The sequence below is a fragment of the Alloacidobacterium dinghuense genome (assembly GCF_014274465.1).
GTDB lineage: Bacteria > Acidobacteriota > Terriglobia > Terriglobales > Acidobacteriaceae > Alloacidobacterium > Alloacidobacterium dinghuense.
The window spans coordinates 922,742-980,412 of record NZ_CP060394.1 but is presented as its reverse complement, the minus strand read 5'-3'; the positions used below and the strand labels follow the sequence as shown (position 1 = coordinate 980,412).

43 protein-coding genes (2 of these 43 running past the window's edge) are annotated in these 57,671 nt (G+C 55.1%); 20 read left to right on the top strand and 23 right to left on the bottom strand.

What is annotated here, in order from left to right:
- Together H7849_RS03995 and H7849_RS03990 are read right to left on the bottom strand one after the other, a co-directional pair.
- Positions 1–1,251: the 5' portion of an MMPL family transporter gene (locus tag H7849_RS03995; RefSeq protein WP_186744327.1), read on the bottom strand. Its footprint begins 1,020 nt before the window's first position; 1,251 of the gene's 2,271 nt are visible here — the first part of the coding sequence; its start codon is at positions 1,249–1,251; its stop codon lies beyond the left edge, outside the window.
- A 319-nt stretch (positions 1,252–1,570) separates the two neighbouring features.
- Positions 1,571–4,867, bottom strand: a complete 3,297-nt coding sequence (locus tag H7849_RS03990) for a fatty acyl-AMP ligase (protein WP_186744325.1) — start codon at positions 4,865–4,867, stop codon at positions 1,571–1,573.
- Positions 4,868–5,416: 549 nt separating this feature from the next.
- Here H7849_RS03990 and H7849_RS03985 point away from each other — a divergent pair.
- Both H7849_RS03985 and H7849_RS03980 read left to right on the top strand, forming a co-directional pair.
- Entirely contained in the window at positions 5,417–6,553 is a 1,137-nt protein-coding gene (locus tag H7849_RS03985) for a fatty acid desaturase family protein (protein WP_186744323.1), read from the top strand.
- A 113-nt stretch (positions 6,554–6,666) separates the two neighbouring features.
- Positions 6,667–8,043: a cytochrome P450 gene (locus H7849_RS03980; protein ID WP_186744321.1), complete on the top strand. Its 1,377-nt coding sequence runs from the start codon at positions 6,667–6,669 to the stop codon at positions 8,041–8,043.
- Between the two features lie 240 nt (positions 8,044–8,283).
- Here H7849_RS03980 and H7849_RS03975 read toward each other — a convergent pair whose 3' ends face one another.
- From H7849_RS03975 to chrA, 3 genes are all read right to left on the bottom strand, one after another.
- A complete protein-coding gene (locus H7849_RS03975) occupies positions 8,284–9,600 on the bottom strand; it encodes a lactonase family protein (RefSeq protein WP_222439761.1) in 1,317 nt (438 codons plus the stop codon).
- Positions 9,601–9,647: 47 nt separating this feature from the next.
- Entirely contained in the window at positions 9,648–10,718 is a 1,071-nt protein-coding gene (locus H7849_RS03970) for an oxidoreductase (protein WP_186744320.1), read from the bottom strand.
- Positions 10,719–10,793: 75 nt separating this feature from the next.
- Positions 10,794–12,110, bottom strand: a complete 1,317-nt coding sequence (gene chrA, locus H7849_RS03965) for a chromate efflux transporter (RefSeq protein WP_251106594.1) — start codon at positions 12,108–12,110, stop codon at positions 10,794–10,796.
- Positions 12,111–12,301: 191 nt separating this feature from the next.
- On the opposite strand from chrA, the gene H7849_RS03960 reads away from it, so the two are divergent.
- The 4 genes from H7849_RS03960 (at position 12,302) to H7849_RS03945 (ending at position 22,381) form a co-directional block, all read left to right on the top strand.
- Positions 12,302–13,948 carry an alpha-L-fucosidase gene (locus H7849_RS03960; protein WP_186744318.1) on the top strand — a complete coding sequence of 549 codons (1,647 nt, stop codon included), beginning with the start codon at positions 12,302–12,304 and terminating at the stop codon, positions 13,946–13,948.
- A gap of 598 nt (positions 13,949–14,546) precedes the next feature.
- Positions 14,547–17,834, top strand: coding sequence for a TonB-dependent receptor (locus H7849_RS03955; RefSeq protein ID WP_186744316.1), 3,288 nt, complete (start codon positions 14,547–14,549; stop codon positions 17,832–17,834).
- 346 nt (positions 17,835–18,180) lie between these two features.
- Positions 18,181–19,257, top strand: a complete 1,077-nt coding sequence (locus H7849_RS03950) for a LamG domain-containing protein (protein ID WP_251106593.1) — start codon at positions 18,181–18,183, stop codon at positions 19,255–19,257.
- Complete coding sequence (locus H7849_RS03945; protein WP_186744314.1) at positions 19,232–22,381, top strand: sensor histidine kinase; 3,150 nt, start codon at positions 19,232–19,234, stop codon at positions 22,379–22,381. Before H7849_RS03950 ends, H7849_RS03945 begins: the two co-directional genes overlap by 26 nt.
- A 66-nt stretch (positions 22,382–22,447) precedes the next feature.
- On the opposite strand, the gene H7849_RS27300 is transcribed toward H7849_RS03945, so the two are convergent.
- From H7849_RS27300 to H7849_RS03920, 5 genes are all read right to left on the bottom strand, one after another.
- Positions 22,448–22,984, bottom strand: coding sequence for a sensor histidine kinase (locus tag H7849_RS27300; RefSeq protein ID WP_186744312.1), 537 nt, complete (start codon positions 22,982–22,984; stop codon positions 22,448–22,450).
- A gap of 11 nt (positions 22,985–22,995) precedes the next feature.
- Positions 22,996–23,268 carry a hypothetical protein gene (locus H7849_RS03935; protein WP_186744310.1) on the bottom strand — a complete coding sequence of 91 codons (273 nt, stop codon included), beginning with the start codon at positions 23,266–23,268 and terminating at the stop codon, positions 22,996–22,998.
- A 146-nt stretch (positions 23,269–23,414) separates the two neighbouring features.
- A complete protein-coding gene (locus tag H7849_RS03930; RefSeq protein ID WP_186744308.1) occupies positions 23,415–25,253 on the bottom strand; it encodes a sigma 54-interacting transcriptional regulator in 1,839 nt (612 codons plus the stop codon).
- 73 nt (positions 25,254–25,326) lie between these two features.
- The gene (locus H7849_RS03925) at positions 25,327–25,779 is read right to left on the bottom strand and encodes a response regulator (protein WP_186744306.1); all 453 of its coding nucleotides are present in this window, start codon (positions 25,777–25,779) and stop codon (positions 25,327–25,329) included.
- A gap of 12 nt (positions 25,780–25,791) precedes the next feature.
- Positions 25,792–27,282, bottom strand: coding sequence for an ATP-binding protein (locus tag H7849_RS03920; RefSeq protein ID WP_186744305.1), 1,491 nt, complete (start codon positions 27,280–27,282; stop codon positions 25,792–25,794).
- A gap of 483 nt (positions 27,283–27,765) precedes the next feature.
- Here H7849_RS03920 and H7849_RS27050 point away from each other — a divergent pair, with 483 nt between their 5' ends.
- Both H7849_RS27050 and H7849_RS03910 read left to right on the top strand, forming a co-directional pair.
- Positions 27,766–29,847 carry a sigma-54-dependent Fis family transcriptional regulator gene (locus H7849_RS27050; RefSeq protein WP_186744303.1) on the top strand — a complete coding sequence of 694 codons (2,082 nt, stop codon included), beginning with the start codon at positions 27,766–27,768 and terminating at the stop codon, positions 29,845–29,847.
- 280 nt (positions 29,848–30,127) lie between these two features.
- On the top strand, positions 30,128–31,306 hold the full coding sequence (locus H7849_RS03910; protein WP_186744301.1) for an acyl-CoA dehydrogenase family protein: 1,179 nt from the start codon (positions 30,128–30,130) through the stop codon (positions 31,304–31,306).
- Here the strand turns inward: H7849_RS03910 and H7849_RS03905 are convergent.
- From H7849_RS03905 to H7849_RS03895, 3 genes are all read right to left on the bottom strand, one after another.
- Positions 31,276–32,196 (bottom strand): class I SAM-dependent methyltransferase, encoded by a 921-nt coding sequence (locus H7849_RS03905; protein WP_186744299.1) that lies wholly within the window; start codon positions 32,194–32,196, stop codon positions 31,276–31,278. The genes H7849_RS03910 and H7849_RS03905 overlap by 31 nt on opposite strands.
- Before the next feature lie 182 nt (positions 32,197–32,378).
- A complete protein-coding gene (locus H7849_RS03900; RefSeq protein ID WP_186744297.1) occupies positions 32,379–33,251 on the bottom strand; it encodes a pirin family protein in 873 nt (290 codons plus the stop codon).
- Complete coding sequence (locus tag H7849_RS03895; protein ID WP_186744295.1) at positions 33,244–33,765, bottom strand: MarR family winged helix-turn-helix transcriptional regulator; 522 nt, start codon at positions 33,763–33,765, stop codon at positions 33,244–33,246. Before H7849_RS03895 ends, H7849_RS03900 begins: the two co-directional genes overlap by 8 nt.
- Positions 33,766–33,924: 159 nt before the next feature.
- Between H7849_RS03895 and opgC the strand changes: the two genes are divergently transcribed.
- Positions 33,925–35,163, top strand: coding sequence for an OpgC domain-containing protein (opgC, locus tag H7849_RS03890; RefSeq protein ID WP_186744294.1), 1,239 nt, complete (start codon positions 33,925–33,927; stop codon positions 35,161–35,163).
- Between the two features lie 4 nt (positions 35,164–35,167).
- On the opposite strand, the gene mqnE is transcribed toward opgC, so the two are convergent.
- Positions 35,168–36,319, bottom strand: a complete 1,152-nt coding sequence (gene mqnE, locus H7849_RS03885) for an aminofutalosine synthase MqnE (RefSeq protein ID WP_186744292.1) — start codon at positions 36,317–36,319, stop codon at positions 35,168–35,170.
- Between the two features lie 143 nt (positions 36,320–36,462).
- On the opposite strand from mqnE, the gene H7849_RS03880 reads away from it, so the two are divergent.
- Together H7849_RS03880 and H7849_RS03875 are read left to right on the top strand one after the other, a co-directional pair.
- Positions 36,463–36,894 carry a VOC family protein gene (locus H7849_RS03880; protein ID WP_186744291.1) on the top strand — a complete coding sequence of 144 codons (432 nt, stop codon included), beginning with the start codon at positions 36,463–36,465 and terminating at the stop codon, positions 36,892–36,894.
- A gap of 264 nt (positions 36,895–37,158) precedes the next feature.
- Positions 37,159–37,620: a hypothetical protein gene (locus tag H7849_RS03875; protein WP_186744290.1), complete on the top strand. Its 462-nt coding sequence runs from the start codon at positions 37,159–37,161 to the stop codon at positions 37,618–37,620.
- On the opposite strand, the gene H7849_RS03870 is transcribed toward H7849_RS03875, so the two are convergent.
- The 4 genes from H7849_RS03870 to H7849_RS03855 all read right to left on the bottom strand — a co-directional run bounded on the left by H7849_RS03870 (position 37,583) and on the right by H7849_RS03855 (position 42,821).
- The gene (locus H7849_RS03870; RefSeq protein ID WP_186744289.1) at positions 37,583–38,071 is read right to left on the bottom strand and encodes a GNAT family N-acetyltransferase; all 489 of its coding nucleotides are present in this window, start codon (positions 38,069–38,071) and stop codon (positions 37,583–37,585) included. The genes H7849_RS03875 and H7849_RS03870 overlap by 38 nt on opposite strands.
- A 12-nt stretch (positions 38,072–38,083) precedes the next feature.
- Complete coding sequence (locus H7849_RS03865; RefSeq protein WP_186744288.1) at positions 38,084–40,081, bottom strand: VPS10 domain-containing protein; 1,998 nt, start codon at positions 40,079–40,081, stop codon at positions 38,084–38,086.
- A 135-nt stretch (positions 40,082–40,216) separates the two neighbouring features.
- Entirely contained in the window at positions 40,217–41,914 is a 1,698-nt protein-coding gene (locus tag H7849_RS03860) for an OmpA family protein (protein ID WP_186744287.1), read from the bottom strand.
- Positions 41,915–42,248: 334 nt separating this feature from the next.
- Positions 42,249–42,821, bottom strand: a complete 573-nt coding sequence (locus H7849_RS03855) for an NADH-quinone oxidoreductase subunit B (protein WP_186744286.1) — start codon at positions 42,819–42,821, stop codon at positions 42,249–42,251.
- A gap of 287 nt (positions 42,822–43,108) precedes the next feature.
- On the opposite strand from H7849_RS03855, the gene H7849_RS03850 reads away from it, so the two are divergent.
- From H7849_RS03850 to H7849_RS03840, 3 genes are all read left to right on the top strand, one after another.
- On the top strand, positions 43,109–44,506 hold the full coding sequence (locus H7849_RS03850) for an ammonium transporter (protein WP_186744285.1): 1,398 nt from the start codon (positions 43,109–43,111) through the stop codon (positions 44,504–44,506).
- A gap of 41 nt (positions 44,507–44,547) precedes the next feature.
- Positions 44,548–44,886 (top strand): P-II family nitrogen regulator, encoded by a 339-nt coding sequence (locus tag H7849_RS03845; protein WP_186744283.1) that lies wholly within the window; start codon positions 44,548–44,550, stop codon positions 44,884–44,886.
- Between the two features lie 164 nt (positions 44,887–45,050).
- The gene (locus H7849_RS03840; RefSeq protein ID WP_186744282.1) at positions 45,051–47,651 is read left to right on the top strand and encodes a bifunctional uridylyltransferase/uridylyl-removing protein GlnD; all 2,601 of its coding nucleotides are present in this window, start codon (positions 45,051–45,053) and stop codon (positions 47,649–47,651) included.
- A 260-nt stretch (positions 47,652–47,911) separates the two neighbouring features.
- Here H7849_RS03840 and H7849_RS03835 read toward each other — a convergent pair whose 3' ends face one another.
- Positions 47,912–48,184 carry a metal/formaldehyde-sensitive transcriptional repressor gene (locus tag H7849_RS03835; RefSeq protein WP_186744280.1) on the bottom strand — a complete coding sequence of 91 codons (273 nt, stop codon included), beginning with the start codon at positions 48,182–48,184 and terminating at the stop codon, positions 47,912–47,914.
- A gap of 135 nt (positions 48,185–48,319) precedes the next feature.
- On the opposite strand from H7849_RS03835, the gene H7849_RS03830 reads away from it, so the two are divergent.
- Positions 48,320–49,801 carry a carbohydrate porin gene (locus H7849_RS03830; protein WP_186744278.1) on the top strand — a complete coding sequence of 494 codons (1,482 nt, stop codon included), beginning with the start codon at positions 48,320–48,322 and terminating at the stop codon, positions 49,799–49,801.
- A 174-nt stretch (positions 49,802–49,975) separates the two neighbouring features.
- Here H7849_RS03830 and H7849_RS03825 read toward each other — a convergent pair whose 3' ends face one another.
- Both H7849_RS03825 and H7849_RS03820 read right to left on the bottom strand, forming a co-directional pair.
- A complete protein-coding gene (locus H7849_RS03825) occupies positions 49,976–50,497 on the bottom strand; it encodes a TlpA family protein disulfide reductase (RefSeq protein ID WP_186744276.1) in 522 nt (173 codons plus the stop codon).
- A gap of 107 nt (positions 50,498–50,604) precedes the next feature.
- Complete coding sequence (locus H7849_RS03820) at positions 50,605–50,820, bottom strand: hypothetical protein (RefSeq protein ID WP_186744274.1); 216 nt, start codon at positions 50,818–50,820, stop codon at positions 50,605–50,607.
- Positions 50,821–51,133: 313 nt separating this feature from the next.
- Between H7849_RS03820 and H7849_RS03815 the strand changes: the two genes are divergently transcribed.
- From H7849_RS03815 to H7849_RS03795, 5 genes are all read left to right on the top strand, one after another.
- Positions 51,134–52,120: a GGDEF domain-containing response regulator gene (locus H7849_RS03815; RefSeq protein WP_186744272.1), complete on the top strand. Its 987-nt coding sequence runs from the start codon at positions 51,134–51,136 to the stop codon at positions 52,118–52,120.
- A gap of 196 nt (positions 52,121–52,316) precedes the next feature.
- Positions 52,317–52,655: a PadR family transcriptional regulator gene (locus H7849_RS03810; protein WP_186744270.1), complete on the top strand. Its 339-nt coding sequence runs from the start codon at positions 52,317–52,319 to the stop codon at positions 52,653–52,655.
- A complete protein-coding gene (locus H7849_RS26680; protein WP_251106592.1) occupies positions 52,652–53,134 on the top strand; it encodes a hypothetical protein in 483 nt (160 codons plus the stop codon). Before H7849_RS03810 ends, H7849_RS26680 begins: the two co-directional genes overlap by 4 nt.
- A 231-nt stretch (positions 53,135–53,365) precedes the next feature.
- A complete protein-coding gene (locus tag H7849_RS03800; protein ID WP_186744268.1) occupies positions 53,366–55,147 on the top strand; it encodes a PQQ-dependent sugar dehydrogenase in 1,782 nt (593 codons plus the stop codon).
- Positions 55,148–55,335: 188 nt separating this feature from the next.
- A complete protein-coding gene (locus H7849_RS03795) occupies positions 55,336–56,343 on the top strand; it encodes an alpha/beta hydrolase (RefSeq protein ID WP_186744266.1) in 1,008 nt (335 codons plus the stop codon).
- Between the two features lie 739 nt (positions 56,344–57,082).
- On the opposite strand, the gene H7849_RS03790 is transcribed toward H7849_RS03795, so the two are convergent.
- Positions 57,083–57,439: a hypothetical protein gene (locus tag H7849_RS03790; protein WP_222439760.1), complete on the bottom strand. Its 357-nt coding sequence runs from the start codon at positions 57,437–57,439 to the stop codon at positions 57,083–57,085.
- Between the two features lie 170 nt (positions 57,440–57,609).
- A protein-coding gene (locus H7849_RS03785) for a LemA family protein (protein WP_186744264.1) crosses the window boundary here: on the bottom strand, positions 57,610–57,671 show its 3' portion. The gene runs 517 nt beyond the window's last position; the window shows 62 of its 579 coding nt (coding positions 518–579); its start codon lies off the right edge, out of view; its stop codon occupies positions 57,610–57,612.

Sequence of the window (57,671 nt, the reverse complement as noted above, 5' to 3'; positions counted from 1 at the left end):
TGATTCCGCCGACTCCGGAAGCCAATCTCCTTTAGGAACACTTGTATTCAGCCGCGTGGCTTGCCAGGCGAGCAAAAGCAAGGGAACGCCTGCCAGAAACAGGGCAAGCCAGGGATGGGCGACAATCGCCTTTCCCCATTGTCTCCAGCGGTTTCCCGTCCGTTCTGCCCGATGCCCATCCAGCCGCGGAGTAAACGGCATCCGGCCAGCATCAATTCGCCGGCCGAGCAACGCCAACGCCGCCGGAACGAGGGTATTTGTAAGCAACACACTGATTGCCGCCACCAGGAATCCCGCGACCCCAATGGAACGGATTTCGCTGATGGGAACCGTCAGGAGCGCCAGAAATCCGATGGCTACCGTCGAAGATGAAATCAGGAGCGTATGACCGGCCTGACGTGCTGCCGTAACCGAGGCTGCCGGTCCGTCGAGCCCGGCAGAGATAGTTTCTCGGAAGCGGCTGACCATCAGGAGCGCATAGTCGATGCCCAGACCTAATCCAAGCATGGTGGCTAGATTCTGAATCAGAACGGATAAGTGCCAGCGCCTGGCCAGGAAGCCGGCAATCGCCAGAGTGGTCGCGATGGCAAGCTGACCAATGGCCAGGGGAATTATGGCGGCGACTAAACTTCCGAAAGCCAACAGCAAAAGTGCAAGGGTCGCCGGGATCGCCAGAGTTTCGGCGCGTCGCACATCATTGGCGCTGGCTTTCCGAATGTCGAAATTCAATGGAATCTCGCCCGTCAGTTCGAGTTTCACGGACGGATACCGGCCGCGTAGTTGATTTTCTAGAGCGTGTGCCAGCTCGTGAAGCCTGGGAACGAGCGACTCCACTGGACCCTGGGTCGACGACAGGCCTACCAGGATATACGTTCCACCGCCCTTGCCCAGGAAGATCGGATCGTGCAACTCGAGATAAGAAACAACGCCGGACACGCCGGGTTCCTCTCTCAGCTGGGTAACGATGGTTTCTAACGGTTCCTCGCCCTCCGGCGAATCCGCGGCGGGGAGCCCCTGAATCACCAGAACCACGCGATCCACGAATGGCGAGCGAAAGCGAGTAGACAACTCCTGCGCAACTGTTTCGGCTTGGCTACCTTCAACACGAGTTGCCGTCTCCAGATGGCTTTCGGAGTGAAAGGAGAATGGAAGAAGCGCAACGACGGCAGCAAGGACTACTCCGGCAACCCAGAAACGGCGCACGTTCACGAGACTCATGATGTCATACAAAAGGACAACCTTATTCTCCACCGGTACCGACGGGCTTCAGACACAAAATAGGTGCCCGGTGGGTAATCGGTTTGTATGGTGAAATGGATGTACTTTCGCAGCGCGCACCTACCAGGCCTGTCTGAGTCTGCCCAATTTTTCCCCTTCAAGGATTTGAGAGGACCAATTCGCAATTTCGCGTTGCTCGGACTGGTTGCCGCAATTCAAATTGGAGGATCAAGTGGCCCAAAAGGACAGGTGGGGTCTGCTGATGGGCGGCAGATGACGCTGACCACCTCAGGCACGTTGGAAACCGGCCCACATCTGACCGCGATGCTGGTATTTCAAGAGCGGTAGCGGGTCACGCATCTGTGCAGGCCATACGCGTGTCGAGTGGTAACACGGCGTTGGGCTCACGAGCCGCAACCGAAATGATTCCCTTGCGATGCATGAATTTCAAAATGCCATTGACCGTATCTTCAAGAGACGGATCCGCTTTGCCCCACGCAGAGGCATCGCGAGCCGCCTGATAAGAAGAACTGTCATAGCGTTTGAACTCCATCGCGGTGATGTTGTCCACGGAGCCGACCAGAAAATCCAGCAGCGGAAAGAGAAGGTCTTCCTTCCGGCATCTCCGGATCAACTCGGGAACGAAATCGGAAACGCTGAATATTTCGAATTGCCGTCCGGTCGACTTGGTAATGAGCCCGGTAATATCCATCATGTTCGCATAATCGTCTCGCACCACATGGTAAGTCTTATTCTCTGTGCCCGGGGTGGTTGAAATCGCAACGATATTGTTCGCCACAATATCCGCGGGAACGAAGCTAACCTGGTTCAGAGCATCGACTCCGATGCCGTGATTCACCATAAACGCTACTAAGCGAACGGCGATATCGAAGTTGTTGCCTCCGCCCGTAATGGAAGGACTAACGAGAGCGGGCCGGAAAATGCGCGTTGAAAGCCCCCGGCTGCGCGCGTCTGCAACCACTTGTTCTGCGACCCATTTGGACTGGCTGTATCCGAAATCAAGAAGCTCCATATCCTTGTTGAAGTCGGTCTCATACAGGACTGATTTGACAGCCCAGCCAAAGACGAAGGTAGTCGAGACGTAATTGAATTCCTTGGACTTTCCTTCAAATGCAAGTCGCAAGACCTCATTCGTCCCCAGCACGTTCGCGTCACGCATGCGGTCGTAGTTGAACAGGTAGTTCACGGTCGCGCCGTTGTGGAACACCGTGTCGATTTCATTGGCCAGGAAATCCCAGACGTCCGGCGACAGGCCCAGATTTGGCTGCCCGAGATCGCCGCAAAGGGGAATCACGCGAGCCTCAAACATCTGCATCAGCCGGGCCGGGCAAGGCCCCATCGATTCCATCGCCGCCCGCAGTCGTTGGCTGCCCTTGACTTCGTCGGAGGACCTAACGAGAACATAGATCTTCGCCTGCGTCTGTTCCAGCAGGCTCTTCATGAGGAACGGTCCGATGAAGCCGGTGCCACCCGTCAGCAGGACGTGATTCATCACCGGTATCTCCGGCAAAGACGCGGGTATCGAAGGTGCGAAGATGAGCTTGCTATCGTCGCTCATCATCTGCTTTTCCGCTTCGCGCTGCTCTTTACGGAACGCGGCCAAGGAATGACGCAGCAAAACCAGGGCTTCTTCGGGAGCGCGCTCCAACTGTTCGGCGAGTTGAAACAGCTCGGCTACGCTCACCCGCTGAATGACGCCGATATCAACCTGCCTCGCCAGCATCTCGGCGCCTTTATCCTTTAAAAGCTCCTTGAGCTCATGCATAAAGACGACAAGATCTAGGGAATCCAGCCCGGCTTCGACGAGGTTGTAGGATTCCATGCCTGTCAGGTTGTATCTGGCTTTCAATTCATCGAAGGACGACTGGATGTCAGAACCGGACGGGAAGGCGCCCGCGTCCTTCTCCCGCGAAAACTCGGAAAGAACCGTAAACTGACCTTCCAGCCACATGTGCTTGGTCTTATGGCGCATGATCTTGCCGGAACTCGTCCTCGGTATCGCACGAGGTGCGATGAAGGAAATCAACGCCACTTCCACGTTAAGAAAATTCCGGACCGCGGCGGCAATCTTTCGCGCGTCTGGAAGCGCATTAGGATTTTTCACTTCGGCAACGATCGCCAGCGCGGGCTCGCTGTCTTCGTGAATCTGGAACGCGGCGACGCAATTGGCCCGGATCAGACCGGACGCTCTCTCCACAACGTTCTCGATATCCTGCGGGTAATAGTTTTGCCCCCGGAGGATAATCATGTCCTTGATGCGGCCGCAAACGAAGAGTTCGCCGTCGTGGAAGAATCCCATGTCGCCGGTCCGAAGGTAGCCGTCGTCATAGGGGCTGTCGTCCACTATCCGCGCACGAAACTGCTTCAGCGTCAATTCCGGATTCCTCCAGTAACCCAGGCACTTACCGTTCCCGGCGACCCAAATTTCGCCAATAAGGCCTGGCTCGAGAGCGACGTGTAGTTCAGGATCCACGATCTTAACGTCGATCCCGGGGAGTGGAGTCCCACAACTGACAATCTGCGTGGCGTTGTCGATTTCGGAGACCTCGGTGGTCATGCGAGCCTTCCCCAGCGCAAGGGCGCGCTTATTGACCGAAACAATATTTCGGCCACCCAGCGAAACCGCTAGAGTATTCTCCGCCAGCCCGTAGGCGGCATAAAAGCTCTCCGACTCGAGTCCGTAAGGCTGAAATGCCTCAAGAAACCGTGTGTAAGTATCTGGCTTTACAGGTTCCGCCGCGCACATCAGCACTCGTAACGAGCTGAGATCGCAGTCGTCCAGACTTTCCTTGGAAAGCCTTCCGGCGCGCAGGCAATAGTCATAAGCGAAGTTGGGAGCCGCCGTGGCGGTGGCCCGATAGGTTGTTATCGCGTCGAACCACAAGATAGGCCGCTGTATGAAGTCCATGGAAGCGAAGCCGTGCATCGTGCCACCTTTAAGCGCGGGATACAGGTAGCACCCGATCAGTCCCATGTCGTGATACTGCGGAAGCCAGGATACGACTACCGGGTCGGGATGATCGATCACGAGCGGATAGGTATGCAGGATGTTTTCGTGCGTCACCATCACGCCCTTGGGCTCCATCGTCGACCCCGACGTGTACTGAAGAAACAGAATCTTCGAAGTGTCGCTAAAGAGTTCGTCCGAAATCATATCCACGAAGTCTTCCGTGACAATCCACGGAAGACCGGAAATGTAGTCCACGTCGACGCCGGACTTCGAGACTCCCCTTCTGGCGAGATTCGTCTTCAGAGATGCGTGGTAGTCTTTGCTCGTTAAAATCCCGGCCGCCTGGCAATCCTTGGCGATGTGGACCATTTTGTATAAGGCGCTCTGGAAGCCGCGAGAACCGGGGGGATAGACAGGCACGGGGATCAATCCGGCGCGCACGCACCCAAAGAACGCGCAGATCATTTCGAGCCCCGGCGGGTAGGCAAGCAGAAGCCGGTCCTCCGCCGCGAAACGGCCCTCCTTCCGCAAGTGACCGGCGATCGCCTTCGTCCGGTGTAGAAACGACGCATAGGAGTAGCATTCGATTGGATTGCCGTTCAGGTCAATGTACGAATAAAGGAGTTTGTGCGGGTGCTCATCCCCCAGCTTATCCAGTTGGTCTAAGATCGACGCCATAATAGATCAGCAATACCCCCGAGGTTGAATAGGAAAACTCAGTGCGTAAGAAACACGAAACGTCTTGCTGTGCGCATGCCATGGTAGGGTGAGGCGAAATACGACTGAGTCTCGGAGTGCGGAACCATGGTGTTGGCCGACTTTGAGAGTGTAGGCCCACTTTGAGAACAAAGGCCCAACGCCTCCGCGCCTGTCCGTAGCTCGGACGGGTCGAGGAGAAGTCCCCCTGACTGCAGAGCGCACGAGGCGAGGAAATCCTGCAGGGGCCCGCCGCGCATCTACCGCCCCATTCAAAGCGCCTTCGTTGTACGTGATCAATAGTTTATGTTAGCAGAGCCAGAAGCTGTGCAACGCATTCTCGCTTCCAAAAACGATGCGCCCATCCCGGATCCGTCTGACTAGAGGGAACCGAATTCCTTGATTCTCAATAAATTTTGGAAATAGCATCAGCTTTCGGCGGCGTCGGGGCAACAGATTGGGTGCCACCCTGGGAGACCGGGGCTACAGGACGGGATGCGCCGGACCGGCTAGAATGATTTTGGAGGCGCTGTGACGTCCGAGGCCCAAGCCATGATCGCTCTAGATCAAGAGATGGATGATCTTGTACCATCCGAAGCCTCGCCACAGCGGCCCGTGGGCGAATCGGCAGGCGCGTCTTCCTTCCCGAAAGTCTTACGCAGCCGCCTCGATAGGTTCTTTGTCGATCAGAACATTTCCCCCAAAGCCAACCAAACAATGTGGGTCAAGATTGCCACAGGGCTGGTAGTGCTGGTGGGCAGTTGGATTGCCATCTACGCGTTCAAGCCAGATTCATGGAGATTTATCGTCCTCTACGTTTTGGGAGGCCTCGCCCAGACTTTCCTCTTACTGAACATCGCGCATGACAGCAACCACAACGCCATCTCGTCTGTGCCGTCCGTAAACAAGACTCTGAACTATGTGTTCGATCTTTGCGGGATCAGCTCGTACATGTGGCGTATCCTCCACCATCGAGGCCACCATTCCTGCATTAATGTCCACCCTGAGGACGACGCGCTGACGGGACGCGGCCTCCTTCGATTTACCCCCCACGAACCGCGCACGTGGGTACAGCGATTCCAACACATCTATGCGTTTTTCTTGTACGCCCTGTTCTCGCTCGACTACGTTTTCGTTAGGGACTTTGAGTGCTTTTTCTTCCCGTCTCATGACTATCTGAAACGTAAGCATCCAGCGCGAGAATACGCCATCCTATTTACGGGGAAGGGATTCTATCTAACCTACATGTTCATTTTGCCGGTGGTGGTACTGGGGAAATCGCTGCTGCTGGTTGCTGCGGCGTTCTTGCTGGTCCATTTGATCATCGGTTTGACCGTAGTGCTGGTATTCCAAACGACACACACTGTCGACAGCACGTACTTTCCCTCAGACCGCAGCGAGTTTGACAACGGCGTGTATCACATCTTTGCAACCACAGCCGACTATGCGACGGCGAATCCGATCGTGGGCTGGCTTGCGGGCGGCCTCAATCATCACGTCGTGCATCATCTGTGCCCGTTCGTGTGTCACACCCACTACGGCCATCTGACCCGGATTGTGAAGGAGACCGCTGAAGAGTTTGGCGTTCCCTATCGTCAATACCCCACCATGACGCGCGCAATCTGGCATCATCTGATACTTTTGAGGAAACTGGGCAACGAAAACTGATTCGAGCTTCGGTCCTTTCCTATGGCTACCTTACCGCCTCAGACAAACCACATGAAACTCCGGGCATTTCTATACGAAAACCTGGGCGGCGAGGTGTGACGTTGGCCTCCGCTATGCCCGTTGTTTCCCGATTTCGCTCCTTTGCGGATTCGCGCGCGCTGGCCCGCAATCCCGTGCGGGTTTTGTCGAAATACACCGCAGGCCTCGGCGACACATTCCGGTTCTATATCGGCGGTCTTAAAGAGGCCATCGTTACTACCGATCCTTCGGTCATTCAGCATGTGCTGAAGACCAATGCGGAAAATTATCAGAAATCCGAAATTCAGGTAAAACGGATGGGTCACTTCCTGGGTAAAGGTCTGCTCACTACCCACGGGGAGGCCTGGCGAACACAGCGGCGTCTTATCCAGAAGGGTTTCGACCGCAAGCAACTCGATGCTCTGTCCTCGATCATGCAGGACTCCCTCGCCGATTCGCTGCGGGATTTCGAGAGGCAAATCGGTGGCGGCCCCGTAGATATCTATACCCATCTAATGAAAATGACCTTCGCGATGGTCGCCCGATCCCTGTTTGGCGCTCGCCTGAAGGACGAAGACATCGACCTCGTCAGCCATACCATCTGCACCGTCCAGGAATTTATCGTTCGGCAAACACTTCAGCCCTACCTGAATCCCTACTTTGCAGTTTCGGGCGAATTGCGCAAACACGAAGACATGCGAGTCCGCGCCGACAGCATTCTGATGGCTTACATCAAACAACGCCGCAACCAGGAGCGTGGCCAGGACCTGCTACAGACTTTGATGGATGCCCGTTATAGCGATGGCGAAGGCATGAGCGATGAACTGGTATTGAGCGAAAGCATGCAACTTCTGGTTGCCGGTCATGAAACGTCGTCGAATGGTCTATCGTGGCTTCTCTATCTCTTGAGCTCGCGTCCGGATTGTCTCGAAAGGGTCCGGCAGGAGTTCGATTCCGTGCTTGGCGAAGCGCCTCTGAGTCACGCGGATGTTCCCAAGTTCGAATTCACAACTCAGGTCATTCAGGAGGGACTTCGCCTCTACCCGCCGTTTTGGATGATCGACCGCATGGCCATCGCGGACGACCGTGTTGGGGAGGTCGACATACCTCGGGGATCGACGGTCATTGTCTATGTGTATGGGGCGCACCATGCGCCGCGCTACTGGGAAAGTCCAGAAAGCTTCGAGCCAGAACGTTTCACTAAAGCGAACGAGAAGTTGCGCAGACCCTTCACTTATCTCCCTTTCGGAGGCGGACCTCGAGGCTGTATCGGTGGTAACTATGCGATGCTGCAGATGCTCATGATTTTGAGCGATCTGCTCCGAAGATACGACTTTCAGCTGGCTCCGGGGCAGACGATCGAAGCACGCCCGATGGTCATCCTGCGACCAAAGCACGGAATCCGCATGACCTTCACCAAGGCGATTGCACACGACCAGCGGTTCGCTGCAACGCCGTCCGGGCGCGGATAAGGGTAAATCGGGCAAACATGCCTGCGCAAAATCCTGGTGCATGGTGCCTGAACCGCAGTACTGCGAATCGAGAGAGATCAAGCACCGATCGGAGCATCGAACCAGCCCTACTTTCCTCCCTCGCAGGCGAACAATGGCACGGGCTCCTTCACCTTGCCGTTCGATCTCCCGTATGAACTCGACTTGTGGGGCAGGGTCCGCCGCACGGTGAGCGCATCGCGCGAGGAAGCCCAGCACCATTCACGAGAGAAAAGCCACGATCGACGGACTTCCAACGGCTGTATATAGACCCGTGAACGAAAGTGATCCCGTCTGACGCTGAACCTGAAAACAGGTGATGCTATCGCTGCGCTGATTACACACATAGAAAAAGTCGCCGCGCGGATCAAAGGTGCAGTGCCGAGGATAGTCTCCCATCGTCGAGACTTCACCAATGAGCGTGAGCCTGCCGCTGCTATCGATGGCACAAATCGCGATCGTGTCATGCAGTCGATTGGCAGCATAGAGGAACCGGCCATCCGGCGAGATGACCACTTCAGAGGTGAAGTTCGTCCCTGCAAACCGCTCCGGCAACGACGAAATGGTTTGTTGTAGAGTCAGCGTCCCGCGCGCAGAGTCGTAATGGAAGAACGCAATCGTGGACGACTCTTCGCCGAGCACATATATCCAGCGGCCATTCGGATGGAAGACAAAATGACGCGGCCCATTTCCCGATGGAAAGGAAACAAAAGGCTCGGCCTCCGATGGACTCAGTTTTCCGCTGTTGCTATCGAAGCGATACACATAGATCCTGTCCTGTCCCAGATCGACAGAAAGAACAAACCGATTGCCGGGATCAGGCGCGATCATGTGCGCGTGAGGAGCATCATGGCCGCTGATCGCAAAGCTTCCCGGAGGTGCATTGGTTGCGGACTTCGCGCCCACCGACCCGAGATCGCGGTGAACATCAATGGCTGCTCCCAATCTCCCTCCCTCCACAATCGGAAGCACCGCAATCGTGCCGCCCGCGTAATTTGCTACAAAAGCGTACTTGCCCGAAGCATCCAGGCTCATGTGCGCCGGTCCGCTGCCCTCGGAACTGACCACGTTCAAAGGTGTCAAATCGCCGGTTGTTGGTTCAATCTCAAATGCGCTCACCGAGCCGCTTTCCTGATGGACGATTTCATTAACTGTGTAGAGATATTTCTTTGAAGGATGAATCACGATCCATGAAGGATTAGGCACTTTGGCGACCAGTTTCCGCTGGGTAAATGCACCCGTGTGGGCGTCCATGTCGAAACGATAGATTCCCTCGCCATTGGCTCCGCCATCGACCGCACTCGTGTAGGAACCCACGTAGGCGATCACTCTGCTATTCTCCGCGACCGCCGCCAATCCTCGTTTTGAACTAACATGCCCGAGTACAACAGGAGCTGCCGCCTTGATGAAGTTCCGGCGTGACCAGATCCCGCTACGATTTGCATTTCCCATAAGATCAATCGGCTCCGAGGTCGTTGTAATAATCCAGTGTTCCAGCGATCGACTGTGGCATCCAGCCGTAGCCAGGAAATCAGGCATGAAATCTCAATGCGTGCAGGCGATCAAACTGGTAACAGCAGATTAGGCTATTTCCATTCCGAGCGTTCGTCTGAAGTCAGCGGAACGGGCAGCACTTGACCGCGGGCTCCCGACTCAAAGGACGTCTCCAGAATGGCCATGCCAGCGACAGCATCCTTTACAGGAACGGGAACCGGGCATTTGCCAAGAATGGAGTCTCTGATGCCGGAGTAGTATCCTCGCTGGTTGCCCGTTGGCGACGGTACTTTCGTTTGCGTGCCAGTTGCACTGTCGTACACGATGCTGGGACTGGGGTCATGACCGAATGCCGGATCGTCAGGGAGCATGCCGTTCATCAACTGCCGCTCCTGCACATCAGCGCCGAACTTAGCCCAACTCCCCCGGGTGCCGTGAAGCACAGAGCGCGGAACGCCGCCCGACGCCAGCAACGAGGCATGCAGGACGACCCGCATGTGATCGTAGATAAGCTGTACGTGGGCCCAGTCATCCGTCCTTCCTCCCTTGCGTAGGATTCCAAAGCTGGCATTCACTGCATGCGGAAGCCCAAAGAGAAGCAGTGCCTGATCGACGAGGTGAGGTCCAAGATCGAACCACAACCCTGCGCCTGGACCGGGATCCTCCCGCCAGCGTTGACGCACGAGCGGGCGAAAACGATCGATGTGTGACTCATAGTGAGATATTTCGCCGAGCACACCTGTTTCTAAAATTGCCTTTGTCGCAAGAATCTCGCTGTCCCATCTCCGATTATGAAAGACAGACAGAATTCTGTTGTGTTTCTCTGAAATTTCTGCGAGTGAACGAGCTTCTGCAAGGGTCACGGTAAAGGGTTTATCGACGACGACATCCTTTCCTGCGCGTAGAGCGGCGGCCGCGAGAGGAAAATGGCTTTCATTGGGGCTGGCAATCACGACCAGATCGACATTCGGATGGGTAGGCACTTCGTCGGCGGAACAAACGAGGACATCAGGATACTCTGCCTTCAGGATCTCTCGTTTACTCGACCCGATTACGGTCAGCGCCAGCCCGGGCACTGACTGGATCAGTGGAGCATGGAAAGTCTTCCCGGCAAAACCGTAGCCAATTAACCCAACGCGAATCGTCTTCTCATTTTCGGTCATACATTCAGAGTAAGCTGTCCGCCTCGCTCTGTAGTACATCAGACGCTCCAGAAATGCCGATAACCCATCGAAGAACTATAGGCGAATCAGCCAGCGTGCGATTCCGAATGCCAGGCTTAATACGATCACAGCACCGACCTTTGTCTTGAGCATTCCAAGGAGAAAGAGCGACAGTCCAACTGCCGCGACCGCGATCCAATCGACTTTTGCGAAGCTGCATGTCCCGGCGGGAAAAAGAACGCCACGAGCAAGAAACAAGGCGAGATCAACCATGGCGGCAAACACGACCGCGATAACAAGACTCAGCACAGCTTTCATACTCCGGTTGTTTTGCGTCCAGTCGATAAAAGGGACACCGGCGAATACGAAGAGAAAACATGGCAGAAAGGTGTAGAGAGTCGTCAGGAGAAGGGCCACGATACCCATGATGATCGAACCATGGAAGTGGCGAAAGCCAGCCATGAATCCGACGAAGGCCACGACAATAATGAGCGGACCCGGCGTAGTCTCCGCAAGAGCAAAACCATCGAGCATCTGAGATTCACTCAGCCAGTGATACTTGGATACCGCCGCGTGAGCTACGTAGGGGATGACCGTGTACGAACCTCCAACTGTAACGAAAGCGCTGCGCGTAAAGAACAGACCGAGTTGGTCCCAAAAGGGAAAGTCTCGCGCGAACAACGAGAGTGCAAGGAATGGTGCGAGCCATATTCCCAGTCCAGCTGCGGTGATCTTTGCAAACGATACGAGATGCTGCTTTCGCACAGCTGGGTTCACGTTCGACGCTTCGCGGCCCGGCAACGAGGGTGGCCCAGAATCGCGACGGTACCTCGATAGAATGAATCCCAGGGCAATGGCTGCGGCCATCACGAAGGGGATCGAAATATGCAGCCAGCACATTGCTATGAAGGCCCCACCTGCAACGGCCCACTGCAACGGCTCAATCAGGGAACCCCTCGCGAGCCGAATCAAGGCGAGCAGGACAAGAGCCAGTACCGCAGGCCTCAGGCCGCTGAACATGGCAGCGATCCAGGGCAGACTGCCAAACCGGGCATACACGATGCTCAGAGCCAGCAGCACAAACATGGATGGAAGAACAAATAATGCGCCCGCGACTATGCCCCCTTTTATTCCGTTCAGTCTCCAGCCGAGATAGATGGCAAGTTGCTGTGCTTCCGGGCCTGGAAGAATCATGCAATGTCCCAGCGCATGAAAGAAATCCTCGTTGTCGATCCACCTTCTACGTTCCACGAGATCGTCGTGCATGATGGCGATGTGTGCTGCCGTCCCGCCGAAACTGATCAGGCCCAGCCGAAACCAAAACCGCGCCGCTTCTGAGAAGCGTGGCGCGGTGGATAATTTTTCATGGGTGGCGATTTGTTCTATATTCACTATGACATTATAACGTCATATTGTCGTGCGAACTTTTCAAGGATTAACGGAGCGCCGCCATGGTGAGAACAATGGGTCGGTCTGACGTCACGGAGTTGAACACCCATTTCATTCATGAAGTAACGATTTCATTTATGGTTATCAGTGGAAAAACTGCTTGGAAGGAACCCTAGTGCAGGAGCGTGATATCAATGCCAAGAATCCGTTCTCTCTTCTATCCGTTTTGCTTATGTCTCATGTTTTTGATCACCAATCTGTCGGTTTCAGCAGGCGCAGATGATCCGGAACAAGGTTCATTGAACAAACAGGAGAGGCTGGAATGGTTTCGGGACCAGGGTTTCGGACTGTTTATTCATTGGAGCGTTGACAGTCAGCTTGGTGTCGTCATCAGTCACTCGCTCGTAGGCGCATCGCCGGAATACACGAATCGCTTCTTTAACGACTTGCCAAAATCCTTCGATCCCGATCGGTTTAATCCAGTGGATTGGGCGCGTCTCGCACATCTGGCCGGGGTGCGGTATGTGATGTTCACCACGAAACATCATTCGGGTTTTGCCATGTTCGATACAAGAACGACACCATTCGGCATTATGAATACGCCCTTCCATCGCGATATAGCGAAGGAAATCTTTGACGCCTTTCGTGCGCAGGGGATAGCTGCAGGCGTCTATTATTCACCGGATGACTTCTGGTGGCTGCATCAGAACGGTAAGACAATCGAGCGCTCCGTCCCGGATGTTCAGCCGCGCAACAATCCCGGGCTTATGCAATATGACCAAGCCCAACTCCAGGAGTTGCTGACGCACTATGGCAAGATCGACGCGCTTTTTCTTGACGGCGAGGCTGTTGGTCTCCGCGACCTGGCATGGAAGCTGGATCCTGACATTGTCGTGACGCGGGGAGCTATCAAGACGCCCGAACTTACCGTCCCGGGCATGCCGCTGCCGGGAGCATGGGAAACATGCATGACCATGGGTACAGCATGGCAGTATCAGCCTCAAAATGAACATTACAAATCAGGAGGTGAATTAATCCGGCTGTTAATACAGACGCGCGCGAAGGGCGGGAACTTTCTGCTGAACGTGGGACCCAAGCCGAATGGTGAACTTCCCATCGAGGAGGAAGAACGTTTGCGTGAAATCGCGCTCTGGATGTTCGTCAATTCGGATGCGATTTATGCAGTGCGTCCCTGGGTCATCACGAACGAAGGCGATATCTGGTTTACCAAAAAGAAAGACAACAGCGCACTCTACGCTATCGTCGAATCCGACACTCCATGGCCTCGCGCGACATGGAGAGAGTTCACACTTCACTCGGTTCGTGCGACCGATAAAACAGAGGTAAGCGTCTTGGGCCAGAACGATGAGGTCGTGGAATACCACCCCGAGATAACGCCCAAGTCGAATTGGCATCAGGAGAACGATGGCCTTCACGTACGGGTAATGCAGGCACAGCGTCTGCAAGACAATTTCCGCTGGCCCAATCCGGCTGTTCTCAAAATCACGAATATTCAGCCGGCTCTTACACCGCCGCGTGTGCAGACCAACGCATCGACTCCGGAGCTGTCTGGTCAGCAGGAAATACTTGAAGGCGAGGTGCTCGACATGGGCGACAGATCTTCGCTGGAAGTTGGTTTCGAATACCGGCCGATCCTGGGTGAAGATGTCAATTCTCGTTCATCCGCATGGATTGCGACGCCTGCACAGACCATCTCGAAACCCGGTCCATTTAAGGCGCAAGTGGAAGGGCTGGATCCAAAAGGCGCTTACGAGTTTCGGGCAGTCGTTCGTCATCCGCTTCTGCCACTTTACGGTTCGGAGATCACGATGAAGCGCTGACTTTCATCGGCCTTGTGCTGAAAGTATCGTCAGCAATTTCAGGATAGATTTCAGATGAGATACAACCTCGCAATGTTCCTGGTCGTATGCGCCATCGCAGCAATGACTAATCCCTCCTGTGCTCAATCTCAAGACGATCTTTAACACCTGCCTCCAGAATCGCAACGCAGGGGCATCGGCGTGAGTATGGCACGATTGGATCGACTTTTTATTGCGTAAACGAGCGGACTACGATACTGTAAGGGGCAATATTTCATTTTTGTAAATGAAATCTGGAAACTCCGCTGTCCTAAATCGTGGCAACGCGTACCTTTGTTGCTGATCGCACCGTTTGTTCTTGACTCTTTCATAAGGTATTGGAACAAGATGCCCGATTTCTCGTACATCGAAGTCTCAGTAATTCCCTATCTTCGTTCTGCCCAGAACGAGACACATCACGCTGGGAAGCGCCTTCATCGTTTCCGAATCACAGCTTCTTGTATGTTCTAGTTTCTTCCGAGGAATTCCCTGAACCAGATCATCTAGAGCGAGCCTATATCGCTCAGGATGGACGAGTGAATCTTTATTTTTACTTAGAACGATCTTTACTGGAGGTCAAATGCTAATCCGAATGACGCGATGGCTGCAGTGCCTTGCCATCATTATGGCCGCATGGGCGCTGTGGATACTACCGGGCAACGCTCAAACATTTCGTGGTGGAATCAATGGCATCGTGACGGACAGTTCTGGGGCAGCGGTTTCCGGCGCCAATGTACAGGCCGTCAATAATGACACTAGACAGCTGCATCAAACCGTATCTTCCAGCGCAGGTGAATTTACTTTTGAGGACATACCGCTTGGCAGCTACACCATTACTGTCTCCGCAGTAGGTTTTCAAACTGTCAAGACAACCAACGTTCCCGTATCGGCAGGAGCTGTTTATAACCTTCCGGTAAAAGTTTCGCCCGCATCAGCCAACACAACAGTGGAGGTAATGGCTTCTGCGCTGGCGCTGGAAACGACCTCACCCACGCAGACCAGCACCATCGCAGCAAGATCGATGCAGGATGTTCCGCTGAACGCCAGAGACTTCACCCAACTCATCGCCCTCACGCCTGGATTTGCCGGCTATTCAGCAAACGGCACGGACGGATCGCTGAACGGCACGCGCGCCAATCAGATCAACTGGCAGATTGATGGCGTAGATAACAACGACGCCTGGCACAACATTCCTGCCGTAAACCAGAGCGGTGTGTCGGGTATTGCCGGCGTCATCCTGCCGATCGACGCGATCGAGTCCTTTTCTGTCCAGACGCAATCCGCTCCTGAAGCGGGACGCAACCCAGGTGGCACTGTCAATCTGGGCCTTAAATCTGGCACCAACCTGTTTCACGGTACGGCCTACTACTTCAATAGAAATGAATTTTTTGGAGCGGGCTCTCCGTTTCAAGACACTAAGCAAAAGGTCCGTAACTACAATGTCGGCGGCTCCGTTGGCGGGCCCATTCTTCGCGACAAGCTATTTTTCTTTGGCGCCTTTGAGAAGCAGGATTTTGTAATCGGACTCTCAGGCCGGTCCACCCAGCCATCCACCGCTTATCAGGCACTGGCTGAAGCTCTGCTCACCGAACACAATGTACCCATCAATAGCGCAACGCAAAACTTGCTGAACACCATGTGGCCGGCAAGTGCGCTGACTGGCCCGGCAGCTCCCAACAACTATGCCAGCTCTGACCCTGAAAATGGCTACAGCTACAACGGCCTGTTCAAGCTCGACTACAATATCAACGATCACAACAGCCTTTCATTCCACTGGTTTTCGGGCGAAGGAAACTCTGCAGCTCCAGCTGGCTCGGACCTGCTCTGGTATTACCAGACTGCGCCCACACACATTCAGAACTACGCGATCGTTGTGAACTCTCAATTGTCGCCTTCGATCACCAACCAGGTCCTGGTCGGCGTAAATTATTTCAACCAGGTCTTCCTCGATCTCAATACTGACTTCGACCCGATCTCACTCGGCTTCAATACTGGCGCGCCTATCTTTGGTGCTCCGAATATCAGACTCGGCGCGTCCTCGACGCCCTCGTCTCAGCTGGGAGAAATCGGTGTCACTCCTCCGCTCGGCCGCAACGATATCACAGGACATCTAACGGACGCACTTTCGTGGACAGTCGGAGCACATCAGTTCCGCTTTGGTGGAGAATTCCGCCAGGTACAGCTCGATGAGTTCTATCACACAGATGAGCGTGGCTCGTTTACCTTTTCCGGAACGCAGGGACCGTGGGCTACCAATCCCACCCCAAGCGACCTGAACGCAGATCCCAATACACTCATCCTTGCCGATTTTCTCGGCGGCTATTTGTATAAAGGCACCATCGCTCGTGGAGATCCAGAGCGGCAGGTATTTGTTAACACCTTCTCCCTCTTCGGTCAGGACGCTTGGCAGCTTTCGCACAGGCTAAACCTGAACTACGGCATCCGCTACGATTACGAAGGTCCTTTGCATAATGGCAATAAGGATCTATCGGTATTCGTTCCCAGCAAGGGCGGCATCGTCTTTCAGGGAGCGGGGATCGGCTCGGTCTACCCGGCGATTTATACCAGTGTCAGCCCGCGCGTTGGGTTCGCATGGCAGCCGACAGAACCCAGCAATATCGTGATTCGCGGTGGCGTCGGGCTCTTCTTCGATACGCCAAACCTGAACATCTTCCTATCGCAAAACCCCGGCAATGGCGGTGCCGTTGGCCTTCAGGGAAATCCAGCCGGACCGAGCCCCGTCCTGACGCTTTCGAGTCCATTCGCACAAACACAAATACCATACGTGCCCGGTCAATTGCTGGCGCCGATCGCAGCAGATCCCGCGACTGGGTGCGTGGTTACGCCAAGCAACGTCAGCCCTTGCGGGCTTTTTTCCGTCAACCAGAATCTTCGCAACCCGCACGACGTGAACTACAGCCTGAACATCCAGAAAGGCTTTGGTTCGAAGGTGGTTGCACAACTCGGCTATGTCGGTGCCACCGGCAGAAAGCTGATCCTGCTGCGCGACATCAATCAACCGGCTCTCAACGCTGCGGGATCGAACGTAGACCCTTACACACAACAAATCAGCCGTCCCTATGCTGCTGCGTTCCCGGTTTATGGAGCCATCAACGAAGCAGCCAGCGTTGGCGACTCAAATTACAACTCACTGCAGGCGGTATTGCGCATCCAGAGCTGGCATGGACTCAGCACCCAGGCATCCTACACGTGGAGCCACAGCCTGGATGAAGGGACGCAATGGCGCAACGTCCTTCCGCAAGACAGCACGAACATTAGGGGTGATTACGGCAACAGCGACTATGACGTCAGAAATACGTTCAGTACATATGTGACCTATGAGGTACCGGGTTCATCCACCGGGCCGCATTGGTTGACGCATGGATGGCAGCTGAATAGCCTTATCTCACTTCACGGTGGGACACCATTCACCGTGTACAGTTCTAGTGACAACTCGGGAACAGGCGAAGGATTCCAGCGTGCCACACAGGTCATCTCCGATCCGTACGCAGGTGTGAGTCATTCGTTCGCCAACAAGCAGGTCACCTGGATCAACCCGAACGCATTCACAGACGGGCCTTCAGGAACATTTGTCGGCACGTCCAGGCGGAACCAGCTCTTTGGTCCCGGATTCGAGGATGTTGACTTCTCCGTATTCAAGACGGGGAGCATCGGCGAACGGGTCAAGGTGCAGATTCGTGTCGAGACCTTCAATCTCTTCAACCGAAAGAACTTTGCTCCGCCTTCCAATACCGTTGGTTCGGGCCTCGGCATAGTCTCTGACACAATTGGTGACTACAACGGGGCTCCAGGAATCGGCCCCGGTGAACCATTCAACACGCAGCTTGGAGCAAAGATCATCTTTTGAGATGAAACCGGCCTGCTCATTCCAGGGCAGGCCGGAAACTCCTCGTTACCGGTTGATTCTGCCGCCCTCCCTCATGACCGAGACCGAGTAGAGTCAACCTTCTACGGCTTGCCTCCAAGACTTCACTTACTCCAATCTACCTGCAGGTCTATGTTTCCTCTCACACTGGTGTAGAACTGTGCCAAGGACTGGCTACGAGAGAAAAATATCAACCACACAGCGTGTATCAGGATCTTTAATGAATTGAACGTCTTTGCGCGAAAGTTGGATCTCGTCTAAGCGCGGCCTTGCTGTTGGAGAAGATTGGCTTGATCGTGGTTCGAGAACTTGGCTGTGGGAGGGCAGTATGAATCAAAGACGTTGGGTGGTGTCGACCGAGGCACTCCTTGCGATCTGCATTGTGCTGACTGGTTGCCCATCGCGCCAAGTTGAGACTGGGCCTGCGATTGAGTTCTCCAAGATTCCGCCTGCGGCTCAAGGTGGCCGTGAAAGAGTCGATACCATTGCGGGCCGCGTCAGTGGCGCGCGTCCGGGACAGCAGATCGTCATCTATGCACACAGCGGACCGTGGTGGGTTCAACCGTGGCCTGACCATCCCTTTATCCCAATTCAATCGGACTCAACTTGGAGCACCGAAACTCATCTCGGATTTGAGTATGCCGCGCTGTTGGTGGATCCCGGCTATCATCCATCGCCAACTCTGGACCTGCAGCCCATCCAAGGTGGTTCTGTGGCCCTGGTAAAGATCGTCAAGGGCATCGGCTCCCTGGCACTATTGCCGACCGTGCCGCTCCACTTCAGCGGATACGACTGGAACATTCAAACGTCTCAGGCGGTCAGAGGCGGCCTGAACAATCTGTATGACGCCGATAACGTTTGGTCTGATGCACAAGGGGCCCTGCATCTGCGGATTATGAAGAAATCCGGCAAATGGACCTGCGCACACCTTATTCTGACGCGCAGTCTGGGCTATGGAACGTACCGCTTCGTAGTACGCGATACGTCCCACTTGGAAACCGCCGCCGTCATGAGTATGCACACTTTCGATCCCTCAGGAGGAGACCAGCATTACCGCGAAATGGATATTGAACTCGGTCGTTGGGGTGATGCAACGAGCAAGTACAACGCCCAGTATGGCATCCAGCCTTTTTATGTGCCTGGAAATGTAGCGCAATTTACCGCCCCTTCGGGAACATTGACTCATACGCTGCTGTGGGAACCTGGGCGGGCGAGCTTCAAGACGGTTCGCGGTTCTTCCACGCAAGCATCGGCGCCTGTTGTATACGAGCATGTCTTTACATCCGGAGTTCCTTCTCCCGGCCAGGAGTTGCTTGAGTTTATGCTGTATGTGGTTGCAAGCGATAAGTATCCGGCCGAAAAAGGCAGTGAGCTCGTCATTGAAAAGTTCGAGTACCTACCGTGATGTTCGCCTTGGCAAGCATAGGCTCTTTGGGTGGGCCATCGCCACACTCCTCGTGTTGTGTGCTGGTACGCCGGCACACGCACTGGATCCGCACCGGACGATCTCGCAGTACTCTCACGACGAGTGGGGGGAAAAGAGAGACTTCCCCGGCGGGAAGATATCTGCGATTGCGCAAACTCGTGATGGTTATCTTTGGATCGGCACAGATAAGGGCCTGATTCGCTTCGATGGCCTTAACTTTCGCGTATTCCAGCAAGCGACACCAGAGTCGTTTCCTATTGGCTCGGTTCAGGGACTCGTAACGGACGCTGCGGGAGATCTGTGGGTCTTGCTGCAAAGCACCAGAGTGTTGCGGCTCCATGACGGAAAGTTTGAGTTGGGCCGGGACCAGGCCGAATATGGAATCACCGCTATCGGCAAGAAGCAGAATGGCTCAGTTTTACTCTCGTCGCTAACCTACGGCCCGCTCTCATACGACGGAAGATTCGAGATCGTTCGGTCACCAACCCCAAAGCAGGCGCCTTTAGCGACCAACACTATCCCTCCGGGGGACGAACTTTCCAGCCGTTTCAGTTGGGCTACCAGTCTCGCTACTCATCATGTGACACAACCTAACTCCGCGGTCATATCTATCGCTGAAAATGCAGATGGGCAGATCTGGCTGGGGACGCAGGATAAGGGACTGTTCACTATGCGCGGCGGCCAGGTTTCGGCCGTAGGGAGTGAACGGCTCAGCCCCAAGATTACCTGCTTGTTGCCTTTGGAGAATGGGGAGTTGTGGATCGGAACCGAGAAAGGTGTTTTCCAGTCGAATGGGGCGAACCTCACGCAGACCGGAGTTCCCTCCTCAATCCGTCACTCCACGGTATTCGCCATGATCCGCGATCGTGACGCAAACATCTGGCTGGGGACCTCGGAAGGACTATTCCGAGTCAACGGAGATGAAGTTTCGCGGTACAAAGATGGCCGCGGGATCGACGCGCCAGTTACCGCCTTGTTTGAAGATAGAGAGGGGAACCTCTGGGTAGGAAGATCAGGCGACATTGAGCGTCTGCGCGACAGCGCATTCGTTAGTTATTCGGTAGGGGAAAAACAGTCAGCGGGTGCTGGCCCCATCTACGTCGACCAAGAAGGACGGACATGGTTTGCCCCCTTCGAAGGCGGACTGCACTGGCTGAAGGATGGAAAGACCGAAAGTGTGTCCAACGAGGGCTTGAGTAAGGATGTAGTCTATTCCCTCGCAGGCCGGAAGGGCGACTTGTGGATTGGTCGACAGCGAGGCGGACTAACGCATCTTCTCTATAACCATGGTTCGTTATCTACGAAAACCTATACGAAGGCGGATGGCCTTGCTCAAGACAGCGTCTATGCCGTGCATGAGAATCAGGACGGCACAATATGGTCAGGAACGCTAAGTGGCGGCGTTAGCGAATTACGGGACGGACATTTCACGACCTATACAGTTGCGAACGGTTTGGCATCCGACACGGTGTCCTCGATTGAAGAGGGCGGCGAAGGAACAATGTGGTTTGGCACGCCGAAGGGACTCAGTGCTAAGACAGCCGCAGGCTGGAAGACCTACACGGATCACGACGGTTTGCCTTCTTCAGATGTGAACTGTCTCCTACGTGATTCGAATGACGTCTTGTGGATCGGAACCGCCGCCGGCCTCGCCTTCCTTGCTGGCGATCAAATCAAGGTGCCTCGAGGCGTTCCAGAATCTCTGCAAGAGCCCGTATTCGGAATGGCAGAAGATAGAAACGGATGGCTTTGGATAACAACTGCCAGTCACGTGTTGCGAGTCAAACGCAGCAGTCTGATACAAGCTACTCTGAACAAAACAGACGTCCGGGGATATGGACTAGAAGATGGATTGTTGGGCACGGAAGGCGTAAAGCGAAGCAGGTCGATTGCCACAGATCCGCAAGGAAATATTTGGCTGTCTACAAACCGCGGTATTTCTGTGGCGAACCCTGCACGCGCGAGTGTCGATTCCGCTCCGGCTCTCGTCCATATCGAGGCAATTTTTGCGGATGGCAATCCGATCGACACCGGAGGAAACATACGCTTTCCGCCTAACACGCAGAGAGCGACATTTCGATATGTAGGACTGAGTTTGGCCAATTCTGAACGAGTCCGGTATCGCTACTGGCTCGAAGGTTTCGATCACGGATGGAGTGAACCAACCACGAATCGGGAAGCAACGTACGGCAATCTCGGCGCACATCCATACCGATTTCACGTGATGGCTTCCAACAGCGACGGCCTCTGGAATGGCTCGGATATGACGGTCGGTTTCGAAATTGAGCCGACCATTTGGGAAAGATGGTGGTTTCGATTGTCCTGTGTACTCTGCTCAGGGCTGGCAGCGTTACTGGTGTACTCGCTGCGGATGCGCCAGTTAGCGCGGCTGTTCAATGTGCGCTATGAAGAGCGACTAGCTGAACGAACACGCATCGCTCAGGATTTACATGACACCCTTCTGCAAGGCCTGCTCAGTGTCTCGATGCAACTTCATGTGGCAATGGATCAATTGCCGCAGGAGTCACCTGCACGGACGACAATGAGCCGGATTATGCAATTGATGGGACCTCTCATCGAAGAAGGCCGCGGCGCGGTTCGCGGACTGCGATCGTCCATCGACAACCCGCGTGATCTCAGCACTTCCCTTTCACTCATTCCGCAGCAGCTGGGTATACAAGATGGGGTTGATTTTCATGTGGCCGTAGATGGACGATCGATCCCGTTGCGGTCCGTCATCCGTGACGACGTTTACAGCATTGGCCGGGAGGCCTTAGTAAACGCCTTCCGGCATGCTCAGGCCAGGAAAATTGAGGTACTGCTCGATTACTCCGCGGATCACTTGCGAATGGTAATCCGTGATGATGGCCGTGGAATCGACCCTAAAGTTGTCGGCGCAGGGCGCGACGGGCACTGGGGCCTGGTAGGCATGCGGGAACGAGCAGGGAGGATTGGCGCGAAATTCAAGGTCATGAGCCGCCATGACGCTGGAACGGAGGTAGAACTCAACATTCCTGGCAACATTGCCTTTGAAGAAAATCCACGCGCCCCGCGCAAATGGCTCAACGGCGTCAGCCGTTTCCTCCGGAATCGCGAATCATAAAGCACTCTCGAAGCCGTGCCTCAAGAGTTGCGACTTCTTTAGGCAGCGAAAGGGTTTAAGTTCTCCTCAGGCAGCCGCCAATTTCCGACGAACCGTTATCTCTGCGGCAAAGGCTAAGTGACCGGGTATTGATAATAGGACTTCAGTTCCAGCCTTAGCGCGGCTGAGCAACTTGAGTCTTCCACCCATTCGTTCCGCGAGATTTTTTATCCAGGAAAGACCATTGCAACCCGTGCACAGCTGGTCACCCGATATGCCCCTCCCATTGTCCCGAATGGTCATGCATAGCCTGGCCGGCGTGTGCTCAAGGTGAAGGTCAACACGTGTCGCCTCAGAGTGACGGAATGCATTGAGCAGAGCCTCGCGTCCGATCGTGTAGGCGTGATCATAGACCACTGGATGCAGGGGGCGTGTCCGCCCTTCCAATACGATCCGAAACCGAACCTGAGATCCCACTTGTATCTCTTGCCCGATGCGTGAGAATGCTGTTCCCAAATCGTCGGTAGTGCGAATCTGGTTCGAGGTTCCCTTGGCCTGACTGAAATCTTCCTGAAAACCAGAAGCCGACTCTGTATCAACTTGGCATGCGTCTTCGAAATGCATGATATTGCTCCTCACTCTTGGGTACTTTTTTTCTTCTCTTGGTCAATCCACTCACGTATGTACGGTGGGCAACTCTTAAGCGTTATGCTGTCTGCTTCACACTCTGATAGAAACTTCACCGCGCTGCGATCAACCAGGGTCACGTCTTTCAGGTCTAGAGCAATGCGATCTTTAGCGTCTTCAAGACTGAAGAGTCGCTGTAACTCAGCCACGTGCTCGATCTCGACCTGACCAATTAGTGCGAACACAACGCCACCGTTCGATGACCGCTGAATTTTCAGCATGACTCTCCAAAACTCGACTTAATTCAAGCAATCTTGATGCCAGATCTAATTATTTGAAAATAGGTATGTTGCACGTAACGACACGGTCACGAAGTTCGCGAATTCGCGAAGTTTGTGAATTTGCGACCAGTGTTAGACGGGGGCGTTCAGGCAGTTTTGAACTGATGTTTGTTGATTTTCAGAGCTCGGATTTTCGATTCCAGGGTGGAAGCAGGCATTCCAAGCTGAGCCGCAGCCCCATCAGGACCGGAGATTCGGCCTCGGGTCTGGGCTAAGGCCGCTTCGATTATTTTCCGCTCCTCCTCCGCTGAATGTCTCGTAAGGGAGTAGTTCGGCAGGTCCCGATCCAGTTGGGATGATGATGTCGGGCAAAGCCAGCCTTGCTCCATGGAAAAGGTATCAGTCTCGCAGAGGACAATCGACCGCTCGATAACGTTCTGCAGTTCACGGATATTACCCGGCCAGGAATAGGATTGCAGAAGGTCCAGCGTCCTTTTCTCGATCGTCCGTATCTTCTTATTTGCCTTTCTCGCATATCGATCGATGAAATATTCAACTAGTAAAGGGATATCCTCTTCCCTTTCACGAAGCGGAGGAATCTGCAAAGGAAATACGTTTAGGCGATAGAACAGGTCACTCCTGAAAGCGCCGGAAGCGATAGCCGACTGTAAATTGCGATTGGTTGCCGCGATCACCCGCACGTCTGCACGAACTGTCTGCGTCCCTCCGACTCGCTCAAACTCCCGCTCTTGCAAAACCCGAAGGAGAGTAATCTGGGTTTCCAGTGGGAGTTCGCCAACTTCATCGAGAAAGATTGTGCCACCTTCAGCGAGTTCAAACCGTCCGAGACGTCGTTGCAGAGCCCCGGTAAACGCCCCCTTCTCGTGGCCGAACAACTCAGAAGCAATCAAAGATGTAGGGATCGCCGCACAGTTCACATTCACAAAAGCTCTCGAGGAGCGCTTGGATCGTTTGTGGATAGCACGAGCGAAAAGCTCCTTCCCTGTGCCGGTTTCACCAGTGATCAGGACGGTGGCATCCGTGGGGGCAACTTTGGAGACCTGGGCAAGGGCAGTGCGCAACGCTGGCGACTCACCCACGATCTCCTCAAACATGAAAGTCTTATCGATTTCTTCTCGCAGCGCGATGTTTTCTTTGTAGAGCCGCTCCTGCAATTTCCCAATTTCATCAAGAGCATTCCGAAGCTCTGCCTCCGTTCGTTTGCGCTCTGTAATGTCCGTCACCGCCCCGACGAATTCCAGCTCACCCGATACGGTTTGCTTGGACCTATGCCCTACCACGTGGATGTGCTTCACAGAAGCATCAGCCATCAGCAGGCGATGTTCAAAATCGAAATCCTTCTTTTCCTTGGCCGCAGATTCAAGAACCAGGCGGTGGTGTTCCCTGTCTGCAGGATGAGTTTGCTGCAGTATTCGTTCAAGCGAAGGTCGAACATCTTGCTCAAATCCGAAGATCCGAAATGTCTCCTCGGACCAATAAATCTCGCCGCTCAACACCTTCCAGCTAAAGCTACCTGTATGACTGAGTCTCTGGGCTTCCGCTAAATAGGCCTCGCTTCGTTGTAGCGCTTCCTCAGCCACCTTGCGCTGGGATCGCTCATCTGCTTCACGCAGTGCCCGACGCACCGAGGGCGCAATCCTCGACAGGCGTGTCTTAGAAACATAATCTGTTGCACCCTGCTTAAGGGCCTCGATTCCAACTTCTTCGACCAGGGTCCCAGAGACAAAGATGAATGGAACGTCCGGACAAATATCCTGCGCAATTTTTAGAGCAGAAATGCCATCGAACGATGGGAGTGTGTAGTCCGCCAGAATAAGATCAAATCCACCCCCCTGTTTAAGAGATCGCAAGAAATCGGCTTCAGTGTCTACCAGCGTCAAGTCGCAGACAATATCTTCGACTTCCATGCTTGCCTGAACAAGCTCAGCGTCCTTCGGTTCGTCTTCAAGATAGAGAATTCGCAATCGTATGGTCTCTAGCTGATTCCAATCACTTCAAGGCTGTAAGCAAACGTGATCGATTTCAACACTGGATGTCTTATTTCTTTCTAACGCTTCCGGGCGGTGGCTCGTTGATGACCGCCCAAAACACGCCAAGTTCCTTGATGGCATTCACAAACTCATGGAAATCTACCGGCTTTACAACATAAGCGTTCACGCCGAGTTTGTAGCTGGCCACCATATCGCGTTCCTCCCGCGAAGAAGTAAGCACAACTACAGGAATCATTCTTAACTTCTCATCCGATTTGATCTTCTCGAGCACTTCCAGGCCATCAACCTTTGGCAATTTCAAATCGAGTAGCAGAACCGCGGGATTGTCACCGCTACGCCGTTGGAATTTTCCCCGGTAGTAGAGGTAATCCAAAGCTTCCTCGCCGTCGTTTGCAACCACTACTTCATTGCTGAGGTTATATTCCTCCAGCGCAGTCATGGTGAGTTCCACGTCTTTCGGATCGTCCTCCACCAGCAAAATACGGCCTATGTCAGTCATGATTTCCTGCTCCTACGGCTTTGGTAATGAAAGATAAAAACTTGCACCGGCTCCAACCTGTCCTTCTGCCCAGACCTGGCCGCCGTGACGATGAATAATACGCTGAACTGTCGCCAATCCGATCCCGGTCCCTTCAAATTCATCCGTCCGATGAAGACGTTGAAACACTCCGAACAATTTGTCAACGTACTTCATGTCAAAGCCGACTCCATTGTCTTTGACAAACACGATTACCCTGCCCGCCTGCTTGTTGGTATATCCAACTTCAATTTCGGGCTGCGAGCATTTACGGGTGAACTTGATGGCATTGGAGATGAGATTAACAAAAACGAGTTTCAACATCGACCTGTCCCCATACAGTTCCGGCAGCGGCCCAACCTTCCACGTCACGTTCCGTCCTTCCATTTCCTGCCATACTTCGGCCTGAACTTCTTTTATGAGCTGTTCCAGGCTCACCATTGTCTCGCGCGTCTCGACCCGTCCGATGCGCGAGTAGGACAACAGATCATCAATCAGCACGCCCATTCGCTTCGCCGCTTCAAGGATCATCGTCATATACCGGCGGCCCTTGTCATCCATGGCTGTGAACGCATTCTTTTGTAGCAACTCTGTATAGCCGACCATGTGGCGAAGGGGGGCACGTAAGTCATGGGATACCGAATATGCGAAGGCCTCCAGCTCCTTGTTGATAGACGTAAGTTCCGTGGAGCGCCGCGCCAGTTCCGAGTTCAGACTGCGGATTTCGTCCTCGCGCCGCCTGCGTTCGGTAATGTCATTTTCACTTTGCAGAATCGCTATAGGGCTCTCGTGCTCCCCTCGCTGCAACGACCATCGGCTCGCCACCAAGACTGCGGTTCCATCGGCTTTCTTCTTCTCAAGCTCGCCCTCCCAACGCCCTGTTCCTAACAACTCAGCTTGAACCTCTTCGAGCGGTCCTGGAAAGACAGTTCGCAAGAGGTCGTCCGTACGTCGTCCGATTGCCTGTTCGGCCTCCCATCCGTACAACTCTGCGGCGCCGCGGTTCCAATAAGTAATCACACCGTTCATATCGCGGACAAAGATGGGATCATGGGCGAGATTGAGCAGGTTAGCCTGTTGGGTGCGAATTGCCACTTCCCTTTGAAGTTCGTCGCGAGACCGTAAAAGATTGACCTCAACACGCCGGCGGATAGCACTAAACCAGGCGATCAATGAGGCAAAGATGACGAACATGACATAGTACGGAATGTCAGTAACCGAAACATAGAAGCTGTAAAGAGGCGGCGTGAAGTAATAGTTGAAGGCTAAACTTGCCAGCACCAGCGAAAGAACGGAAGGCCCTGTACCTGCATACCAGGTGGTTGCAGCGACCGCAAGCAGGAAGAGAGGGAACTCTATTCCCTCGAAATGACGGTAGTACAAAAAATTGGATAGGCCCAGTGCAATGCAGACTGACAAAATCGCAAGACCGTAGCGTTGCACCACAGTTGGGATGCGCGACAAGAAGGTCTTTTCTTGCGTCATGGTTGACTCACTGAGCGCTGCTCTCGTATCCCCGCAGTCAGCCAACCATCATAACGCACTCGGCAATCCTCGAAAGTGGTATCGCCGTATCACCCATGCGATCAACCAACATCTCAGAGCGTCTCCTTGGTGCGTGACCGACTACCATGAATCAACAGGATTGCTTCTGCGTTGCTGACTTAATGTACAGACCACGACATGTACAGGCCACGACGTAAATCGCACATGATTCGAATCTGCGCATTGTGTAACGTCTAATACTCAGGTTGACACGTTACGCAGTCCCCAATGTAACCTTACATATGCGCATTCCGCACTGTCACGGCCGGTGCCACTGAGTAGTTCTCCGAACCATCTAAGGCAAAACCTATCGCTACGTTTGTTCGGCCTATAGGGCCAGGTTCCATCGCAGTGCGAACTATGACCGCCTATTATGAAAGCTGCCGGAACTTCGAGCCAACCCCGCCCAGAAGAAGGCACACCATGGAAAACGAAACAGTACTTAACATTCTCAAATTGATTCTTGCTGGATCTCCCCTGTCAGAAGTGCTGACAATCATCGCCCGAGTAGTCGAATCTCGAGGTGCCGGCACGTTGTGCACCATCTGGCTTCCTGATGATGACGGAAAGCAACTCCACTGCGCGGCAGCTCCCAGCCTCGTTGGATTCAGCGATCACGTGGGGTCAATGCTTATTGGTCCAAAAGGTGGATCCTGCGGCACAGCCGTTTATCGAAAGAAGCCAGTCTATGTAACCGATATCCTCAATGACCCCATCTGGGATCATTATCGTCATCTGCTCTTGCCGTATGGAATTCGTGCAGTGTGGTCGCAGCCCTTGTTTACCAGCGATGGTAAAGTTCTCGGGACCTTTGCCATTCATTATCGTGAAGCGCGTAGCCCTGACGCTACCGATCTGCAGTTGATCGAGAATGCCGGCCACATTGCAGGAATCGCGATTGAACGCCATCTGAATGAAGAAAAGTTGCGGTATGAACGTGATCGCCTGCGATTGCTTCTGGAAATCACAAGCAGCGTGACATCCAGGTTGGACCTCCGGCAAGTGGTTGAGGTGCTTTCGACAAATCTATTCAGGATAATGCAGTGTGACGTGTCCGCCTTGTTGCTACCCGACTCCGAGAGCGGCGAGTTACGCGTCACTAACTTGCACAATCCAGACGCGAGAGGACCCATCTGCGAGGGATCGTTGGTGCCGATGAATAGTTCGATCTCGGGTCAGGTATTGCGAAAGGGCAAGAGCATTCGGATCGATAGCTTCGAACAGGTCCGTGAGGATCCTGAAATTTATGGGAATCCTGACGGCCAGCTTCTTTATAAGCGCGTGATTGAGGAAGGCCTCAGCGTGGGGTGCTATCTTCCGCTCCTGGGCCGTGATCGCGTGGTTGGCGTTCTGATGCTCTGTAGGCGTTCGGACAATGCTTTTGAGAAAGACGACGTCATCATGCTTGAGCAAGTGGCCCGTCAGATAGCGATTGCAGTTGAGAACACGTTGGAGTACGAAAAGGCGACAAAGGACCGAGACAAAGAGACGAAACAAAGACGTTATCTGGAAGAAGAAATCCGCGCAGAGTTTGGCGCAATCGTGGGTGACAGTCCGGCTCTGAAGACTGCGTTGAACCTGGTCTCCGTGGTCGCCCCCACGGGCTCGAGCGTGCTGATCATGGGCGAGACTGGAACCGGTAAAGAGCTTATTGCGCGTGCTATTCACAATCTGAGCGGTCGCCGGGAACGAGCCTTTGTCAAATTGAATTGCGCCGCGATCCCTCTAGGGCTCCTCGAAAGTGAATTATTTGGACACGAAAAAGGGGCATTCACGGGAGCAATTGCGCAAAAGACGGGACGCTTTGAACTCGCGAACAAAGGGACCCTCTTTCTTGATGAAGTTGGCGACATTCCTCTGGAGCTTCAAGCGAAATTGCTGCGAGTCCTGCAGGAACAGGAATTCGAAAGACTAGGGAGCAACTACACGCATAAGGTTGACGTTCGCGTGATCGCAGCCACGCATCGCGATTTGGCTGCTATGGTCGCGCAAGGGACATTTCGGGAGGACCTCTATTATCGACTGAAGGTATTTCCGATCCACGTTCCGGCATTACGGCAGCGCACTGAAGACGTTCCGGAGCTGGTTCGGCATTTCGTACAACTGTATGCGCGACGAATGAATAAAGGGATCGACGAAATCCCTTCAGCGACGATGGACGCTCTCGTCCGGTACCGTTGGCCTGGAAACGTTCGCGAGTTGCAGAATTTTATCGAACGGGCTGTGATTCTTTCTCCTCACACGGTGTTGCGCGCTCCAATTTCAGAATTGGAACCGTTCAGCGCCCGCAGGGTATCCAATGCGCCAATAACGGGCCTCGAAGAATTAGAACGAGATCATATCCTCCGTGCGCTCGAAGCAAGCAATTGGGTGGTGGGTGGCCGCAATGGCGCGGCAGAACGACTGGGAATGAAGAGGACATCGTTTGTATACAAGATGCAGAAGTTTCGAATAAACCGTCCTGCCTCCTTGCCACAGAAAAGTGCCGAGAGACAGCTACTCTAGGACCCTTCTCTTTTCCTGCACCTCGCGCGTGTGGCAACTGTCGCTACGAGAACCTGTTGTGCGTGCTACCTACCGCAATTTCTTCCAACCAGCGACGCGTTGGCAGTTCAATGGAATTCGTTTGGCAATCTAAAGTTCGTCGTCCGCGCGCCTACTATTCCGCTGCGTTCAGCGACCGAAGCCATCTAGAATCAACAAAGCGGGAAGGGCTTTTTGCTCACCGTCTTCCCGCTCTGCTAGTCTGAATAGTTTCAGCCTTAGAACGGAGCAATCTCTCACAATGGCCTTTAAGTTCAAGGGAGTCGACTTCATCGGCTTCGACGCCCTCCTCAACGAAGACGAGCGCCTCTCGCGCGACACCGCGCGCCAGTTCATCGAAGACAACCTCATCCCCATCATCGAAGAATGCAACCGAGAAGGCCGCTTCCCGCGCGAACTCGTGCCTCAGATGGGAGAGCTAGGCTTCTTCGGCGCGAACCTGCACGGCTACGGCTGTGCCGGCATGTCGAATGTCGAATACGGCCTCGTCATGCAGGAGTTCGAGCGCGGCGACTCCGGCGTGCGCAGTTTCGTCAGCGTGCAGTCAGCGCTCGTCATGTATCCCATCTATACCTTCGGCTCCGACGAACAGAAAGACTACTGGCTGCCGCTGATGGCAAAAGGCGAAAAGCTCGGGTGCTTCGGCCTCACCGAGCCCGATTTCGGATCGAACCCCGGCGGCATGCGCACCCGCGCCCGCAAAGTCGGCGACGAGTACGTCCTGAACGGCGAAAAGATGTGGATCACCTCCGGCACCATCGCCGACGTAGCCGTCATCTGGGCCAAAGTCGAAGACGAAGACGATCGCGTACGCGGCTTCCTCGTCGAAACCGATCGTCCCGGCTTCACCGCATACGATGTGCACGGCAAATGGTCTCTGCGCGCCTCCGTGACTTCAGGACTCTCGCTGCAAGACGTTCACGTCCCAGCGAAGAACCTCATGCCCGGAACCGCCGGCCTCAAATCGCCGCTCATGTGCCTCAATCAAGCGCGTTACGGCATCAGCTGGGGAGCCATCGGCGCAGCCATGTCCTGCTACGACACGGCACTCCAATACTCTCTGCTGCGCAAGCAATTCCGCGACCAGCCCATCGCCAGTCATCAGCTCGTGCAGGAAAAACTCACATGGATGATCTCTGAGATCAGCAAAGCCCAACTGCTGTCACTGCAAGTAGGCCGCATGAAGGACGAAGGCAAGGTAAGCTTTGAGCACATCTCCATGGCCAAGCGAAACAATGTATGGATGGCGCTCGAGTGTGCCCGCATATCCCGCGATATCCTCGGCGGCAACGGCATCACTGACGACTACCCGATCATGCGCCACATGATGAACCTTGAATCCGTGAAAACCTACGAAGGCACGCATGACATCCATACGCTCATCATCGGTCAAAGCGTGACGGGCATTTCCGCGTACTGAGGTTCGGCATTCGTGTTAAGGCGGCTGGTTGAAACCGAGGCCGCCTTTTGCGCAAGCAAAACAATCTGCCAGTCACTCCGATTAGGACCGGCAATCACCTGAGCACTCTCAAAACCCTTTTCACGCGCAACGTCCACCATGAACTTCTCAGTGTAAGCAACAGCAGCTTCCGGCACCTTCAACGATTCCACGCGCGCGTTGCCCACCGGATGCTGGAACGTATGTCGCCCGCCGAAAGTGGGCGGCGGGTAGTCGAGACAGAAAAAGTACATCAGCATCTTTCCGCCGGGCCTCAACACACGAAAAGACTCCTCACAATAATTCATCAGCTCTGGTTCAAGCAGATGCGTAAACAGAGAAGTCGAAAAAACAAAGTCCGCGCTTTCACTTTCCAAGGGTAGAACGTACTTCCCGCTTGACCCGCTCTGGTTGTAAGAAACGCTCGCGTGTGTCGAATGCGCAAAACGGAAATTTGATTTCGGAAAGTGTGCGGAACACCAATCCAGCATCTCCTGATCAATGTCGATGCCGATGTAATTCCCCTTGAATGTGGACCCTTTAAAACCGTAATCCCGCAAATGGTGCGCAAACCTGCCGCAACCGCAACCGATATCCACGATCACAGAGTCCATCTCGATCAAATTGTTGCTCAGACAATAGAGCCAGAACGACTCCGCGACGCGAAGATAGTTGACTTGATTGGAAAAGAATCTATTTCCAACGCCAATTCTGATGCGTAGATGATTGGGAGGCAACGCTCGAAACTCTCGCCAAATCGCGCGTGGCAAAAGATCTGCAGAATTGACGAGCAACTTGAATGCAGGGTTGTGCGATAACAAGGAAGTAGACGGAACTATCTTGCGCATCAACCGGGCGAGGGCCTTTTTCATGCGGTGCCAGCACCTCTTAAAATCATTGGAATTGAGGCGATTATAACGGCGCCCTTACGTCAAATCTACGTCAAACAGTGAATTTCGCCCTGACTTCAGCATCCTTCGTAATAAACCAGGAGAATGCTAAAAAAATGCTACCGCCTTCGCATTCGAGGTGCAAAGGCGGAAAAACAAGTTATTTATCGCAAGTGACCCATCTTGCCATCGTTGTAATCATGAACCGCCTGCATAATCTCATCGCGCGTGTTCATCACAAACCGCCCATAGCTGAATACCGGCTCGTTGATCGGTTCGCCGCTCAGTATCAGAAGAGTTGAATCCTCTTTCGCTTCTATCAGTACGCTCTCGCCTTCCGGACTCACGGTGGCAATGCGTGCCTCTCCCTTAAGTGAATCTCCACCGTTCAACGCTATGTTGCCCTTCAGCACGAACACACCGGTATTATGCCCTTCAGGAATCGGCAGTTCCACCTTGCTCCCCGCCGTTAGCCGAACGTCGAACAGATTCACGGGAGTAAAGGTGCTAGCCGGTCCGCGAGCACCGCCCAATTCTCCGGCGATCACCCGCGCATACGATCCGTTGCCCAGATCCACCGTCGGAATTTGCTCTTTCGTGATTCCCTGGTAGCGCGGTTTCGACATTTTCACAGCCTTGGGCAGATTCACCCAAAGCTGAATCATCTCGAACGTGCCGCCATTCTTCGCGAACTCCTGCTCGTGCATCTCTTCGTGCACTATTCCGGCAGCAGCCGTCATCCACTGCACGTCGCCGGGAAAAATGATGCCCGCATTTCCAGCCGAGTCGCGATGCGAGACCGCGCCTTGATACGCGATCGTCACCGTTTCGAATCCGCGATGCGGGTGCTCACCCACTCCATGCGACTGCTGCGAGGGCTCAAAATAAGACGGGCCCGCATAATCCAGCATCAAAAAGGGATCGATCTCCTCTCTTAATCCGTTTGACGGAAACATGTTACGCACTGGAAAGCCGTCGCCCACCCAGTGATTTGAACCCGGCCCATATACCTCAAGCACTTTTTTTACTTCAGACATCACTTACTCCCTTCTTCCCGCCGCTCTTCGCGGCCACACCTTTATTTGCTGATGAATACAATGCCTTTACCGCACCCAGCCCAAGCTGTCGCAGCAGGTCGATCAGCAACTCGCGATCTCGTTTCCCAACCCCCGAAGTAGCCAGTTCCATCGCGCGCTTATGCTCTTCAAATACCTCCCGAATCAACCTTTCACCAGTCTCAGTCAGCCGAACCAGTCGCGCTCTACGATCCTCGGAGTCTTCCTCGCGATCGATCAGTCCCCGGCGCTCCAGCCGGTCAAGAGCCGCGGTCATCGATCCACTGGTGAGCATCACTTTCGGGCCCAAATCCTTCACATGGAGCGGCCCTTTGTGGAAAAGCGCTTCCAACACTCCGAAGTCGCTAAGACCGAGACCAAGACCAGCAATATGCCGCTGTGCGTGCTCCTCCACCGATCGAAAAGCCTTCCATAGCACCAGCCAAAGATGAATGCCACTGGTATCGCTCTTCGATTTTGCAATTGCCGCCTTCATTTATCTTGATATCAAGATGTTTTAACAGAGAAAAGGATTCAACCCGACACCCGCAGCCAAATCGCCTGCCTTCAATCGCCGGAAATCGCGCAACCGATTCGTGCACTGAGGGTTCTAATAAATGGACACCCGCTGACAACGGAGTCCGCTGTGCTAAGCATGCATCTTCCCAAACCGCAGAGACGTCCTGAACTCGATGCCCTGCGCGGCCTATTCCTCGTCTGGATGACGCTCACGCATCTCCCCACACGGTTTAGCGACTTTGTGAACCAGCCCATCGGCTTCGTCTCTTCCGCCGAAGGCTTTGTCTTCCTCTCTGCATTGCTTGTGAGCCGCGTCTACATGCGTCAGGCGCTTCAGGACGGGACAGCTCTGCGAAACAAATTGTGGCGCCGCTCCCTGCGGATTTACGCGTACCACTTGCTCATGCTGGCGCTCGCTTTCACCGTCGCAGCAGCCTATGCCGTCACGACCCATCGCGCAGCCATCTACAACCTGCTTAACTTCTACATCGCGCATCCATTCGTCGCTGTTGTCGGTTCTTTACTTCTGCTCTACTGCCCGCCGCTGCTCGACATTCTGCCGATGTACGTGATCTTCCTCTTCTTCACACCGCTTGTTCTCTCTTCAGCTGTGCGGCAAGGCTGGGGAAGAATCCTCGCCGTCAGCGGCGCCTTCTGGCTCTTCGCGCAGTTCGGCCTGCGCGATCTGGTGCACAACATCGTCGTCCACGTCACGCATTTGCCCATCCCGCTTCAGGAAACGGGCGCTTTCAACCTCTTCGCCTGGCAAGCCATCTGGATCGTCGGTCTGTGGCTGGGCGCAAAATCCGCTGAGGATGACGTACCGCTGAAGCGCATCCCTGGCTACGTTGTTGCCCTGTGCGCGCTGGTCTGCCTCTTCTTTATCGGAGTTCGCCACGACTGGCTCGGCCCTCACCTCACGCAACAGGCACTCGGAATGAAGCTCGACAAGTGGCAGATCGGGCCTTTGCGAGTCATCAACCTTGTTACCTTCACGATTGTTTTCTACTGGATGCGCAAGTATGTGTCGCGTGTGATAGCCGTAGAACCGTTTCTGACTCTGGGCAAGGCATCGCTGCATGTCTTCTGCGCGCATGTCTTCTTCGTCTTTGTCGGATTAGCCTTGCTCTTCAGCGATGTTCCACAACTGCATGGATGGGTGGCCATCACGCTGCTCGCCGTGACATTTGCCGGACTGGTGCTGGTCGCTGTGCGAGAGGTGCGCAAGCAGCGCGAAGATCGCGCCAAACGCGAAGTAAGGAACGCGGAAGAACCAGCCGACGTGCCTCCGTCGATTCAATTACGTGCAGAACCCAAGCCCCTGACAGCACCGCTGCAAGAGGAGCCGGCAGCAGCCTCGGAGTCTTGTCGATAGAGCGTTAGACGGCGACCGTAAAGGTATCTTCGGTACGCGTAACTGTGCGATACATCGTGTCCCGCTCGAAGGGCTCGCGGCCAGCTTCACGAATCAGCCGTTCCAGATCGCGCCGACGCATTCCCTGCGGTGTCGTCGCACCCGCATCGTGATAGATCTTCTCCTCGATGACCGTTCCATCGATATCGTCCGCGCCAAAACGTAACGCGATCTGCGCGATCTTCGGTGTCATCATTTGCCAGTAGGCTTTGATGTGGGGGAAATTGTCCAGCAGCAGACGGCTCACGCCAATCTGCTTGATGTCCGTTAATCCAGTAGTCCTCGGCAAATGCTCAAGCGGCGTATTGTCCGGATGAAAAGCCAGCGGTATGAACGTCTGGAAACCATGCGTCTCATCCTGCACCGCGCGCAGGCGCAGCATGTGGTCTACGCGGTCCTCGTCGTTCTCGATGTGCCCGTAGAGCATGGTCGCATTCGACTTCAGCCCGAGCTGATGCGCCGTCCGCGCTGTATCCAGCCATTCATCCCCGTCGATCTTGTGATCGCAAATGATATGGCGCACTCGGTCCGCAAAAATCTCCGCGCCGCCGCCAGGCAGCGAATCCACGCCCGCATCGCGCAATCGCTCTAATGTCTCTCGAATCGAGAGCTTCGCGCGCCGCGCAAAGAACGCAACTTCGACCATGGTGAAAGCCTTGATATGCACCTGCGGAAAGCGTTCTTTTAAACCGCGTACGAGATCGAGAAAGTATTCGAGCGGCAGATCCGGATGCAATCCACCAACAATGTGGAACTCCGTGACGGCCTCACTATACCCGGACGCGGCCGTCTGCCATGCCTGTTCGAGCGCCATGGTATACGCGCCAGCGGCATCTTTCTTGCGGCCGAAAGCACATAGCCGGCAGGCAGCGACGCAAACATTCGTCGGGTTGATATGCCGGTTCACGTTAAAGTACGCAATGTTGCCATGCAGCTTTTCGCGCACGGAATTAGCCAGCCAGCCAACGGCGAGGATGTCAGGCGAGCGATAGAGAGTCACCCCATCATCAAAGCTCAACCGTTCGCCTCGCAACACCTTCTCCGCAATCGGTTGCAGTCTCGCATCATCGGTCGCAAATGGCCGACGCGTCGCCTGAAATGCCGTTTCTCCACTCATAACTTCCTATGATAATGCAATGGCTTAGCTCAATGGTATGGCGAATCCATCCAACCAACCTCACACGATCGATTCAGCGCGAATTAGTTGACTTTCACCGCAATAGAAAACCGTTCCCAAGATCGCGCCGTACAATAGCCTGCATGATTGAGAATCGCTCTGTGCCGACCGACATCGTGCTTCCGCACATCTCGTATCATCACGTCGCCAAAGCGATTGAGTGGCTGACAAGAGTTTTTGGATTCAAAGAAAACTATCGCTACGGCGATCCCGTGAGCGGCGCACAACTCTACGCCGGGAAGGCTTTCATTATGGTCCGGAACGAGCCGGACCAGGCCACGCCGGCACAACTGGGATATGGCACGCAGTCCCTTACCATCTTCATAGACGATGTGGACGCGCATTACGCGAAAGCCCGATCAGAGGGAGCAAGCATCGTCGAAGAGCTGCATGAAACCGAGTATGGCGAACGCCAATATGGAGTCGAGGACCTCGATGGCCACCATTGGCTTTTCTCTCGACATGCCCGCGACGTAAGCCCGAATGAATGGGGCGCGGTCATCGCAAAACGCTGAATCACCTGTATGAAGTACTTATCTAACGGGGTTCGCTGATTTCGCTTAGAGAAGAAACCTGATCTCCCAGGGCGATCGACAGTTTTCTCATGCGTGCAGTCGTCGGCGCTGATACTATGCCTCAAGAAGCAAGCTTTAGAATTTGTTACGTTTAGGGTTTACTGATTGCCCCATCGCATTCGATTGTTGTCTCTATTGGCACTCTGCTTTGTCCTTCTGTCGGTTTCGCGAGCTTCACAGCAGGGCGACGCGGCAGGAACCGCCATGTTTCCAGCACTCACTACGTATAGCCTCGACAAGGCGAAGATTAACCTGCCTTCTGATTTTGAGGGCAAAGTCAATCTGCTATTGATTTCATTCGAAACAGAGCAGTCCAAAGACATCGATACTTGGATGCCAACTGCTCAGGCGCTTCAGCACATCAACTTTCAATTTCGCTATTACACGATGCCCGTATCCAGCCAGGAAAACTTCATCTATCGCTGGTGGGACAGCTCATCGTTGCGCAGCGTCGAAACCGATCCAGTAGCCTGGCGCTGGATCATACCTATCTATACAAACAAGGACAGCTTTCGCCGCGCTCTGAACATTCCAAACGAAAAAGAAATTGCGTTAGTGCTTGTCGATAAATCCGGTCAGGTGCTCTGGAAAACATCCGGACGTATCACGAACGAGAAGAAAACAGCACTCACAAACGCCGTGGATGCGGCAACACATCTCCAGTAAGGTCCTTCTCCATGACGAGCGCATCAAGCTTGCCCGCATAGTAACCGGGTATCATGCCGATCTTCGAATAACCTACGGCGTGATAAAACGTCTGCGCCTGCAGATTATCAACGGCAACCTCCAGCCGAATCGACTCCGCGCCCTTTGCCCGAAAATCCTCCTCTACTGAGAGAAGCATCGCACGTCCAACCTTCTGTCCTCTCCAATCAGGAAGGACATCGATCGTGATGATGTGCCCAAGGTGGCGGCCCTCGCGCATCTGCAATTGTCCCGTGCAGAAGCCTGCAATCGCTTGCGATTCCGTTTCAGCAACTACCGTGATGGACTTTGGGTGCTGCAAGTAATAGCGGAGTTCAGCTTTCGAATAAGCAATCCCAGGCGCGAAGCAGACATGGTCGATTCGATACAGCACATTGAGGTCTGCACTGCGGAATGGACGCAGTTGAATCACGCAAACGAAAGGCTATGGCTGCGTCCCGCCGCCACTGCTCGCGGCAGCCGTCTCTTCTTGCTTCGGTTGAATGACAACACCGTCATAGAAAGATGCAGCAACTAGCCGATTGCCCAGTGAGCGAACCGAACGAAGCGGCCAGCCGGCATCCCACCACTTCCAGGTTTTGCTGCTTTCGTCGATCGCAAAAACCATTGTGGACCGTGACGAAGTGACTACGACTCTTCCTATTTCGTTGTTGTAACTGAGTCCATTGATGCCTGCCATCGGCAGAGTAGCCATCTGCTGCCAGCTCTGCCCTTGATCGTCGCTGTAGAACAGTCCCTCTCGGCCTCCCACCCACAGGCTACCCTTCGGCGCGGTGGTCACAGCTTGAACCGAGGTAAGCTTCGCAGGCAGCGTAATGGCATGCCACTCTGTGCCGCCATCTGTCGAGAGCATCAGTTGCTGTCGATTCGCTGCCATCACAACATTTGCCTTCGCAGTGACGAAACTGTAGTTCTCACCCGTTAGTATTGGGCCCGACCAGCTTGATCCCTGATTCTGACTGCGATAGATTCCATTCGACGTAGCTGCAAACCAAACGCCGCTCGCGGTGTTGATGTCGTTCACGCGACCATCAATCGAGCCATCCGGTTTAGAAACTTGCTTCGTGGACTTAGTCTTCTTGCCTTTCTTTACCGCATACACCGTCTTCTGCGTGTAACTGATGAGGTCGCCGTCCTGCATCCATTCCGAGCCGGTCCACCGAAAGATGCCGTGATTTGTCCCAGCCAGCAACGTGCCGTCATCTGCCAGAGCGAGGGCAAACACATCTCGTCCATTCAATCCGTTGGCTCGCTGCTGCCACGTTGTCCCACCGTCTTCCGACACGAAGACGCCGCCATATACCTTGTCGTTGAGCACGCCCGCGTAAATCGTGCCTTCATGTTTTGGATCAACGAGAATAGCCGCGACTTGCCGTTGAGAAAAACCGGCGTTTGAGGCATTGAACGTGGCTCCGCTGTCATTGCTCAGCAAAACCCCACCGCGATCCGTTGCCAACAAAACATGTTGTGGATCTTTAGGATTGACGTAAATGTCATTGATGATCACGTCAGGCCCGGTGATACGCGTCCAGTTCACGCCGTCATCCAGGGTTTTGTAGAGACCTTCTGTCGTGCCAGCATAGACAATCTTGCGGTTTATCGGATCCTGCATCAGCACACGCGTGCGGCGCGCAGTCGAAGGAATCCCCTGGACCTTGCGATAGAGTTCGCCTGCGTTTTCGCTTCGGTATATACCGGAGCAGGCGCTCGTATAGATAACCGTCGGCCGCGTTGGATCGATGATGATCGAGAAAACGTCAGAGTCGTCGATCAAACCCTCTTTGATGTTGTGCCAGTGTTCACCGCCATCCGCTGTCTTCCAGGGCAAATGCCATGTTCCCGCATAGATCAACTTAGGATCATTCGGATCGATCGCGATGGATTCGACTTCATGAATCTCGCCGCTCCCCGGCGGACTGATTTCTGCCCAGTGCTGTCCTCTATCCTCGCTGCGATAAACGCCCTTCAACGTTCCAGCTACCAGAACCTTCGGTTGAGAATAAGACTGGGCCAACGCAAGCACCGATTGGCCGTCAATGTCTGCGCTCGTGGTCCAGGTGATGCCGCCGTCGCGGCTGATATAGATACCGCCAGCAGGCTGGCCCAGTTCCCACACTCCGGCAAAGAGAGTCTTAGGATTGGAAGAGTCAACAACCAGGCTATCGACTACCAAATCATCAGTTTTGCCCAGCTTCGCCAGTCTCTTCCAACTAACGCCGCCGTCCGTCGACTGATAGATCCAGCTGGTCGTTGTTCCCAGATAGACATGCTGAGGATCACCAGGATCGGCTGCGAAACTGCGAGCATCGCCGCCATTGGGACCTACAGGCACCCAATCCGATACTCCGCCTCGCGCCGCTAGATCGAAAACTCCAAGAACACCTGCACCAAGGACCAATAACCGCAATAGCTTACGTTTCATAATTTCCTGATATCAATCTATCCGCTTCTGACGCAGACCCGCCAGTATTCATTTTTATTCGATGCCGGATTTCCCTAAAAAGGTGAAGGGCCAGCCGGATTTCCCGGCTGGCCCTTTGGTTTAGTGCAATCGCGCTTACTGACTAGACGTCTTTTTTGCGCGATGGTGTTTCCGTTCAGCTAGCGGCTTGCGGGTTTGCGGTTGCACTGCGGACTCGTCGACTGCAGTCGTGCCTGGCACGTCTGTATCGAAGCTGGCGCCGGCCGGTACGAGGTAATTTTCAACTTCCTGCGCACCTGCTGTGCCTGTACGAACCTGGATGCGGCTGGCGTCAATGCCCTTCTCCTTCACCAGGTAGTCCTTCGTGTTCACCGCACGCTGTGCCGCCAGGTTGACCGGCGGTGCAGCCTTCTTGCCCCTCTTCTTCGGCGGATTCTGCTCATCTGCCGTCGAATTGCCAACCACCACCACGGATGCATCGGCTGAACGCTGCGCGTTGAGCGCTACGTCATCGAGGCAAGCCTTGGCTTCGTTGTCGACGCGAGCCGGACGCCGTTTGTCACGGCTGAACGTGATCGAGCAGAGTGTCTGGGTCTTCGGCGCCGGGGGTGGCGGTGCGTTGAGCGTCACCGAGCAGGAGCCGGAAGCAGTTTGACCCTTGTCATCGGACACATTAGCAGTCACCGTAATCGTGCCCGCCGGCGCACCAGCCGTGGACAGGGTTGCAGTGTTGCCGGTGCCACTCACCGAACCGGCCGACGCAGTGTAGCTATAGGTCAGCGGACGGTTCTGCGGGCTGACGCCGGTTGCCGTGATCGTGGCGCTGTCGCCCGGGTTCACGCTCGACGGATTGACCGAGCAGCTCACCGTTGGCGGTTCATACTGCTTGACTGTAAAGTTCGCAGTGCAGTCTGCAAACTGACCGGGCTTCTGACCTTCGCTCACGTGGCCGGTAGCTGTGTAGTTGCCAGGCTGCAGACCGGTGGTGTCGACATTGGCGGTCGCCGTGTCGCCCTTCACCGTCACGCCCTGACCAGACCAGCTGTAGGTTGCCGTCTTCTTGGGATTCAGGTTCGTTGCTGTACCGGTGATTGTAATCGGATCGCCAGGATACACAGTCGCCGGGCTGGCCGAGCAGGTGTACTCAACCGGAGGCGGTGGGATGATATTGCCGAACTTCCAGACAATGCCGGTGCTCAGGCGCGCAGCATTGATATTGGCTCTGCCACCCGTTACAGGTTGCGGCCCAAAGTTCGCATGAATGTATTCGAAATCAGCCTGGAAGAGTCGCAACGCTAAACGGTGATTCCAAAACGGCAGGTTGTAATCCAACCCACCGCCAACAGTCAACGCAGGGCCCCAGGTCCAAGCATGCTGCGCCAACGGTGGGCAGCAGTGGTTCGGACCTCCAACGTCCGCCGCGCCTGCAAGTGCATGAACGAATGGCGTGATTCCTTCCGAGGTTGGGTAGCGAACAATTGGACCACCCGCAATAGTGTAAAAACCATCGTTGTTCCCATCTGGATGGGCGCCAAATTCCACTTGGCCGCCAAAGTAGCGGTTGAAGTAGTAGGCCACGCTGGCGAGTGCACCCTCATCTACTGAGGCGTAGCGGTCGCTGAAAATTGTTCCATCATTCAGCGTCGTGTTCACCGTTCCATGTGGAGCGAAATAGGAATATCCAGTAAACACGTCGATGCGGGAAACTGGTTGCTCAGCCGGAGCTGCCGGCGCTGGAGGCGTATTCTGCCCGAAAAGACTCGAAGCTCCGAGTCCCACGGCGCACCCAACTAGCAGAATTCGGCTCACGGAACTTAACGGACGAGATTGCATGCGTCTATCCTCCGAAACCATACTTTTGAAAATCATGCTGAAATACAGAAGCAGGCTTAAGTGTCAAGCCCAGGTAAACCCAATGACAAAACTTCGGTAACGAAAACTGCGACGGTATAAAAAGCTACCACACGTTGATTACGTTAGAGCACAAATTCTTCAATGAGTTGCCTTAAAATGCACGCTTCAAGCACCTTCGCAGTTACTTATTCGCGAAAGCGAGACAGAGCACATTGCAGCCGTGGCGTGCTCTGGTAGGGAGATCGCTTCTTATATCTGCGCGAACGATTTACCCTCGAACGTGATACACATCTAAGCTATTGAATCTTATCACTTATTGCAAGTTCAATACTCGCTTCAAACTGCCCCGCTCCCGCAGAATTTTCTCCTGCAATAGAGTAAGGGCGTAGATGAGCTGCTCCGGACGCGGCGGGCAACCCGGCACATACACGTCCACCGGGATCACCTGATTGACGCCTTGCACCAAAGCATAGTTGTTGAAAACTCCACCAGATGTTGCGCAGGCTCCCATGGAAATCACCCATTTCGGCTCAGGCATCTGATCATAGAGACGTCGAATGACCGGGGCCATCTTCTGTGAAACGCGGCCCGCAATTATCATCAGGTCAGATTGTCGAGGCGAGGGCCGAAAGACCTCCATGCCGAAACGTGCCACGTCAAATCGAGATGCGCCCATGGACATCATCTCGATCGCGCAGCATGCAAGGCCAAAGGTCATCGGCCACACCGAACTCTTGCGAATCCAGTTGATCGCTGCATCCAATGAAGTAAGGAAAACACCATCCGGCTGATCGTAGCCATAGCTCACTTCCTTCAGCTTCTCTCGGTTCTTCGCACTGCTTTCTAGTGAACCAAACAGATACCGGTCGCGCGCCAATTCGCTCATGCCTCTACTATAACGCCCCTCCGCTTTAAATTTGAACAGCTTGCCTCGCAATTACCACTGGCAAAAGTGCCAGTGGCGCGAAATAAGAATCCGGCATCCCTCCGAAAAAATGCTGTTTGCGATTTTCACGAAATATGTAAAAGTAACTGCAACACATTCAGGAAACTCTCACGGGCATATAGGCGGCGCCCACACATGCCCGCACCGCTATCGTTAGCATTCATTTTGTTTTTACCGGTGCAAGACCGGTTGGAATTGGTCTATTTCAACAAGCCAGATGGAGTGATATGCACCCTCGTATTGTGAAGCTGCTTTTGGCATTGGTGTTTTGTACGGGCAGCCTGTCGCCCGCAGTTGCGCAAACAGGTTCCACCGCTGACCAGATTGCAAAGCTCCAGGCCCAGGTCGCCGCGGCGCAGTCCGGAGCAGACAATGCGTGGATGCTTGTCAGTGCCGCGCTGGTCCTTATGATGACCGGCCCGGGACTCGCGCTCTTCTACGGTGGCCTTGTCCGCAAAAAGAATGTGCTCGCTACGATGATGCAAAGCTTCGCCATGATGGCCATCATCACCGTGCTCTGGGCGATCGTCAGCTACAGCCTCGCATTCGATTCCGGCGCCAGCTTCATCGGCGGACTCCACCACATATTCCTGCGGGGCGTCGGTCTCACGCCCGATCCCGACTACTCCACCACGTTGCCGCTCCAGACCTTCATGGTCTATCAGCTGATGTTCGCCATCATCACACCCGCACTCATTACCGGGGCATTCGCCGAACGCATGAAATTCAGTGCCATGGCACTCTTTCTCATTCTCTGGTCGATCTGCGTTTACTCGCCTATGGCCCACATGGTGTGGGGCAAAGGTGGATTGCTCAACGCCTCGCTCGGCGGCCGCTTCCCAACACTTGACTTCGCCGGCGGCACAGTAGTTCACGTCACCTCGGGTGTCTCCGCGCTCATCTGCGCGCTCTATCTCGGCAAGCGTGTCGGCTATCCGCGCGAGGCCATGCCGCCCCACTCTGTCGTGCTCAGCATCATCGGCGCCTGCCTTCTCTGGGTGGGCTGGTTCGGATTCAATGCCGGCAGCGCCTTAAGCTCGGGAACTCTGGCCACAAGCGCCTTCGTCAACACGCATTTCGGAGCGGCCGGAGCGGCCCTCAGCTGGATGCTCGCTGAATGGATTCGCAACGGCAAGCCCAGCGCTCTCGGCGGCATCTCCGGAGCCGTGGCAGGACTCGTCGCCATCACTCCCGCAGCTGGCTTCGTGCAGCCCATGTCCGCCATCATCATCGGACTGCTCGCCGGCGCCTTTTGCTACTTCATGGTCATCAAGGTGAAGAACTGGTTCGGCTATGATGACTCACTCGACGCCTTCGGCGTTCACGGAGCAGGCGGCACACTGGGCGCAATCCTCACCGGCATCTTCGCATCGAGCGCCATCAACCCGATTTTCAAAGATGCAAATGGCAACCCGCTCCCTTCCGGTGCGGTGGACGGCAACTGGCATCAGGTGCTGAACCAATTCGTCGGCATTGCCCTCGCATGGATTATTTCTATCGTCGGAACAGTGATCTTGCTGAAACTGGTCGATATTACTGTCGGGCTGCGCGTCACGCGTGAGCAGGAGATAGAGGGTCTCGATGTGACACAACACGGCGAAGAAGGCTACGATTTCGCCTCTTAACTGGACGCAACCTGTTACCCTGAAACACTTGAGACGACACTATGCAGAAGATTGAAGCAGTGATTCAACCGTCGAAGCTCGATGCGGTAAAGGACGCCCTGCTCGAAGTAGGCATCGAGGGCATGACGATTCTTGAGGCGCGCGGTCACGGTCGCCAGAAAGGCCACACCGAATTTTATCGCGGACGCGAATACACCGTCGATTTGCTCCCCAAGATCAAGCTGGAAATGGTCGTACCCGACGAGTTAGTAGAAAAAGCCGTGCAGGCGATTCTTTCCTCGGCACGCAGCGGCAAGATCGGCGACGGCAAAATCTTCATTTCGAAAATCGACGAAGCCATCCGCATTCGCAACGACGAACGCGGCCCGTCAGCCTTATAACGGCAGATACGCAGCGCCGTTTGAAAACAGATTGTCATCCTGACCCAGAGGAACGAAGGGAAAGGATCTGCTTTTCTTGAAATCAGGCACAAAAAGGGGTGCCCCATCCTTTCGCAGAAAGGGCGGGAACCACAAACCTACATAAACGCAACACCAGAAGCCGAATGACACCAGAGTCGCTATCCCTCCCGCGCATGCGGGACACGTATCAAAAGGACATAGCCGACCTGCGTCTCACCTTCGAACGCTCAGGCGACGGTTCTGCCTCCATCCGCCGCCGCTCGACATTGGTCGATAAAGTCGTCCGTCAACTCTGGAACGGAGTGGTCGAAAGTCAACCCGAACCGCCCGGCATCGCCATCGTTGCCACCGGAGGCTTTGGCCGCAAGGAACTCTTCCCCTTCTCCGATGTCGATGTGCTCTTCTTATGCGCCAGCGACAGCGTAGAGCGCGATTTCCATGATGTAATCCGCACCTGCACGCAGGCCATGTGGGATGTTGGCTTGAGAGCCAGCCCTGCAACGCGCACGTGGAAGGAATGCGACCACGTTGATCCAGACAACCTGGAATTTCTCGTCTCACTGCTCGACCGTCGTTATTTGAGCGGCGACTACACGCTTTACAAACGCCTCGAAAACGATCTGCTGCCATCGCTCGCCTTGCGCGAGTGGAACACCATCGTGCAGAACCTCGCCGAGATGGCGCGCGCCCGCCACACAAAATACGGCAACACCATTTTTCATCTCGAGCCCAACATCAAGGAGTGTCCCGGCGGCCTGCGTGACTACCATCTCTCTCAATGGCTCAGCCTGCTCTTCTCGCTGCAGGCGCAAAAGACATGGCCTAAACCTTCATCCAATAATTTCTTCACCGTACACAACGATCTCGAATCAGCATTCGACTTCCTCGCCGCCGCGCGATGTTTTCTGCACTACCGTTGCGGCCGTGATGACAACACGCTCGACTGGCATGCACAAGACGAAGCCGCCGAGCGGAGCATCGGACTGGACACCAGCGGCAGTGCCGACCCCGCGTATTGGATGCGCACGTACTATCGGCACGCGCGCACCATCTACCGCCGCACATCGCTGCTCATGGACGACGTGCCGCCCGCGCGCCGTTCGTTCTACAAGCAGTTTCGCCGTCGCCGCACGCCCGTCGCCGGCACCGACTTCTTCCTCGAACAGGGCCGCCTCGATCTCGACGAATCCGCGACCGTCAGCGATGCCGACAGTGTCCTGCGTATCTTCGGACTCATCGCCGTGCATGGCTACAAACTGAGCCAGAACGCCGAAGACCGCATCGCTGAAGCCCTGCCCGTCCTCGCCGTGCAAATGCCCGAGGGCCCATTCCTTTGGAACTGCCTGCGCGAAATTCTTCTTGGCCCGCACGCCGCACATGCGCTGCGCACCATGCACGCGCTCGGCGTCCTCGAACTCGTCATTCCCGAATTCCACGGCATCGACGCGCTCGTCATCCGCGACTCCTATCACCGCTACACCGTCGATGAGCACACCTTCCTCGTCATCGACAACGTCCATACGCTGCGCCAACCTACGCATGACTGGGAAAAGCGCTTCGCCACGCTGCTGACAGAAATCGATCGCCTCGACCTCTTCTTCCTCGCGCTCCTCATGCACGACACCGGCAAGGCGCGTCGCACCGGCGATCACTGCGCCCAAAGCGTAGAGCTAGCCGAAAGCCTTTTCGCGCGCCTCGAATTCGATCCCGAAGAGCGAGAGATCGTGCGTCGCATCATCCGCAATCATCTTGAAATGTCATCGACATTGCGCCGGGATATCTTCGACCACGAAAGCGTGCGTGCCTTCGCTGAAAAAGCAAGCAGCCAGGCACAGCTCAAGATGCTTACGCTGCTCACCTTTGCCGATATCAAAGCCGTCGCTCCCGACGCGCTCACACCATGGAAAGCCGAGAACCTCTGGCAGCTTTACATCACCACATCAAACTTTCTCGATCGCAGCGTCGACGAAGAGCGCTATCACGTCGAGACCGACACCGGTCTGTTGAGCCGCATCGTTGCTCTCAGCCCCGATCGCGCCGAAGAACTCAAAACCTTCCTCGAAGGCCTTCCGCAACGCTACCTGCAAACCCGCCTGCCCGATCAGATTCGCAGCCATTTCCGCATGGCCCTCGATCTCGCAACCGAGCCCGTGCAGCTTGCCTTCCGCACCGTGCGCCAGTTGCAGGAAGTCACCCTCATCACCGCCGACCGCCCCATGCTCTTCGCCGACATGGCCGGCGTTCTCTCCGCCTGGGGCATGAACATCGTCAAAGCCGACGCCTTCTCCAACAGCGCCGGCATCATCGTCGACACTTTCCAGTTCACCGACCCATTCCAGACTCTTGAATTGAACCCGTCAGAAGTCGACCGCTTCCTCAAGAGCCTTCGCGACGTCATCTCAAAGAACGTCTCTCTACAAACACTGCTGCGCGCCAGAAGCCACGCGAACCGCCGCAACAACGTAAAAGTGCACGTCGAAACCCGGCTTGCCTTCGACAACGAATCCTCCACTCACAGCACCTTGCTGCAAGTCGTCGCACAGGACACGCCCGGCCTCCTGCGCGAGCTCGCCCGCACCTTCGCCGAGTTGAAGTGCAATATCGAAGTCGCCCTCATCGATACTGAAGGCGAGATGGCCATTGACGTCTTCTACCTCACATCCCAGGGCAACAAGCTGACTGCATCCCAGCAGCAGCAACTCTCCACCGCACTGACGCAAGCCATAGAATCGCTCCGCCACTAGTGACAAAATCACCGATGAAGAACCTGTCATCCTGACGCTGACCCTGAACGGAGTGAAGGGGAAGCGGAAGGATCTGCTTCTAAGCAGTGGCACGAAAAAGGGTGCCCCATCCTTTCGCGCATTCTGCGAAAGGGTGGGAAAGCACGAACCCTCCCAGCAAGCCGCCATTCTGAGCGAAGCGAAGAATCCCAGCGATCTTTACTACTCGAGATTTTTGAAATAGCCGGGTGCTCCAGCATCTCGAAATGATGTAGGAGGACCTACTTCAAATAAGCTCGCACCAGATCAATCAAATCCTCAGCCAGTTCCGTCGGAGGCAGCGAGCTCTTCTCCGTCAGCATATGCAGCCGTATATGATCCTCCAGCACCTCAGCCATCAGGCTGTTCACGCCGCCGCGAACATTCGCCAGCAGCATCAACACGTCCGCGCAGTCGTCTCCGCTCGAGAGCGACCGCTCAATCGCATCCACCTGCCCGCGAATGCGTTTGATCCTGGCCACCAACTTCTGTTTTTCACGTTCTACATGGCTCATAATTTTCCTCTAATATATCCTAGGGGGATATGGTAAAACAAACCAAGACCGCTACCTTCGTAACATCACTGCAATATTGAAAGGTCAAGATCAAGGTTTGACCGCGTCGCCGTCCACAAAGCTCGGAGGCTGGCTTTGCGCAAGTTGCTGACAATCATTTCCCTGGCGCTGTGCTCTCTCTACAGTCGCGCCCAGCTGCCCGCTTCCCTGCCCGCAACTCCGACGCCGCAATTCACTCTGTCATTTCTCGGCGCTGACGACAACGCCCAGCGAAGTCAATCCAGCGCCGCTGGCATATCCCCGGAAGAGCGCGAAGTTCCTGACGCTCCTCCCGTTACGCTCTTCCCGCACAGCGACAGTGCCCCTTGGTGGATCTCCGGTCAGACCAATATCATCTTCCAGGCGCATCCACCATTTCACTCGCCCTATCAAGGCACAAACAGCTTCCACGGTGCGGGCGAATACAAAACCTCGCTCGTCGGAACCCTCTTCCTCGGCTACCAGCCGCACCGCAACCTTCGTTACAACACCGACTTCATCGTCGACTTCGAAAGCGCCGGCGGCCGCGGACTCAGCCAGGCCCTCGGCCTCGCCGGCTTCACCAATCTCGACGTCGTCCGCAATCCAAATCTCGGCTCCAAGCCCTATTTAGCGCGCGGCGTCATCCATCAGACCATCGGCCTCACCAGCGAAATGACCGAGTCCGACCGCGGCCCTTTTTCGCTCGCAACCGAAGTCTCCGTCCGCCGCTTCGACTTCCGCATCGGCAAAATGAGCCTCCCTGACGTCTTCGATATCAACTCCGTTGGCAGCGACAGCCACCTTCAGTTCACCAACTGGACCGTCGATAACGATGGCGCATGGGACTACGCCGCCGACACCAGAGGCTATACGGTTGGTGGTGTCGCCGAGTACGACGATCGCAACTGGAGTGCGCGTTACGGCATCTATGCCATGCCCACCGTTGCCAACGGCATCGATCTCGACTGGGCATTCTCTCGCGCCAACGGCCAGAACTGGGAATTCGAGTTGCGCCACTCCTTCATCAAGGGGCGCAAAGGCGTCACACGCATCCTAAGCTTCGTAAACCACGCGCACATGGGAACCTACCGCGAAGCCGTCGATGCCTACCTCAACGGAACCGACCCCACACCAATCATCACCAAGTACGCCCACTTCGGCGCCGTGAAATACGGCTTTGGCTGGAACAACGAGCAGGAGATCACCGAGGATTTCCGCATCTTCAGCCGTGTAGGATGGAACGAAGGCCAGCACGAATCATACGCATACACCGAAGACGACCAGACCGTCCAATTTGGTGGCGATCTCGCTGGCCAGCGCTGGCATCGCCCCGTCGACAAGATCGGCGTAGCCTTCGTCTCGAACGCCATCAAGAGCGACCACCAGAACTACCTGAAGTACGGCGGCCTAGGCTTCATCCTGGGCGATGGACGCCTCAACTATCGCCGCGAAAACATCGTCGAAAGCTATTACAACTGGCACACCTGGCGCGGCGTCTTCTTCGCCCTTGGCCTCAGCCACATCGACAATCCCGGCTACAACCGCGACCGTGGCCCCGTCTGGGTTCCCAGCGTCCGCATGCACGTCGACTATTAACCCTCAAGCTGCCACCCGTAATCCTCATGCTGTCATCCTGACCCTGTCATCCTGAGCAACGCGAAGGATCTGCTGTTTTCAACTGAAGCACGAAAATGGGTGCCCCATCCTATCGCGCACTTTGCGATAGGGTGGGAAAGCACAAACTCAAAGAGCCGTTCTCACTGCCCGAGATCACCGCGCCAGAGCAATCTCGCTCCGCGACCCCTCACGCATCCGGCGAGCACGGTCACAAAGCTTCCTCAGCTTTGACTCGATGGCCGCGTCACCAATCTGCTCGTCCTGCAACACACCTTCAGCGTCAATCGTGAACGTATGCGGAATCGCCGTCACTCCGAACAGCCTCGCCGTCGGACCGTTGAAACCGCCGTCCCGCGCCTGCAGCCACGTCATCTGGTTCCGCGCCACAAACGTCCGCCATTTCTGATCGTTTGCATCTGAATCCAGACTCACGCTCAGGATCACCAGCGGCTCATCGGCAAATTCCTGGGCAATTCTCTTCATGTGCGGCAGCGCTTCTATGCACGGCCCGCACCACGTCGCCCAGAAATCTAGCAGCACAACTTTCCCTGCAAGATCGTCGAGCGACACACGCCGCCCGTCGATCGTCGTCACTGAAAACGGAGGAGCCAAGCGTTGAGCGAAACCCGGAACCGCAAACGAAATCCACACAAGAAGAGGCACAAGCAACCGCAAGCTGTTTTTCCCTCCCCGGCAGGCTACCATGCGTGCAGTTTTCCCAGTAAGCGCAAAAAACGCGCCCCGTAAGGCGCGTTTCCTGAAATAAGAAATTCTTCTGTAAATCAGTTGAAAGGGAGAGCTGCAGCAGGTTGCTGATCGTTCAGTTTCTCTTTGCAGATGTGCGCGAGTTGAAGCGCGCGAACTTCTGCCTTATTCTGGGCCGAGCCCAGAACCTGGAAACAGTGATGGCAGATCGTCAAACGAGCCCGCGAAACATGCACGCGTGCTGGAAGCAACTTCTGCGGGACCGCATGAGTGGTGGTGACGGTGGGAATCATGGCTCGCACTCCAGCGTTATTAGAGGTTGACTGGGAGCATTACCCCGCCAAGTACTTACGGTCGACTCAACAATCTATTTTGTTATGTCGATCAGAAGAGCCCGCGGATTAAGCCAGTTACAGTTATCGCTTGATTTGAATAGATGCCCGGTAGATATACCGGGTTGTGCGTATACATGAAGTTTTTTCCGATTCTGGGAAAAAATCAACAACTTTCTTGAGAATTTCAGAGAATTTTTCACAGACCCACCCTGTCGCTCCGCCTAATCCCTTCCGCGAATCTCCCGATAACCATATATGGGAGACACCATCCATGCCGGTTTTACCTGAAAAACCCTCCGTCCTGCTCGCCGATGCAGACCCCACCTCCGCGACCATCCTCAGCACGCTTCTCGAATCCTGGAACTACCAGGTCGAGGTCATCGCCGACGGAGCCGCCGCCTACAAGCGTCTCAACAGTCCCCAGCCGCCGGAGCTGGCCATTGTGGACTACGAATTGCCCTCGATGAAAGGCTTCGAGGTTATCGCCGAAACACGCCGCCGCTCCCGCCAGCATGCCCCCTGGCTCATGCTCATGAGCGGCGCCGCCGACCTCGAAAAGATCGAAATGGCCACCAAAGCGGGCGTCGACGACTTTCTCCTCAAACCGGTCAACGAAATGGACCTCCTCGTCCGTCTCCGCACCGCCGAACGTGTCCAGCACCTCTATCATGAGTTACAGGAGCAGATGCAAGCCGTCCGATTTCACGCGTCGCACGATAGTCTGACTGGCCTGCTCAATCGCGAAGCCATGATGCGTCTCCTCTTTCAGGAGACAGATCGCGTCCAGCGCATGCGCACTCCCCTTACGCTCATGCTCATCGATCTCGATAAGTTCTCTGATGTCAACATCGAATTCGGCTACGGTACCGGAGACGTCATTCTACGCGAATTCTCTCAACGTCTTCGCCGCTACCTGCGCAGCTACGACATACTCGGACGCTGCGGCGAAGATGAGTTCCTCGTCGGCCTTCCCGGCTGCCTTGCCGAACAGGCGGCAACCATGGCCGATCGACTTCAAACCACAGTGCTCGAAAAGCCCTATCACATCCATCGTGATGTATTAAGCGTCACCGCCAGCATCGGCATCGCCACCAGCAGAGGACGTTCCCCGCTCATCGTCCTGCGTGAAGCCGAACGCGCCCTCGGCAACGCCAAGCTCGCAGGCCGTAACTGCATCCGCTGCTACGGCCAACCAGCGGAACCCATCCAAGTCATCACCGACTCAACAGAATCCGACCAGCCAATTTCACCCTCCTAGTCTCAAGGATTGTCATCCTGACCCTGAGGGCAACGAAGGGGAAGGATCTGTTTTCTCCAGGCATCTGCACGATAAAAGGGTGCCCCATCCTTTCGCATCGCGAAAGGGTGGGAAAGCACAACTTCATCCCGGCAATCTTGTAATTCGAGCGAAGAAATCCCTTGCAAACTCGGCTCGCCTGTGCAATAACTACGTCATGCGTAGTACGCGCCAAGTAGCAGATCCAGAGGATCCCGCCCTCGGCCACTATTCCGACCCACCGGTGCTCGTCCTGGCCAGTCTCGCAAACGGCCCCAAGCATGGACACGCCATGATCGAAGACATCGCTACCCTATGTGGCACGCGCCTTGGACCCGGAACGCTCTATGGAGCCATCGGCCGCCTGGAACAGCAGGGTTGGATCGAGCCGCTTCCGCCCGAAGATAGACGCCGCCCCTACCGCATCACTCCCGAGGGTCTGCGCGTTTTGCGCGCAAAACTCACCACCCTGCACCAGTTCTCAAACGCCGGTCTGAAGAGGCTCGAAGAGCTATGAACCCACGCCTCGCCCGTCTGCTCACCCGCCTGTATCCAAAGGCATGGAGAGAGCGCTATGGCGAGGAGTTTGAATCTCTTCTCGAAACCGGAAGTCCGGATCTACGCACCGGAGCCAATGTCATCAAATCGGCACTTTCCGAGCACTTCTTCCCAACCGGAGGACCCAAAATGGATCGCAATCCCAGTTCTTTCGGCGCCATCGTAAGGCGCCCGAGTGCCTTCGTTCCGATGGCGATGTCGCTCACCGCGCTGGCCGTCGTGCTTGGTCACATTGCCCTGTATGGAGCAGCCCGCGAAGCCGACGAGGGCGCGGCTGCCCATATCTGGCAAATCCTCATGGCCGGACAGATGCCTGTACTTCTCTTTTTCGCCATCAAGTGGTTGCCAAAAGCGCCCAGGCAATCGTTCTATGTGCTCGCGATGCAAGCCGGAGCCGCGCTCTCCGCACTGGCCCCAGTCTTCTATTTCAACCTGTGACTAAGTAACACCACTCAAGAGCAAGAGAATCTTCAAGTGTTCCCGCGTCCATCGTGCACACGCCGCAAGTGCAACTCTCTACAAAACCTGAATTTCTGAAAAGAATTGGCTTTAACGAAGCGATACGATCTTTGGAGCATAATAAATTCAACAGACTCAAGCTTTACGCTGTACCACTTCCAAAGAGCAATCACTTTCAATTTGCTCGATCGAAATTCAGGGAGAGTTTTCATGCGGTTGCGTGGCTTGCACAGAGTTCTTGTCTTCCTCATCGCTGCACTGGCTCCATTCTCAATCGATCATCCCGTGGCTGCTTCTTCGGGTTCAGGCGCTGGAAGCACGGCATGTCCAAAAGATGACAGCGGATTGAAACTGCCTCCCGGATTTTGCGCGACCATCTTTGCCGACGGCATCGGGCATGCCCGTCATATGGTGGTAGCTCCGAATGGAGTCGTGTACGTCAACACGTGGTCCGGTGACTACTATCCTCCGAACCAGCCAGCACCAGAAGGCGGTTTCCTCGTCGCGCTTCAGGACAAAAGCGGTTCGGCGAAAGCCGATGTGATTCAGCGCTTCGGTGAAACGGCCAAGACCGGAGCGGCCGGCGGTACAGGAATTGCCCTCTACAATGGATCGATTTACGCGGAAGTGAACGACCGCATCGTGCGCTATGCCTTGCCTCCGGGAGCACTTGTGCCTACTGGGCAAGCCGTTACAGTCGTCTCCGGATTACCTCTCGGCGGCGACCATCCCATGCATCCGTTCGTCATCACATCCGATGGCACTCTTTACGTGGATGTGGGCACGGCGACCAATGCCTGCCAATTGAAGAACCGGCAGCTCCACTCGCCCGGCGCCCAGCCATGCACAGAGCTTGAGACCCGGGGCGGCATCTGGAAATACGACGCGAAGAAAACTGATCAGAAATTCTCTCCCGCAGATCGTTATGCGACCGGAATACGCAATGGCGAGGGCTTCGGCGTTGATCCCAGTAGCCATCGCCTCTATGTGACGCAGCATGGACGAGACCAGCTTCATGCCAATTGGCCTGAACTCTACAAGCCGGAAGAGGAAGCAACGCTGCCTTCTGAAACAGTCCTGCTCCTCAAGCAAGGTGGCGATTACGGATGGCCGGAGTGCTATTACGATCCAGGGCAAGCGAAGCTGGTCCTGGCGCCCGAGTACGGAGGAGACGGCGGCCACGCTGTCGGTGTCTGCGCCAGCAAGACAGGTCCGGTCGCAGTAACCCCTGCACACTGGGCGCCGAACGGAATGGTCTTCTATAACCAGAAGCAGTTTCCCTCCCGCTACGATAACGGCGTCTTCATTGCCTTTCACGGATCATGGGATCGCGCTCCCTATGCGCAAGGCGGCTACAACATCGTTTTCCAGTCGCTCGCCGGACCTCTGCCGCCTGCATCCTGCGAAGTCTTTGCTGATGGATTCGCAGGATCGGCAGTCTCACCGGAAGGAGCCATACATCGTCCCTCTGGCGTCGCTGTAGGTCCAGACGGGTCACTTTATGTTTCGGACGACATGAAGGGAACGATATACAAAATTACTTATGTCGGTGGTCCCGCAACTGCAACCGGGCCTCAATTTACTCCCTGCCCGAGCTTGACAGCGGGCGCTGGCGAGATCGCTCGCGCCGAAGCCAAGCCGCCCGAGGGGACCCACCCCGACGCCGGGGCAGCTGCTCTCCCTGTCCCTCCAGGAGCGACGCAAGAGATGGTCGCGTTGGGCGATCAAATCTACCACGGTGAAGTGGCCGGCGGAACATGCACAGCTTGCCACGGTGAGAATGCGACTGGAAGTCCCTTGGGTCCTGACCTGACAAAGAACAAATTTTTGTGGAGCGATGGCAGTTGGGCGGGAATCACCAAGACAATCACCGATGGCGTCTCGCTGCCTAAGGAATATCGCAGCCCCATGCCGGCTATGGGTGGGTCTCAACTGACACCGGAACAGGCATCGGCGGTGGGCGCGTACATTTGGGCGTTGAGCCACCGTTAAACCAACCTTGAGGACTCTTTCAACCTTTCGAGACTGACTTCTTCACAGGAGTCAGTCTCATCCCCCCACATGTCTCCTCACATGTCTGTTGACTGAGTCGATTCCCAAACGAACAACGGAACAAATCCCTCCTCGACAGCCCTGCACTCGGCTTATTCACTTATGACGAACCCGCTTGTAGGAACTCTATGAAGCCGCTGCTCTATGCTCTTTGTGTTGTCTTTGCATCCGCCAATCTTGGTGCGCAAACATCTGTCTGGCAGCCGTCGGCCGGGCACACTCAGCTTCCGATATGGCCGGGCGCGCCACCTGATCCGCAGCCGGTCAAGGGGCCAGAGGTCGCAGAAGTCGATCCAACATTCCTCGTTGCCGGAAGGCCAGCCATGGGCGTGAGCAATGTGACGCAGCCGACGATGACGGTGTATTCGCCGACAGGAAAGAACACCGGCGCAGCAGTCGTCGTATTTCCCGGTGGGGGATATCAGGTTCTGGCCATCGACCTCGAAGGATCGGAGGTTTGTGATTGGCTGACCCCCAAAGGAATCACGTGCGTGCTGCTGAAATACCGCGTGACCGATGTGGGTCCCTATCCGAAATCAGGGCCGTATCCGGAATCACCGATGGCGCTCGAAGACGCGCAGCGAACAGTAGGTCTCGTGCGCTTTCACGCCGCGAACTGGCATATCGATCCGCACAAGATCGGCGTGCTGGGATTTTCAGCGGGCGGCCACTTGTCGGCGGCAATGAGCACGCATTTCGAAAAGCGGCTGTATTCGGCGGTGGATGCGGCCGACAAAGAAAGCTGCCGCCCGGATTTTGCGGTCGTTCTTTATCCGGGACATCTGTCCCTCTCCGCTGCGCAGTGGGACGCGAAGCAGGGCACGAAAAAGTTCGCACTTCCTCAGCCGGAACATCGGTCGGTTGCCGATAGCACCTTTGCGTTGAATCCTGAGATTCATATCACCAGCCAGACGCCCCCCACGTTTCTGCTCCAGGCAGAAGATGATCACGTGGACAACGTAAACGACTCGCTGTCTTACTACGCTGCGCTGAAGCAGGCTGGGGTTCCCGTGGAGATGCATCTGTATGCGCATGGCGGGCATGCGTTTGGCCTACGGCGCACGCAATTTCCGATTACCGGCTGGCCCAGTCTGGTGGAGACGTGGCTAAGCACGATCGGTATGGTTTCCGAATAGGTCTTCTGCATGGTCACAGTCCGGTAGTCGATCTTCACTCCGAAATTCGAAGCGTAATGCTCGCAGGCGATTCCGACGTACTCGCGAAGCGTTGCCGAATTCAAACGTTCGCACTTCTTTTGCACGAACAGCTCCCCCGCCTAAGATGAGCAGCCTTGGGACAACATATTTCCGGCAGGTATCGGCTTCGATATTCATTCTGTGGCGTGCGCTCTCAGCGCAAGAATCAGAGATGCTATTGGATTAGGTTGCTTCAGTATCTCCCATATTCGCAACACACATCTTGCTGATTCATAGGAGACTTTGGTTGTACGGAGGCGTCGTTGTTGGACCTCCGGGAGAGGTGGGGACGCGAATAAAAGAGTTAGGCTGGTGCGGGCGGAGGGACTTGAACCCTCACGGGGCTTGCGCCCCAACGGATTTTCTTACCATCTGCGGCTTTCGCCGTCCTGCCGGAAAGCGCGTCCGAGGGACGCTCCGGCAGGTTTGTGGTCTGGACTATACCTTCACCGTGACCGTTCGGTCTGTCGCCGTTCGGCGGTAGGTGCTGCCCGTCTAGTCTCTACACCTTCCCCTCCGGAGTTCTCCGTCGGGGCTTGGCTCGGGATCGCCATTTCACAGGGTTCCCCGAATTTGAACAGTTCTGCATCGCCGGTTTCCCGGCGAGCACTCAAGTTACGCTTAAGTCCGATGCGTCTGCCGATTCCGCCACGCCCGCGTGGCCACCTTAAGTATAAGGCTAAGTGCCGGTGCGAAGTTCCTTGGCCACCTTCTTCTTGCGCATGATGTTGATAGCCGCCGCGTCGAGGCGGGTCTTGATATGGGAGGCATAGAATTTTTCGATCATCTCGACCGATCTCCTGCAATTCTTGGCGATCTGGTAGATATCCGCCCCCTCCATCAAGCGCAGGCAGATGTAGGTATGGCGCAGGCTGTAAGCAGTGCGCGCTTGACCGTCCCGGTCAGCTTTAAGTTTCTCTTCGTCGAGAATGGTGTTGAACAATTCGCGCTGCCATTTGGGGAAGAGAAGGTCCATGGGCTCAGGCAAGCGAGTCTTTTCGTTGGTTCCTCCCCCTCCGGGCTTGTCGATCCGCAAAGGACGGGGGCGGCTCTTCAGGCGCTCGAACGGCCGGACCGCGCCATCCGGGCCTGCTGCTCTTATCCTGAACGAAGAAGAAAACGTCCAAACCAGTTACAGCAAGAATGGCTTAGGCCACCGTGATCACGCTTGCCAGATACGGCGACCTCTCTCGCAATTCATCCTATCTAGAACTTAACGCTGGGAGGTTGCTTCGACGTCTCGCTTGCCTGGAAGTACGCATTATCAG

Coding starts and splice junctions, on each gene's coding strand:
- H7849_RS03990 (WP_186744325.1), bottom strand. CDS start 4,867: ATGGCGTCGATCTTAGACCAACTGGATAAGCTGGGGGATGAGCACCCG.
- H7849_RS03980 (WP_186744321.1), top strand. CDS start 6,667: ATGCCCGTTGTTTCCCGATTTCGCTCCTTTGCGGATTCGCGCGCGCTG.
- H7849_RS03975 (WP_222439761.1), bottom strand. CDS start 9,600: ATGCCTGATTTCCTGGCTACGGCTGGATGCCACAGTCGATCGCTGGAA.
- H7849_RS03970 (WP_186744320.1), bottom strand. CDS start 10,718: ATGACCGAAAATGAGAAGACGATTCGCGTTGGGTTAATTGGCTACGGT.
- H7849_RS03960 (WP_186744318.1), top strand. CDS start 12,302: ATGCCAAGAATCCGTTCTCTCTTCTATCCGTTTTGCTTATGTCTCATG.
- H7849_RS03955 (WP_186744316.1), top strand. CDS start 14,547: ATGCTAATCCGAATGACGCGATGGCTGCAGTGCCTTGCCATCATTATG.
- H7849_RS03950 (WP_251106593.1), top strand. CDS start 18,181: ATGAATCAAAGACGTTGGGTGGTGTCGACCGAGGCACTCCTTGCGATC.
- H7849_RS27300 (WP_186744312.1), bottom strand. CDS start 22,984: ATGCATTTCGAAGACGCATGCCAAGTTGATACAGAGTCGGCTTCTGGT.
- H7849_RS03935 (WP_186744310.1), bottom strand. CDS start 23,268: ATGCTGAAAATTCAGCGGTCATCGAACGGTGGCGTTGTGTTCGCACTA.
- H7849_RS03925 (WP_186744306.1), bottom strand. CDS start 25,779: ATGACTGACATAGGCCGTATTTTGCTGGTGGAGGACGATCCGAAAGAC.
- H7849_RS03920 (WP_186744305.1), bottom strand. CDS start 27,282: ATGACGCAAGAAAAGACCTTCTTGTCGCGCATCCCAACTGTGGTGCAA.
- H7849_RS27050 (WP_186744303.1), top strand. CDS start 27,766: ATGGAAAACGAAACAGTACTTAACATTCTCAAATTGATTCTTGCTGGA.
- H7849_RS03910 (WP_186744301.1), top strand. CDS start 30,128: ATGGCCTTTAAGTTCAAGGGAGTCGACTTCATCGGCTTCGACGCCCTC.
- H7849_RS03905 (WP_186744299.1), bottom strand. CDS start 32,196: ATGAAAAAGGCCCTCGCCCGGTTGATGCGCAAGATAGTTCCGTCTACT.
- H7849_RS03900 (WP_186744297.1), bottom strand. CDS start 33,251: ATGTCTGAAGTAAAAAAAGTGCTTGAGGTATATGGGCCGGGTTCAAAT.
- H7849_RS03895 (WP_186744295.1), bottom strand. CDS start 33,765: ATGAAGGCGGCAATTGCAAAATCGAAGAGCGATACCAGTGGCATTCAT.
- opgC (WP_186744294.1), top strand. CDS start 33,925: ATGCATCTTCCCAAACCGCAGAGACGTCCTGAACTCGATGCCCTGCGC.
- mqnE (WP_186744292.1), bottom strand. CDS start 36,319: ATGAGTGGAGAAACGGCATTTCAGGCGACGCGTCGGCCATTTGCGACC.
- H7849_RS03880 (WP_186744291.1), top strand. CDS start 36,463: ATGATTGAGAATCGCTCTGTGCCGACCGACATCGTGCTTCCGCACATC.
- H7849_RS03875 (WP_186744290.1), top strand. CDS start 37,159: ATGTTTCCAGCACTCACTACGTATAGCCTCGACAAGGCGAAGATTAAC.
- H7849_RS03865 (WP_186744288.1), bottom strand. CDS start 40,081: ATGAAACGTAAGCTATTGCGGTTATTGGTCCTTGGTGCAGGTGTTCTT.
- H7849_RS03860 (WP_186744287.1), bottom strand. CDS start 41,914: ATGCAATCTCGTCCGTTAAGTTCCGTGAGCCGAATTCTGCTAGTTGGG.
- H7849_RS03855 (WP_186744286.1), bottom strand. CDS start 42,821: ATGAGCGAATTGGCGCGCGACCGGTATCTGTTTGGTTCACTAGAAAGC.
- H7849_RS03850 (WP_186744285.1), top strand. CDS start 43,109: ATGCACCCTCGTATTGTGAAGCTGCTTTTGGCATTGGTGTTTTGTACG.
- H7849_RS03845 (WP_186744283.1), top strand. CDS start 44,548: ATGCAGAAGATTGAAGCAGTGATTCAACCGTCGAAGCTCGATGCGGTA.
- H7849_RS03840 (WP_186744282.1), top strand. CDS start 45,051: ATGACACCAGAGTCGCTATCCCTCCCGCGCATGCGGGACACGTATCAA.
- H7849_RS03835 (WP_186744280.1), bottom strand. CDS start 48,184: ATGAGCCATGTAGAACGTGAAAAACAGAAGTTGGTGGCCAGGATCAAA.
- H7849_RS03820 (WP_186744274.1), bottom strand. CDS start 50,820: ATGATTCCCACCGTCACCACCACTCATGCGGTCCCGCAGAAGTTGCTT.
- H7849_RS03815 (WP_186744272.1), top strand. CDS start 51,134: ATGCCGGTTTTACCTGAAAAACCCTCCGTCCTGCTCGCCGATGCAGAC.
- H7849_RS03810 (WP_186744270.1), top strand. CDS start 52,317: ATGCGTAGTACGCGCCAAGTAGCAGATCCAGAGGATCCCGCCCTCGGC.
- H7849_RS26680 (WP_251106592.1), top strand. CDS start 52,652: ATGAACCCACGCCTCGCCCGTCTGCTCACCCGCCTGTATCCAAAGGCA.
- H7849_RS03800 (WP_186744268.1), top strand. CDS start 53,366: ATGCGGTTGCGTGGCTTGCACAGAGTTCTTGTCTTCCTCATCGCTGCA.
- H7849_RS03795 (WP_186744266.1), top strand. CDS start 55,336: ATGAAGCCGCTGCTCTATGCTCTTTGTGTTGTCTTTGCATCCGCCAAT.